At 55.1% G+C, this 47,505-nt stretch carries 38 protein-coding genes and 6 pseudogenes (1 of these 44 running past the window's edge); 23 read left to right on the top strand and 21 right to left on the bottom strand.

The genetic code is table 11. The features are described from left to right. Together ACZ1HE_RS23070 and ACZ1HE_RS23075 are read right to left on the bottom strand one after the other, a co-directional pair. Nucleotides 1-624, bottom strand: partial view of an NAD(P)/FAD-dependent oxidoreductase gene (locus ACZ1HE_RS23070; protein ID WP_472624988.1) — the 5' end (the start) only. The gene continues 711 nt to the left of window position 1, outside the view; only the first 624 of its 1,335 coding nucleotides appear in the window; it begins with the start codon at nt 622-624; its stop codon lies beyond the left edge, outside the window. A gap of 15 nt (nt 625-639) precedes the next feature. After that, a pseudogene (locus ACZ1HE_RS23075) lies at nt 640-1,949 on the bottom strand (NAD(P)/FAD-dependent oxidoreductase). A 273-nt stretch (nt 1,950-2,222) separates the two neighbouring features. Here ACZ1HE_RS23075 and ACZ1HE_RS23080 point away from each other — a divergent pair. Beyond that, nucleotides 2,223-2,639 carry a group III truncated hemoglobin gene (locus ACZ1HE_RS23080; protein ID WP_472624990.1) on the top strand — a complete coding sequence of 139 codons (417 nt, stop codon included), beginning with the start codon at nt 2,223-2,225 and terminating at the stop codon, nt 2,637-2,639. A gap of 44 nt (nt 2,640-2,683) precedes the next feature. Here the strand turns inward: ACZ1HE_RS23080 and ACZ1HE_RS23085 are convergent, their stop codons facing one another. Next, on the bottom strand, nt 2,684-5,899 hold the full coding sequence (locus tag ACZ1HE_RS23085; RefSeq protein ID WP_472624992.1) for a 2Fe-2S iron-sulfur cluster-binding protein: 3,216 nt from the start codon (nt 5,897-5,899) through the stop codon (nt 2,684-2,686). A gap of 246 nt (nt 5,900-6,145) precedes the next feature. Between ACZ1HE_RS23085 and ACZ1HE_RS23090 the strand changes: the two genes are divergently transcribed. From ACZ1HE_RS23090 to ACZ1HE_RS23100, 3 genes and pseudogenes are all read left to right on the top strand, one after another. Then, nucleotides 6,146-6,922: a DeoR/GlpR family DNA-binding transcription regulator gene (locus tag ACZ1HE_RS23090; RefSeq protein WP_472624994.1), complete on the top strand. Its 777-nt coding sequence runs from the start codon at nt 6,146-6,148 to the stop codon at nt 6,920-6,922. Further along, nucleotides 6,912-8,527 (top strand): annotated as a pseudogene (gene glpD / locus ACZ1HE_RS23095) (glycerol-3-phosphate dehydrogenase). The gene ACZ1HE_RS23090 and the pseudogene glpD overlap by 11 nt, the downstream one beginning before the upstream one ends. A 98-nt stretch (nt 8,528-8,625) precedes the next feature. Next, nucleotides 8,626-10,960: pseudogene (locus ACZ1HE_RS23100) on the top strand (Tex family protein). Between the two features lie 20 nt (nt 10,961-10,980). On the opposite strand, the gene ACZ1HE_RS23105 reads toward ACZ1HE_RS23100, so the two are convergent. After that, on the bottom strand, nt 10,981-12,069 hold the full coding sequence (locus tag ACZ1HE_RS23105) for a hypothetical protein (RefSeq protein WP_472624996.1): 1,089 nt from the start codon (nt 12,067-12,069) through the stop codon (nt 10,981-10,983). A gap of 716 nt (nt 12,070-12,785) precedes the next feature. Here ACZ1HE_RS23105 and ACZ1HE_RS23110 point away from each other — a divergent pair. Continuing rightward, nucleotides 12,786-13,904, top strand: coding sequence for a phosphatase PAP2 family protein (locus ACZ1HE_RS23110; protein ID WP_472624998.1), 1,119 nt, complete (start codon nt 12,786-12,788; stop codon nt 13,902-13,904). Nucleotides 13,905-14,020: 116 nt separating this feature from the next. Here ACZ1HE_RS23110 and ACZ1HE_RS23115 read toward each other — a convergent pair whose 3' ends face one another. Both ACZ1HE_RS23115 and ACZ1HE_RS23120 read right to left on the bottom strand, forming a co-directional pair. Beyond that, nucleotides 14,021-16,336 carry a S8/S53 family peptidase gene (locus ACZ1HE_RS23115; protein WP_472625000.1) on the bottom strand — a complete coding sequence of 772 codons (2,316 nt, stop codon included), beginning with the start codon at nt 16,334-16,336 and terminating at the stop codon, nt 14,021-14,023. A 78-nt stretch (nt 16,337-16,414) separates the two neighbouring features. Next, a pseudogene (locus ACZ1HE_RS23120) lies at nt 16,415-17,680 on the bottom strand (replication initiation protein). A gap of 560 nt (nt 17,681-18,240) precedes the next feature. On the opposite strand from ACZ1HE_RS23120, the gene ACZ1HE_RS23125 reads away from it, so the two are divergent. Both ACZ1HE_RS23125 and ACZ1HE_RS23130 read left to right on the top strand, forming a co-directional pair. Beyond that, nucleotides 18,241-19,620: an AAA family ATPase gene (locus tag ACZ1HE_RS23125; RefSeq protein ID WP_472625002.1), complete on the top strand. Its 1,380-nt coding sequence runs from the start codon at nt 18,241-18,243 to the stop codon at nt 19,618-19,620. Then, complete coding sequence (locus ACZ1HE_RS23130) at nt 19,620-20,279, top strand: ParB/RepB/Spo0J family partition protein (RefSeq protein WP_472625004.1); 660 nt, start codon at nt 19,620-19,622, stop codon at nt 20,277-20,279. Before ACZ1HE_RS23125 ends, ACZ1HE_RS23130 begins: the two co-directional genes overlap by 1 nt. A 765-nt stretch (nt 20,280-21,044) precedes the next feature. Here ACZ1HE_RS23130 and ACZ1HE_RS23135 read toward each other — a convergent pair. The 3 genes from ACZ1HE_RS23135 to ACZ1HE_RS23145 form a co-directional block, all read right to left on the bottom strand. Then, nucleotides 21,045-22,247, bottom strand: a complete 1,203-nt coding sequence (locus ACZ1HE_RS23135) for a flavin monoamine oxidase family protein (RefSeq protein WP_472625006.1) — start codon at nt 22,245-22,247, stop codon at nt 21,045-21,047. A 74-nt stretch (nt 22,248-22,321) separates the two neighbouring features. Then, nucleotides 22,322-22,516 carry a hypothetical protein gene (locus ACZ1HE_RS23140; RefSeq protein WP_472625008.1) on the bottom strand — a complete coding sequence of 65 codons (195 nt, stop codon included), beginning with the start codon at nt 22,514-22,516 and terminating at the stop codon, nt 22,322-22,324. 50 nt (nt 22,517-22,566) lie between these two features. Continuing rightward, entirely contained in the window at nt 22,567-23,772 is a 1,206-nt protein-coding gene (locus ACZ1HE_RS23145) for an aromatic ring-hydroxylating oxygenase subunit alpha (protein WP_472625010.1), read from the bottom strand. Nucleotides 23,773-24,231: 459 nt separating this feature from the next. Between ACZ1HE_RS23145 and ACZ1HE_RS23150 the strand changes: the two genes are divergently transcribed. The 5 genes from ACZ1HE_RS23150 (at nt 24,232) to ACZ1HE_RS23170 (ending at nt 28,997) form a co-directional block, all read left to right on the top strand. After that, nucleotides 24,232-25,341 carry an extracellular solute-binding protein gene (locus ACZ1HE_RS23150; RefSeq protein WP_472625012.1) on the top strand — a complete coding sequence of 370 codons (1,110 nt, stop codon included), beginning with the start codon at nt 24,232-24,234 and terminating at the stop codon, nt 25,339-25,341. Between the two features lie 87 nt (nt 25,342-25,428). Beyond that, nucleotides 25,429-26,571, top strand: coding sequence for an ABC transporter ATP-binding protein (locus ACZ1HE_RS23155; protein WP_472625014.1), 1,143 nt, complete (start codon nt 25,429-25,431; stop codon nt 26,569-26,571). Continuing rightward, nucleotides 26,568-27,521: an ABC transporter permease subunit gene (locus ACZ1HE_RS23160; RefSeq protein WP_472625016.1), complete on the top strand. Its 954-nt coding sequence runs from the start codon at nt 26,568-26,570 to the stop codon at nt 27,519-27,521. Before ACZ1HE_RS23155 ends, ACZ1HE_RS23160 begins: the two co-directional genes overlap by 4 nt. Further along, complete coding sequence (locus ACZ1HE_RS23165; protein WP_472625018.1) at nt 27,522-28,364, top strand: ABC transporter permease subunit; 843 nt, start codon at nt 27,522-27,524, stop codon at nt 28,362-28,364. Nucleotides 28,365-28,433: 69 nt separating this feature from the next. Further along, nucleotides 28,434-28,997 (top strand): TetR/AcrR family transcriptional regulator, encoded by a 564-nt coding sequence (locus ACZ1HE_RS23170; RefSeq protein ID WP_472625020.1) that lies wholly within the window; start codon nt 28,434-28,436, stop codon nt 28,995-28,997. Between the two features lie 13 nt (nt 28,998-29,010). On the opposite strand, the gene ACZ1HE_RS23175 is transcribed toward ACZ1HE_RS23170, so the two are convergent. Beyond that, a complete protein-coding gene (locus ACZ1HE_RS23175) occupies nt 29,011-31,308 on the bottom strand; it encodes a GcvT family protein (protein ID WP_472625022.1) in 2,298 nt (765 codons plus the stop codon). Next, the gene (locus ACZ1HE_RS23180; RefSeq protein WP_472625024.1) at nt 31,250-31,471 is read right to left on the bottom strand and encodes an FAD-dependent oxidoreductase; all 222 of its coding nucleotides are present in this window, start codon (nt 31,469-31,471) and stop codon (nt 31,250-31,252) included. Before ACZ1HE_RS23180 ends, ACZ1HE_RS23175 begins: the two co-directional genes overlap by 59 nt. Before the next feature lie 187 nt (nt 31,472-31,658). On the opposite strand from ACZ1HE_RS23180, the gene ACZ1HE_RS23185 reads away from it, so the two are divergent. Then, a complete protein-coding gene (locus ACZ1HE_RS23185; RefSeq protein WP_472625026.1) occupies nt 31,659-32,438 on the top strand; it encodes a class I SAM-dependent methyltransferase in 780 nt (259 codons plus the stop codon). Nucleotides 32,439-32,452: 14 nt separating this feature from the next. On the opposite strand, the gene ACZ1HE_RS23190 is transcribed toward ACZ1HE_RS23185, so the two are convergent. The 7 genes from ACZ1HE_RS23190 to ACZ1HE_RS23220 are packed head-to-tail and all read right to left on the bottom strand — an operon-like array spanning nt 32,453 to nt 38,184. Beyond that, complete coding sequence (locus ACZ1HE_RS23190; RefSeq protein ID WP_472625028.1) at nt 32,453-33,835, bottom strand: aminotransferase; 1,383 nt, start codon at nt 33,833-33,835, stop codon at nt 32,453-32,455. Nucleotides 33,836-33,848: 13 nt separating this feature from the next. Continuing rightward, the gene (locus tag ACZ1HE_RS23195; protein WP_472625030.1) at nt 33,849-35,024 is read right to left on the bottom strand and encodes an aminomethyl transferase family protein; all 1,176 of its coding nucleotides are present in this window, start codon (nt 35,022-35,024) and stop codon (nt 33,849-33,851) included. Further along, nucleotides 35,021-35,545 carry a phytoene desaturase family protein gene (locus ACZ1HE_RS23200; protein ID WP_472625032.1) on the bottom strand — a complete coding sequence of 175 codons (525 nt, stop codon included), beginning with the start codon at nt 35,543-35,545 and terminating at the stop codon, nt 35,021-35,023. The genes ACZ1HE_RS23195 and ACZ1HE_RS23200 overlap by 4 nt, the downstream gene beginning before the upstream one ends. Continuing rightward, the gene (locus tag ACZ1HE_RS23205; protein WP_472625034.1) at nt 35,542-35,847 is read right to left on the bottom strand and encodes a hypothetical protein; all 306 of its coding nucleotides are present in this window, start codon (nt 35,845-35,847) and stop codon (nt 35,542-35,544) included. Before ACZ1HE_RS23205 ends, ACZ1HE_RS23200 begins: the two co-directional genes overlap by 4 nt. Beyond that, on the bottom strand, nt 35,844-36,089 hold the full coding sequence (locus ACZ1HE_RS23210) for a hypothetical protein (RefSeq protein ID WP_472625036.1): 246 nt from the start codon (nt 36,087-36,089) through the stop codon (nt 35,844-35,846). Before ACZ1HE_RS23210 ends, ACZ1HE_RS23205 begins: the two co-directional genes overlap by 4 nt. Next, nucleotides 36,083-36,550 carry an FAD-dependent oxidoreductase gene (locus ACZ1HE_RS23215; protein ID WP_472625038.1) on the bottom strand — a complete coding sequence of 156 codons (468 nt, stop codon included), beginning with the start codon at nt 36,548-36,550 and terminating at the stop codon, nt 36,083-36,085. Before ACZ1HE_RS23215 ends, ACZ1HE_RS23210 begins: the two co-directional genes overlap by 7 nt. Further along, nucleotides 36,547-38,184 carry a phytoene desaturase family protein gene (locus tag ACZ1HE_RS23220; RefSeq protein WP_472625040.1) on the bottom strand — a complete coding sequence of 546 codons (1,638 nt, stop codon included), beginning with the start codon at nt 38,182-38,184 and terminating at the stop codon, nt 36,547-36,549. Before ACZ1HE_RS23220 ends, ACZ1HE_RS23215 begins: the two co-directional genes overlap by 4 nt. Before the next feature lie 137 nt (nt 38,185-38,321). Between ACZ1HE_RS23220 and ACZ1HE_RS23225 the strand changes: the two genes are divergently transcribed. The 4 genes from ACZ1HE_RS23225 to ACZ1HE_RS23240 are packed head-to-tail and all read left to right on the top strand — an operon-like array spanning nt 38,322 to nt 40,337. Beyond that, on the top strand, nt 38,322-38,822 hold the full coding sequence (locus tag ACZ1HE_RS23225) for a TetR family transcriptional regulator (protein ID WP_472625042.1): 501 nt from the start codon (nt 38,322-38,324) through the stop codon (nt 38,820-38,822). Then, a complete protein-coding gene (locus tag ACZ1HE_RS23230) occupies nt 38,779-38,961 on the top strand; it encodes a hypothetical protein (protein ID WP_472625044.1) in 183 nt (60 codons plus the stop codon). The genes ACZ1HE_RS23225 and ACZ1HE_RS23230 overlap by 44 nt, the downstream gene beginning before the upstream one ends. A 27-nt stretch (nt 38,962-38,988) precedes the next feature. After that, complete coding sequence (locus ACZ1HE_RS23235) at nt 38,989-39,747, top strand: MATE family efflux transporter (RefSeq protein WP_472625046.1); 759 nt, start codon at nt 38,989-38,991, stop codon at nt 39,745-39,747. Then, the gene (locus ACZ1HE_RS23240) at nt 39,744-40,337 is read left to right on the top strand and encodes an MATE family efflux transporter (protein WP_472625048.1); all 594 of its coding nucleotides are present in this window, start codon (nt 39,744-39,746) and stop codon (nt 40,335-40,337) included. Before ACZ1HE_RS23235 ends, ACZ1HE_RS23240 begins: the two co-directional genes overlap by 4 nt. Nucleotides 40,338-40,380: 43 nt before the next feature. On the opposite strand, the gene ACZ1HE_RS23245 is transcribed toward ACZ1HE_RS23240, so the two are convergent. Continuing rightward, nucleotides 40,381-41,646, bottom strand: a complete 1,266-nt coding sequence (locus ACZ1HE_RS23245; RefSeq protein ID WP_472625050.1) for an NAD(P)/FAD-dependent oxidoreductase — start codon at nt 41,644-41,646, stop codon at nt 40,381-40,383. 80 nt (nt 41,647-41,726) lie between these two features. Between ACZ1HE_RS23245 and ACZ1HE_RS23250 the strand changes: the two genes are divergently transcribed. From ACZ1HE_RS23250 to ACZ1HE_RS23265, 4 genes are all read left to right on the top strand, one after another. After that, complete coding sequence (locus tag ACZ1HE_RS23250; protein WP_472625052.1) at nt 41,727-42,056, top strand: hypothetical protein; 330 nt, start codon at nt 41,727-41,729, stop codon at nt 42,054-42,056. Nucleotides 42,057-42,232: 176 nt separating this feature from the next. Continuing rightward, complete coding sequence (locus tag ACZ1HE_RS23255; RefSeq protein ID WP_472625054.1) at nt 42,233-42,643, top strand: TetR family transcriptional regulator; 411 nt, start codon at nt 42,233-42,235, stop codon at nt 42,641-42,643. After that, nucleotides 42,583-42,900: a TetR family transcriptional regulator C-terminal domain-containing protein gene (locus ACZ1HE_RS23260; RefSeq protein ID WP_472625056.1), complete on the top strand. Its 318-nt coding sequence runs from the start codon at nt 42,583-42,585 to the stop codon at nt 42,898-42,900. Before ACZ1HE_RS23255 ends, ACZ1HE_RS23260 begins: the two co-directional genes overlap by 61 nt. A 75-nt stretch (nt 42,901-42,975) precedes the next feature. Further along, on the top strand, nt 42,976-45,039 hold the full coding sequence (locus ACZ1HE_RS23265) for an oxidoreductase (protein ID WP_472625058.1): 2,064 nt from the start codon (nt 42,976-42,978) through the stop codon (nt 45,037-45,039). A 108-nt stretch (nt 45,040-45,147) separates the two neighbouring features. On the opposite strand, the pseudogene ACZ1HE_RS23270 reads toward ACZ1HE_RS23265, so the two are convergent. Further along, a pseudogene (locus ACZ1HE_RS23270) lies at nt 45,148-45,479 on the bottom strand (IS6 family transposase); the annotation flags it as partial. 73 nt (nt 45,480-45,552) lie between these two features. Between ACZ1HE_RS23270 and ACZ1HE_RS23275 the strand changes: the two are divergent. Together ACZ1HE_RS23275 and ACZ1HE_RS23280 are read left to right on the top strand one after the other, a co-directional pair. Further along, complete coding sequence (locus ACZ1HE_RS23275) at nt 45,553-45,753, top strand: hypothetical protein (RefSeq protein ID WP_472625060.1); 201 nt, start codon at nt 45,553-45,555, stop codon at nt 45,751-45,753. A 188-nt stretch (nt 45,754-45,941) separates the two neighbouring features. Then, nucleotides 45,942-46,570, top strand: a pseudogene (locus ACZ1HE_RS23280) (helix-turn-helix domain-containing protein). 52 nt (nt 46,571-46,622) lie between these two features. Here ACZ1HE_RS23280 and ACZ1HE_RS23285 read toward each other — a convergent pair. After that, the coding region (locus ACZ1HE_RS23285; protein ID WP_472625062.1) for a heme-dependent oxidative N-demethylase family protein at nt 46,623-47,505 on the bottom strand (883 nt) is incomplete at its 5' end.

Below are 47,505 nucleotides of genomic sequence, written 5' to 3' on the forward strand. Positions count from 1 at the left end.
CGCCCGATACAGACCAAAAACAAACTTCATCGGGTTGAGCGCAAAGCCAATCGGCAGATGCACCGCGCCGTGAAAGTCTGGGCTGTTCAACCCGTGCGCCGCCATCTCTTCTTTAGGGACGAACTCATACGGCAAGCCATAGCGTTTGGTGTATTCCTCGCCATACTCTTTGACGTCCGCCACCGCACCGGGCTTGTGCGCAACAAAGGTATAGCCTTTGGAGTGGCGGTCCACGTCCAGGTCAAATTCGGCCAGATACTCTTCGATCAAATCAACCGAAGCGCGTTCAGCTTCAAAGAACACCTGAGCATCAGGCGCGCCGTATTTTTGGATGACAGCGCTGTCATCCATCTTGGCGCTGCCAACAGAAACAAGGCCACCATTTCGGCCCGACGCCCCCCAACCGGGAACGTTTGCATCCAACAGAACCACATCCGCCCCTTCGGCGGCCAGCGTCAATGCTGCCGATAGGCCAGTGTAACCGCCACCGATAATAGCAAATTCACAGCTCTGTTCACTGGCAAGTTCTGGATACTCAGGCGGTGGCGCTTCGATAGTCGATGGCCAGTACCGCTCCTGAATGGGACGATTGCCATAGGCCATGTCTTCGTAAATGCGTTTCACCTTTTGCTCCCGGCCTTACAGCTTGTCCCGGAAACTGTACCAGAGCATTGCCAGAACCAGCAGCGGAGATCGCAAAGCAGCCCCACCCGGGAATCGAGGCGTAGGAACCGAAGCCATCAGATCGAACCGCTCTGCTTGACCCGCGATCGTTTCGGCCGCGATTTGGCTAAGCAAGCGAAGCCATTGCAACGCCGTGGCCTGAAAAGCCCGAAAGGCTCAGGATGTTGCCACGCAATCGCTCGAAATGCGGCATCCGGTTCATGGTGATCCCTAACGTTCCGCCCCAGGCGTGGTCGATGCGCACATCGCTCAGCTGCGGAAAGATTTCAAGCATCGGAACCCGGACCGCCCCCGCAATGTCATCGGGAAACTTGTAGCGGTAGCTTTCAGTGCCGCCAAAGAGCAAGCGGTGATCGTCCGAAAAGCGGAAGTAGTTCACCACAAACTTGCTGTCCGCGACCGCATGGTTGTTTCGAATAAGCTCTTCCTGCCGGTCTGGTCCCAAGGGTTCTGTGGCAATCACATAGTTGTTGATCGGCATAACTCGCGCAGCCACTGGACCGTTCAGTTTGCCCAAATACCCATTGCACCCCAGCACCACATGATCCGCAGTGACGCGAGCGTTTTCGGTCGAGACAACCGCCGCATGATGCTTCTTGCAACGACATCACCCGAGACTGCTCAAATACTCGCACACCGGCAGCCATGGCCATCCGCGCCAGACCCAGAACATACTGCAGCGGATCGATGTGGCCCGCGTCCTCATAGATACTGCCGCCATAGTACGCAGGCGAATTTACCAGCGATCGCATTTCTTCGCGGCTCAACGCACGAATGTTGGAGTATCCGTACTTGTCCTGCAGATGTTTGACATAGTCGTGGCTATGTTTGACATATCGCGCGCGATGATCGGCGTGAATGATGCCGGCGTGAAAATCGGCATGCACCAGATCGGACTTGGATAAGTCGCGCACCAGATCGACCGATTGCCTTGCGATCTGCCATAGGGCCTGTGCGCGGTCGTGGCCAACCATATCCTCAAGCTCGTCCTGTTCAACGCGCTGCCCTTGCCCCACCTGGCCGCCATTGCGTCCCGAGGCGCCAAACCCCACGCGCTGCGCTTCGAGCAGGATCACGTCGTACCCGCGCTGTGCCAGATGCAGTGCACTGCTCAGCCCTGTAAATCCACCGCCAACAACGCAAACATCGCATCGCAGATCACCCTTTGCACTATTGAGCATGTCAATCGAGTCTGCCGAGGCATTTTCTGCGTAATAGGATTTTGGATATTGTCCCGGCTGGTCATTGATTGTCAGCAGATCCATGACGACCCCTCATTTACCCGGCGATCAGATCGCTCAAGACGACCCAGTCACTACATACGTTGAATTTCACTTTACCTTTGATCGAACCTACAGGCTAGATATGATCAAAAAAATTATCCTCTGTTCAGTGTAAATCCTAAGGTTTTGATCATACTATAATAAGTTTTGATCAATAATATCAGTATTCAGTGTGCCACGGTGTGGGGCAATTTCTCACATTGCTCGATCCGACGCTGTCAGGACTATGAGCCCACAATGAAAGGTCGCAATCCAATGACCCTCCACAGATCGACAAAAGCTGAGATTTCGCGTGCAGACATCCGTGCGCTCATTGACCAGTTCTATTCAAAGGTTCGCCAAGACCAGACCATTGGCCCGATCTTCAAAGAACATATCGGCGAAGATGACGCCGCTTGGGCAGGACATCTTGCCAAAATTGAAGACTTTTGGGCCAACGTGATGCTCCGGGATCGCGCCTATCAAGGCAACCCAATGCAAACCCATCTGGCCATGCCTGAAATCGAACCTCGACACTTCGAGATATGGCTAGGACTGTTTGATCAGGTGGCTCGCGAGGTGCTGTCGCCAGAGAAAGCAGCCCTGTTCGATCTGATGGCACGCCGCATTGGTCAAAGCTTGATGATGGGGATGCAACGGGTCAGCGCTGGCGACATCCCCGACCTGCGTTGAAGGTTGCGACGATCGATTTCCAAACCAGTTTCTTTGCCAAGTTTTCAAGCGTCGATTTCGATCAACCCATCCGGCTCGGACGCGCGCGACTGGCATGTGATGATCCCTGTTTCCCGTTGTTTATTGGACAGCACAAAGTCACGATGTTCAACGTCGCCCGAGATCAGATTGCATTTGCAAACGCCACAAATACCGTCTGAGCATTTGATGTCTATTGCCACCCCATTCTCCACCATCACCTCAGCCGCTGTCTTGTCTGACGGCACATCAAGTGTTCTGCCAGAACGCGCCAGGTGAACTTTGAAAGGGTGGTTCACATAGTCAGGCTGCTCCGGCACACTGAAATATTCGAGATGCCGCGCCTCTTCAGGAAAGCCCTGTCGTTCAGCAGCTTGCATAACCCCGTCCATGTAGCGATCTGGGCCGCAAGTATAGACGTGCCAGCCTGATTGATAGCCAGACAAGATCTGATCCAAATCCGCGCGCGTGCCCTGATCCGAAAAATGCAGATGTACCCGGTTCGACCAAGGCATATTGGCAAGATCGTTCAAGTATCCGGCTCCATCCTTCTGGCTGGCGGAATAGTGTAGTTCGAAATCGGCACCCAACTCATGCAACCGATGGGCAAAGGCAATCATGGGCGTAATGCCGATCCCGCCGCCCATAAGGAACGTCTTGCTACCTGTCTCGTCCAATTCGAAATGGTTGATTGGTTTCGAGATGAAGACCTTGCGCCCTTCAGTAAAGATCCGGTGCAGCAAGGCCGATCCTCCGCGCCCTTTGTCTTCGCGCAGCACACCAATCTGATATGTGCCTGCTTGGGCCGGATCGCCAGACATCGAATACTGTCGCAGGAACTCCGGTGCCACAACCACGTCCAAATGCGCCCCCGCCGTCCAATTCGGCAAGGGGGAACCATCGAGCGTTGAAAACTCGTACTTCGTCACATCAGCGGTCATTTTTTCGACCTTGGAGATTGAAACCTGAACCACGGGGGCTTCGCCATCGTTGGTGTATTCATGCACCATCGACGTATCACCACGTGCCAATCGTTCCTGATACTCCTCGGCTGAAATCATTGCCTCATATGCAGCAATCCCGGCCTCTCGGTCCATTGGGAAAGGGTATGGCCAAGGGTGCGGCGCCAAGGGCGCCGGATAGACCGCAAGCGTCTGATCTTCGTATTTCAAATCCAGATCAAGCTGGAGATCGCGACGATTGACAGGATGCTGCGGGTGCTTGTAGCCGCCATTTTCATCCAGCTCGATGTCCCACCACCACTTTTTGACCTCGTTAAGTCCCCCGTTGCCAACGGCGTCATCCAACTTGGCTAGCACAGGTGCCGCGGATGGAATCTTTGTCGCCGCCCATCGGAACGGCGCCTGTGAAAACAATCCTTCCAAATTCCACGGGCAGGTTTTCATGCAGCGCCCGCACATCGCCCCACCCTTTTGTGTGATGCGATAGGTCGTGCATTTCTGACTATCAGATTTCCAGATTTCGTATCCGTTGAACATGAGCTTGGGACCGGCCGTAATCGCACCAGACGGACATTCACGCGCGCATTTGTTGCAGGAGTTACAGAAATTCTGCAGACCAAAATCAATCGGCTTGTCATGCGCCATCGGCATGTCAGTTGTTACAACGCCAGATTTAAGCCGCGGACCAAGATACGGATTCAGTATAACCTCACCAATTCGGCTGACCTCGCCCAACCCGGCCAACAGCAACAAAGGTGGCTGCAGGACTTCGCCATCCATCACCGTATGCGCCTTGGCCTTGTAGCCAAGATTTCGGATTTGTTGAGCAATGACGCCACCAAGAAGCGAGAACCGCAGGTATGCGCGCATTGACTGGCTGACCGCAATCCAATCGTCACCGCTGGCCCCTTCCATCGTCTCGAACCCCTGATCGATAATCATGCTGACTGCCTGATCATGTGTCGGTTCAATGGGTTCGCCTGCGGCGTCGTGGCTGTACCAAGTCCATTCAGGACATCGGCTGGTTCCGACTGCGTCAACGCCCAGAAAATAACTGGCCGCCTTCAGATTGTCCGCATTGCGCTGTTCTTGTGTGGGACGGAGAGCCTTTGCGTTCGATTCACCGTCTTGCAGCAAAACAAAAGCCCCCAGTGCCCGGCGCTGCGCAAAACTGGGAGCAGACTTTCGAACATAATGTCCGCCTCGCGCAGCTTCCTGGTTGGCTTTACCCATGTCACCGAACAGCGATCGCGCGAACATGTCAGACCGCTTGGGGACGCGTGCGACACGAGCCTCATCTATGTATGTCGTGGGTCGATCCACGCGCTTGAGCCGTTCAAACGGATGCGCGCCATCGACATAGTCTCGGTTCGAAAACGGATCTCGGTTCAGGCCGGATTTAGCGAACCCTTTGCCCAACCACCATGCAGGGCCTCGAGTTTGAAACCACGGCTGTTCCGACATCGGAGCCAATGGCTGATCGGGCGCCAGATCCATCTCTGTGGTGATCGCGGCCAACCCAAAACGCTGTCCCAACCAAGGCGCTACGAGCTTGCCTTCCTCTTCACTCACCAATCCGGCAGAAACCGCAAGACGCCCCAGATCCACCTCTGTTGTGGTCAGGGTATGAGCGCGGGCTTCGTAACCCAAAAGGCGAATGTAATTTGCAATCACCACAGCCGTTTCAGTTCCGCGCAGGCAAGCGCGATGATCTTGCGCATCCAGAATCCATTCACTGCCCGGTTCGTTGGGGCGAGGATCACGCATGTGCTCGTACAGGAAAACAATCGCTGTCTTGTGGCGATCCACGCTGGAAACCGGCGCTTCGATGCTTTCTTTGAGATCGGCCATGATCATGTCGATGCCCGAGGCAAACGTCTTGGTTTGTCGTGTTTTTAAGGCTTGGGCAAGTCGATCAATGTCAGGATTGCGACGAGGAGTCGCCAGGATAGCGTCTTGTGGCACAGCAGTGACGCCGACCATGGACGCATCGTTATAGTACCCAAAAGCCTTGAAGTGGTTGGACCGTTCTACGGGATCTGCCGGGATGTCTGACGTTGCAGTATTCACAAAGCCATCCCGGATGGCATCCATCATGGCCTGAAACTCACCCATTGCATTGACGATGCTTTCCGGCTGGTCCGGGCGATCAAAGCTAAGAGATTTCATATCTGGAACATCTGACAGACCTGGAAGATCTGATCGTCGGTTGAGTCGCTCCAGCGGATAGGGACCCATGTGAACCGGACGGTTCCGGTCCGAGAAAAATCGGATCCCCATGTGATCAACCTCCTGTGGGCTTGCTGTCTGTATCAACTGATCCAGAGTCGCTGTGCTCGGACAGGGCGGACATTAGTTGTCATGACAACCCGTGGCAAATGAAAAATCCGAGGTCTTTCTATAGGGAAATTATCATCGTTTTCCGCGTTTTCGAAAATTTACGAAAGCTAATCGAAAATCCATAGGTGACAAACATTTTGACTTTACCTATGTAACCCCAGACAAACCGAGTGAAGGTTGACAGCCGTGGACGCAGAGACAAGGCACAACGAAATACTTGAAATCTTAAAGGCGCAGGAGCGTGTTCACGTCGATGATCTGTCGGCGCGATTTGGGGTCTCTAACCAAACCATCAGGTCGGATCTAAGAGATTTGAGCAACCGCGGACTGGTTTCGCGAACACATGGCGGTGCCATACGCGTCGACCAGGTGTCGAGCCGGGAATATGCCGAACGCAGAAAGCTAAGAGGACGGGAAAAAGAGGCGATGGGTGTTCTTGCAGCCAGCCTGATCCCGGATTCTTGTTCTGTCAGTCTGAACATTGGGACATCCACAGAACAAGTTGCCAAAGCTCTCACCCGGCACAAAGATCTGACCGTCCTTTCTAACAACATCAACATCATCAACATTTTGATTGGCACTCAATCCAAAGATTTGATTTTGGTAGGGGGTGCCGTTCGTCAAAGCGACGGTGCCATTGTTGGCGAAGATGCGGTCGAGTTTATTGAACGCTACAAAGTTGACTACGCGGTGATCGGAGCGTCCGCTTTGGACGCGGACGGATCAATACTGGACTACGATGCCCGCGAAGTTTCGGTAGCCCGTTCCATCTTGCGCAACTCGCGCGTCAAGATCTTGGTGTGTGACTCTTCCAAGTTCGAACGCTCTGCTCCGATCCGCATCTGTGCAATTGCAGCTCTGGACTACGTCGTCACAGATCAAATACCCCCGATCGAATTCATTGAAGCAGCCCGGGTTGGGCAAACAGAAATTTTGGTATTGGACGAATTGAATGCAAACTGACCATTCATTGAAATCAACCGAAGAAGAAGTGCTGGACCTGTTTATCATCGGCGGAGGTATCAACGGGTGTGGCATTGCCCGTGACGCAGCAGGACGCGGGTTCTCGGTCGCATTGGCGGAAATGAACGATCTGGCGTCCGCCACGTCTTCGGCATCGACCAAACTGTTCCATGGTGGTTTGCGTTACCTCGAGTTCCTGGAATTTCGGTTGGTGCGAGAGGCGTTGATTGAGCGAGAAGTGCTGCTCAAAGCGATGCCGCACATCAGCTGGCCGATGCGGTTTGTCCTACCTTACCACAAAGACATGCGGTTCGAGAGTGACACGCCTGTGTCGCGGATGTTGAGCGGTATTCTCCCTTGGATGAAAGGGCGCCGTCCAAGTTGGCTGGTTCGACTGGGGCTGTTTTTGTACGACACGATGGGTGGGCGCGAAATTCTGCCAGCGACCAAGACATTAGATCTGCAGACAAACCCGGTCGGACGGCCACTCAAAAGCAAGTTTCAAAAGGCGTTCGAATACTCGGATTGCTGGATCCAAGACGCGCGGTTGGTCGTATTGAATGCACGCGATGCCAAGGCGCGCGGTGCTCACATTATGACCCGCACAAAAGTAGTCGGAGCTGAACGGAAAGATGGCAACTGGTCGATCGAACTGCGCGACACTCAGACAGGTCAACGAAGAATTGTTTTCGCCAAGATGTTGATTAATGCCGCAGCGGACCCTGGGTTGGCGACATAATTCACAACACGCTGCAAAGTAATTCCAGCGACGGCGTGCGGTTGGTGCGGGGCAGCCACATTGTCACACGCAAATTGTTCGATCACGACAAGGCATATTTCTTTCAGGGTACGGACGGCCGGATCATCTTTGCAATTCCTTATGAAGGTGATTTTACCTTAGTCGGCACAACGGACACCGAGCATTCGAGTGCAGACAATGCCCCCCATTGCAGCGACGAAGAACGCGATTATCTTATTGATTTTGCGTCTGAGTATTTCGAGACCCCGTTGAACAAAGACGATGTCGTCTGGACCTATTCAGGTGTTCGGCCCTTGTTTGACGATGGAGCCAAATCCGCGACTGCAGCCACCAGAGAGTATGTTTTGAAATTGGAGCAGGCGGACGGCGCGCCCTTGTTGAATGTCTTTGGCGGCAAAATCACCACTTACCGCAAACTGGCCGAGGCCGCGTTAGACAAGATCGCGCTGGTCTTCCCTCAGTCCCAAGGCCCCTGGACGGCTGGAGTCCCCCTGCCAGGCGGTGATTTTCCTGTGGATGGCGTCAACAGCCTGATATCGTCGATGACCCGGCAATACCCGTTTCTCGATCAGGAATGGGCGACCCGCCTTGTCCGCGCATATGGAACGGAAACCAGTGACGTGCTTGGCAAGGCGCTCGTGGCTGAAGAACTTGGCCGAAATTTCGGAGCCACCATTACACAGGCGGAGATAGACTGGTGTATCCACAACGAGTGGGTTCGGAGTGCTGATGACTTTTTGTGGCGTCGATCCAAGTTGGGCCTGCGGCTTACTCCAGAAGAAACCAGGGATCTGGAAGCCTATATAGCCGAAGCAACCCAGCCAACGATCCAAGCCGTCAGCTAGGAGTAGACGGTCAATCCGCGCCGACGTTTCATTTCCTCTTGGCGGGGTCGATGCGGCTAAGTAAGTAGTATGTCCGATCTATCCCAAGGGAGACAAACTTGGACACCGGACAGCGTATCGCCCAGACTATCGCAACAGAAATCAGCGCTCGCCCAGATCAAGTGCGCGCAGCCGTCACTTTGCTGGACGAAGGGGCCACCGTCCCTTTCATTGCGCGCTACCGTAAGGAAGTAACTGGGGGTTTGGACGACACCCAACTGAGACAATTGTCTGAACGTCTGACGTATCTGCGCGAGCTTGGTGCTCGTCGTGACACCATCCTGACGTCGATCAAGGATCAGGGAAAGCTGACAGACGAGTTGGCCAAGGCTGTCGCCCTTGCCAAGCACAAAAGCCGAGCTTGAGGACATCTACCTTCCGTACAAGCCCAAACGCCGGACCAAGGCCATGATAGCCCGCGAGAATGGGTTGGAACCTATGGTCGACGCGATCCTGTCAGATCGCGCCTCCAACCCTGAGGTTATTGCAGAGCAATTCATTTCAGAAGCCGTGCCCACGCCAAAAGACGCATTGAATGGCGGACGGGATATTCTGGCGGAAAGGTTGACGGAAAACGCAACCTTGTTGGGGGAACTGCGCGCGTACATGCGGACAAACGCCTATCTGACGTCCACTCTTGTCGCCGGACAAGAGGCAGCTGGAGCCAAATTCTCGGACTATTTCGACCATCGGGAAAAGTGGGCTGATGTGCCGTCCCACCGTGCTTTAGCGATGTTGCGGGCTTCGAAAGAGGGTGTTGTTACACTGGACATCTCGCCAGATCCGGAAGTTGGATCAGATCGACTTGAATCCATGGTGGCGGCAAAACTTCAGACCCGTGGCGATGGCGCCGCAGACAAATGGTTGCGCAAGGTTGCGGGATGGACTTGGCGTGTGAAACTCAGCCTGACAATGATGGTCGATCTGATGGCGGATTTGCGCGCACGTGCGCAAGACGACGCAATTGCGGTCTTTGCCCGAAACCTCAAGGATCTGCTTTTTGCCGCACCTGCAGGTTCACGACCAACCCTTGGATTGGATCCAGGCATTCGAACTGGCGTCAAAGCAGCGGTTGTCGATGCAACTGGCAAGCTGGTTGCAACAGAAACACTGTACCCATTCCAGCCCAAGAACGATTTGCGGGGCTCCGAAGCCACAATTCTGAAATTGGTCACGACCTTTGGGATTGAGCTGATCGCGATTGGCAACGGTACTGCAAGCCGCGAGACCGAACGTTTGGTGGCAGATACTCTGAAACTCTTGCCCAAAGGCGTGAAACCCCCAACCAAAGTAGTCGTTTCGGAAGCTGGGGCCTCGGTGTATTCAGCATCTGAACTAGCAGCGCGAGAGTTCCCGGACCTTGACGTTTCATTGCGCGGAGCAGTGTCGATTGCGCGCCGATTGCAGGATCCGTTGGCCGAGTTGGTCAAAATTGAACCCAAATCAATCGGCGTTGGCCAATACCAACATGATGTCGATCAGCACAGGCTGTCAAAATCACTCGAAGCCGTGATCGAGGATGTGGTGAACGCGGTCGGTGTCGATCTCAATACGGCCTCTGCCCCTTTGCTTGCACATGTCTCGGGCCTTGGTCCGGGCCTTGCAGAGGCAATCGTCACACACCGTGATGCGAACGGCGCATTTGAAACACGCCAAGATTTGTTGACCGTTGCGCGTCTAGGGCCACGCGCCTTTGAGCAGTCTGCCGGATTTTTGCGGATTCGTGATGGGAGCGAACCACTGGATGCCTCATCAGTCCACCCCGAAGCCTATGGTGTTGCAAGGGAAATCATCAAGTCTTGCGGCCGGGACATTCGCGACATCATGGGTAATGAAGGGAGCCTGAGTTCCCTTCGCGCCGAGCGTTTCGTCGAGGATAGTTTCGGTCTTCCGACCGTACGGGATATTTTCGAAGAACTTGAAAAACCGGGACGTGACCCCCGCCCCAGTTTTGTGACCGCATCCTTCGCGGATGGGATCGAAGATATCAAAGACCTCAAGCCCGGTATGTCCCTGGAGGGAACAGTCACGAATGTAGCCGCATTTGGCGCGTTTGTGGACATCGGCGTGCATCAGGATGGATTGGTTCATGTCAGCCAATTGGCCGACCGTTTCGTCAAGGACCCTCATGAGGTGGTAAAGGCCGGTCAGGTGGTCAAGGTGCGTGTTGTTGAGGTTGATGTCAGCCGAAAACGCATCGGATTGAGCATGCGCAAGGATGGCGGTGCGTCAGCCCGAGAGGATCGGAGTAACGGAGGGAACGCACCGCGCGGCAATACAGCCGTCAAGGCGAACCGCCAGAAAAACAGCCGCCTCTCGGCATCTCAAAAAACAGGGAGCGCAGACACTGGCGCTTTAGGAGCCGCCTTGATGGACGCGTTCAAAAAGAACTAAGTTTGGCTTAGGTTCCGGCCTCAATTTAATTCGCGAAGTTGGGCATTGGACACAATGCCCGCCGAGCGAAGTGTTGCCGAGGGATATGCTCCGTCTTCGGTTAGCTGTTCGGCCAAGAACCCCGGCTCGAACTGACGAATTTGACCAACAGCATCCAAAGCAGCCTCGACGTTTCCTGCGCGCAGGTTCAAGGCGACAAGATACCTGAGCGGTGGACGGAAGTCGGGTGACATGACCCGGGCCGAATTTGCGAGTGACGCAGCAGCATCGAAATTGCCGGTTGCCGTAGCCGTCAAGCAAGCCCCCGTGTCCCACCAGAACTTAAAGGGTGATGCACTCCCGATGGTTCGCGCGCGCATCATGTAGGTATGGGCTTCGTTGACCTGGCCCAGGTACAGGTTCGACGTACACAATGCGAGCCACGCAAAAGGATTGGCATTATTCAGGGCCGACGCGCGGCGGGATAACTCGAACCCCTCCCCTACCTCACCTGTAACAACGAGTTTGGCATAAGCCACAATGGAAACGACCAACGAGTTCATCGGTTCTAATTCGAGTGCCTTGGCACACAGTAACTTGAGCTCGTCTAGAGTTGTCTGAGGACAATATTGATGCCGCTCCAAAAGTCGCGTGACCCGCAGGAACACACGCCAAGCCAAGAAAGTGCCGCGCGGGCTGACGTCGAACGCACGACGCAACATTTCGTCTGCCTCGGCCTGCTCATCCTGACGCATGGAGAATATCTTTTGAACTGCGAGGCTGGCCAAAACACCCGGATCGTTTTCAAGTTCCGTCCGCAACGTACGTGCTTCAGCCGAAAGTTGTTCTCCGATGATACCGACGGCCTCGCTTGCCATTTGCAATACGCGGTCGTCATTGATTGGCGGTGCACCATGTGCTGGCAGGACCCGGCGACCGGACCAAATCTGTTTGTTTGCGGGTCCCGACGTGCAAGTTGAGTGTAGAATGACCTGACCATTGTGGAAAACAGTGTGTGCTTTCAACGTGATACGATCACCGCCGCCTCGTTCATTCGCCGGAGATTCGGTCCCCACGCAAAGCTGCTCCCCAAGATTGGAAGCGACGTTGGCAACAAAAACCTCAGACATCAGGCGCTCCATTTCAGAGCCTGTTTCTTGAGGCAGGGTTACAACATATCTTTGACGAGGTTCTGGGAGGACAAGGTGTTCTTGTGAAATCGGACGAGCTAAGCAAACCGGAACTCTGCAAACGTTCGAGCCTCAACCACTCGTCGAACTCAGGGTCACGAACATCAATTCCCTCGAGAAACTCGCAGTCATGGTCTCGCGTAACTTCAATCATTTCGGCCAACAACGAAGCGGTACGGCGATCAGATTGAAAGATTTCGGAATGCTCACCCAATGAGCGCCTAATTTCTGTCAGAGCTTGTCTTAGGCTGGCAGCCCCCTGTTCGCGAGCACGATCGCTCCACAGTTTGTCTTGCAACCAAATCCGTGCACGGGTGTGTTGTGGGTGCGCGGCCAGCATTGCCAGCAGCCCTTGCGCCTTCGCGCTGCGAGGCGTCAGATCCGAGCCATCAAGGCTCTCTACGCGAAACTGTCCGCAAAGTTTAATCCTGACTTTTGCGTTCAATCTACTCTCGGTCACTTTCTACCAACTTTCAGCCCAAGCAAAATTCCCGCCACAGGCGCCTTGAACTTACCCAAATGTTTACGATTTTTGCAACGAAAACGCGCAAATACGTGAAAAAACCGTCAAATTTCAGTTCACGTTTATGAAATTCTTGACCTACCCTCATCTAGCACAAACGGTTTGTCGACAATTTGACTGGGAGGATTTTGAAATGGGTGCAGCAGGTTATTCAGGCTATTCAGGTTATTCCGGATACTCAGGTTACTCGGGGTATTCTGGTTATTCCGGATACTCAGGCAGCGGATCATTAGGAAATCACGCCGGGGGGCCATCCAATTCCTTGATGAACGCTGCGCTGGTGTCAACGCGAGACGGGATCGGCGGATATTGGAATACTCAGGTGACTGACCCGATACCGGATCTGGGAAAACCCGACGACAAAGACATTTTCTATCTGCGTCTACCCTTGCGGGCCAGAATGCTGGATCACGCACTGGCAAGCAGCGCCCAGGTACGTGCCTTGACGGACAACGGGGAAACCAGCGGTGCTGGTGTTTCGTTTGTCCCTCAGTGGGACGGCTCTAACGACATTCAACCCGCTGCCCTTGTTGACGTCCACCGGCAAACACTGGATGCGGATCAAATGCGCGGCCAGCTCGAACTTGTCCGAAGTTATGCAGATCTACGGATTGATCGTGTCGCTGAAATTCAGATTCAACAAGACGACATTCTGTCGTTCTATGGTGCTATTTCCTTGTTGGACGAACAGCGTCGGCTGCGTAGTCTCGAGCTTTTGGGGGCCGTTGTCCGGTTCCTTATTTTCGTGGAAATGCAGGTCAAGCATCTGTGCCGCTTCGCTCGCCCCGTCGATCTTGATACGCGGGTTCAACCCATGATCCAGACGCCGGACCACAGCAGTTTCCCCAGTGGCCACGCGACCGAGGCGTTTGCCGTTGCAACCGTGATGCATCGGTTGATGACCGGCGAAGGACCACGCGCTGGCGTCAAAGCTGGGGCGCAAGTTTTCCGATTGGCGACCCGCATTGCCGTAAATCGAACCATCGCAGGCGTGCATTTCCCAATGGACAGCGCAGCAGGAGCCTTGATGGGATGCGCCATGGGAGAACACGTTTTTGCCTTTGCAATGGGTCAAGGCCAACGCACCAAGGTCAGCTTTGAAACACTGGCCGATTACTCCGAAGACTTCAGTCTGGATTGGTTGGAACAGGCACTTGGCGATCCCACGGATGACTATTCTGCTCCAACTTCGCCAGACGAATCTACCATTATCGGAAATTTCTGGAAACAGGCTCACGCTGAGTGGCCGTGATGCCTGTATTGTCCGAGTCCCCAACTCGGACAAAAGCGAGGGCCTGTAGTGATTCCCAACAGGCCCTCGCTCATTTCTTGGGGAAGCAAAATTAGTTAACTCGTTAAAAACAATTCTTAATTTGAGAACTCACGCCTTGGTTTCCGACCCGCTTCCGGCTTGTGGGGCAAAGTCACAACCCCCAATCTTGCATCAGGAGGCGTTGATGGTGTTTGGCTTCCACGCAAATCGCTCATAGCTTGCGCTTTGCTGTGCTCGGAAAATTCATCACCCGGATGGCTGCCACTAGCAATGGAGTTAACAACTTGCCGAGTTACCTGTGGTGCCGCGGCACTGGTGCCACGGAACCTACTCGTTGATCCCGAATAGGTCCCCGAAGTCATAACCCCACCGTGCGCGCGCGTTTCTTCGGTTACAGCTGATAAATCTGGCGTCTCGCGTCCGGGTGTTGGTCCCGATGCTGAATATAGTGCCGCATCGGACCGGTTGTCCCGGTCGTAAGCTCCACCAACAACGTAGACATCCGAAGCCTCTCCGTTGGCATAAGCAGAAATCGTCCCCAAACGGGTAACCGGACCAACAGTCCACAATGGCATATCACGTACTTGGGTCTCGGGGTCGACGCCATCAACACCGGGGTGATCAAGATAGGATTGACGAGCATAACGTGGGAACGAGCGTGGCGTATCATCGCGTTGGATCGTGAACGAAGCGTGCAACGGCGCCCCTACATCATTGGTCAATACCAGATCATAGGCGCCAACTGGAACAGCCTGTCCACGATTCTCGTGGTTCAGAGTAGGAGCAAACGCCAAAACTACACGTGTTTTGGATGTGTCATCGAACCGACGCACATAAGCCCGCGCAATCAAGATGTCCCCCCTGCCCGTGATGGTACGGACATGATCCACTGTATACGACGGTAAGACATCGACACCATCGTCTGTCGTGTACTTGCTCCGAGTCAGGTGCAAAGCAACTGTCTCACCACCTGGCCCTGTGATTTCTAACGTCGCCCGATTCAACTGTTCCAACCAAATTTCGATGAACGATGTCGATTGATCTTCGGGTTGGATTTGCCAGCATACGTTTTCGGACTCACCTCGGGGCAGTTTCATCAGCGCCTGGCATCGCTCTCGAAAGCCGTTGCCACTGGGAAGTACAACCGCAGTAGCCACACCTTCGGCATTGCGTTGACGCGCCAAACGCCCAATTTCAAACTCGAGAAAACCGGTTCCATCCTTGGCCCCCGCGAACACTTCGTAGCTAATGTTGACCACCAAGGCGATGCGGCGAGTGTCCCCGTTTGAGTCTTTCCAATTGTCAGCCCAACGAAGCAATCGGATCAGCCCAGCCAGAACAAACAGCTCCAGCCGCCCTCCCCAAGTTTCGGCGCTGGCCAGCTGAGGCAGTTGCACGAACATGACGGGACGTGAATCATCTGCCTGTTCGATCGGGCACCCAGCAGCAAGGTCTGCTACTTGAGTTCCGTGACTCGAGTTGAAGCCAAGCGGGCGCGCAAAATTGGGGTCAACCAGATTGCCGACCGCAAGGGTACGCTTGCCGTTGCTGGAATGCAGCCGTCTGTAAAACTCAATCTCATCTACAGCGCCGTCATAGACCAGATCATTCATCTCAGCGCTCAGGTCGGCACCGTTTAAGCTCCTCCCAAACTCTAACGATGATCCCGATCGGGTCACATTCCATGACTGCTGCCAATAATGCTTAAACCGGGTTTCAAAGGGCGCATTGGCGTCGCCAGTCTCTCGAAGAAACCTCTCGTTTGCGACGGCAACGACATCATCCACGATGCCTGTTGCCACCTTGTCCCCCAGCGGACGATCAAATACGTAGTGGTGCCTGACTTCCGGCGGCATTGCCCCGGACGTAGAATTCCGAGCAAACCGCTTTGCTCCGCGAAAGACTTGGTCCAGGGTATCCAATGACGTCGACGCGACCCCATCTGCGATCGGAAAACCAACACCAATGTGAAGTGTTTCGCAGTTCGGCACAGGATCATATGCGCGGCCTTCGGGGCGATAAAGAAAAAACCGCGTAAACCTCTCGACGTTTTCGCCAGTGAGCTCTCCGACAATGATGTTAACGACAACTGGCAGGAAATCCGCATCATGCTGGAGGGTCTTCCCAAGGTCGACCTGGGTCATGAACTTTACCAGCGCCTTTAGAGACGTGCTGAAGTCGCCATGCGGCCCACGGGTCAATTCAAGGTAAACAGGTTTCCAGATCTTTGCGCCTTCCGAAAAGTTTGGATTTCGGGTTGCTTGTTCCCAATCTTCATAGGGTTCAACCTGGCCTGCAGACTTGTTCCCAGAAACCACCGACTTCGGATTTTTCCAGCGTACATTCATCTCAACACCTCCCGCATGCTGAATAAATTCGCCAAATCCTTGGGCCAAGTACAGAGACGTCACGCAAATTCACGATTTTTTTGCGATAGCGTTAATACTTCAAAGGTACCCGTTTGCGGTACAGGCCGACCGCATGTGGTACTACTCGATATCTTCGAAAACTCCGGGCTCCAGATTCTCCCAGAACGCAAATATTGCCTTTGCATTGAGAGCGGATTGCCAACCGTGGTTTCGAAACTCCATACGTTCCAAATCATCACCCAATGACGCCAGGAACAATCGCTTGTCCGCATCTCTTTGGGTTGGGTTTCGTCGCGAAACCAATTCAGCCACAACCGAGAACTTGCGCGCCCGTTTTGCCCGCTCAGCCAAACGTTCGTCCAGTTTCTCCTCGGCTTCTCGTTCTTTGGCCTTACGCTCTTCGGCCAATAAAATCGCTTCTGGGCTGGGTGGCGTGCGCTTTGCTTCTTTTGCACCAAAATTCTCTTTTAGTGCAGCTTTCAAATAGCTAAGCAGTAGATTTCACATCAGGTTGCCGCCCTACGTAGTCCAGCTTTTCCTCAACATACTGCTCCCCGTGTTCAGTGATCCATTGCCGGGCCAGACGATCAGAAACACCTTGCTGCACCAGCCTGCGGTAGACATCCAAGTTGCGAATGCCATCGTCATCATCAATCTGAAACATGGCGAGTTGTGGGTTTTCCTGGATGAGAAACCGGATATCCGACACCGCCCTGCCCTTCTTCTTGAATTCAGGTGTGATGACGATATCCGAATTTCGGTTTACCTCGGTCACCGCTGGTTTGATGATTTTGGCGTTCAAGTGTTTGAAGCTCTCGTAGTAACTCGATCCGTCGACACCCATCAATTTTCGAAAAACTTCTAACGACCACCACCCGGTCGAACCGGTGCGGACAAATCGGTAGCAGTTTTCATACAAGGCCAAGCCGTGACCGGAGGAGAAGTTGCGCTGTATGTGAACATTGATTAGCGCGTAAATCTTGGGGTCGTGCAGTTTTTGCGCCAAGGCCGGAGAATAGGAATACTCGCAAACTCCATTCTTTAGCTTGGCGAATGACAGAAGCGACGAAACCCCCACTCTTGGCGCCCCTCTTCGTCAAGCATATCCCACTCGGCAACCGTCTCGGCCAAAGCACGCAAACTGGCCCTCAGGGTATCCAGATCATTGGAATTGTAACCCACCATGGCCGACAGGGTGCGTGCGTCAATAGAATGGCTGGGAGCACTGGTTAAGGCGTCATACGCATTCAAAAGCAGAACGTTGGACAGCTTTCTCTGCAACAGGGTCAACTTGCCGCTGATATGTATCGCGGCCACATTCTTTTTGACTGTTTCTCGGCGCAATGCGCCGGTCAGCCGGTCCATGTCTATTTCTGTGTGTGTCATGTTCTATCTGCTCAAACAAATGAGTTGCACAAAAGGTACCTCAAATCAAGCGTGCATAGGTTCATTTAGTCGATCCCGTAACCGGGTACCTCACAGCCACGGTTCCCGTTTTTCCAGAGATCTACTATAGTTTTTGTCTATATGCCGCGCTCAAGCAGAGATCCCAAACATCCATTTTGAGTCCTTTTTAGGGCCTATTAGGGCAAAAACCGTCTTCCCGAGAATCGGTACCATTAAACATGCAAGTGGGTACTCATCCTCCCGTGTCTGGGTACCACTGGTCACGTAAACAGGTACCTTTCTTCCCGTGTACAGGTCCCCATGTAAAGATAAGTGTTTGGGTTCAAATAATTTTTAAGTTCCAAAGTACTTAAAGTACTTAAACAAAATAAACAGTTTGTTGTGCTGTTTGATTGATATTCATTTGAGTTTCGTCACGAAACCGCAGTCTTATCATCAAAACCGGCCGAAAGACGCAGTTCATAGTAGTCTAAGAAACGGATGTTCGCTATCATCGCAGATATACGCAAAATAAGCGAACATTCTACGAGGCACCAAAATTGAGCAAACCACCGACACAAGCGGTCCCGCCATATCTAAATCTCAATCCTCAGGCCGCAGCCGCGCGGTTGTCTGATCCTATAGACACAACCCGATTCGCAAAAGCGGCGGCCTTCTGCGCCAAAGGGCGCGAAGACTTGGCTCAACGAGGGTACGCGCCGGACGGAAAAAAGAGGCTTAGAAAATTCTCAACATGGGAACTGACGAAATACCTTATCCCGGTTGCCCCTGCTCATCTGCGCAGAGTTCTAAAGGCTAATCCCGAATTGCCTCAGGGCGAAGGTGACGGAGGATCGAAATGGTTCACACTTGAGGAAGTTTTACTTCTTCGAAAGCATTTCGCTAGCGAGGGCCTTAGCACCAAGGAATACTTACCCTACCGCCCTAAAGAAGCGAAGGCCAAGGTCGTCTCAGTTGCCAATTTTAAGGGCGGCGTAGGAAAGACAAGTACCGCGGCGCATTTGGCTATGTCAGCAGCATTGGACGGCTATCGGGTTCTGGTGATCGACCTGGACAGCCAAGGTTCCATGACGTCCATATTGGGCGGCACAGTGCCTGACGAATGGTCTACAGTTTTCCCGCTTATCGCTAAGGACTTCGGAAAGGCGGTAACCGCGGAAAACGATGTTAGGCGTGCAGGCGGACAACCTGAGATTCCCCTCGATGAAACCCTTCAAGAAGCACTGGCGGTTTCGTCGCGAAACGTCATTCAAAAAACGCATTGGCCGAACATTGACCTGATCGGCGCGCAATTGAACCTCTATTGGGCTGAGTTTCAGATACCTGTTTGGCGCATGGCGCTGCGATCCTGGCCCTTGTGGGATGGATTGACCAATTTTCTGGAAGACGAAGGGATTCTGGATGAATACGATATCGTATTCCTAGATACCCCGCCTGCCCTAGGTTACCTCACGATCAACGCTCTGGCAGCTGCTGATATCTTGCTTGTTCCTTTGGGGGCATCGTTCCTTGAGTTTGATTCCACGGGTCGATTTTTCGACATGCTTTACACCACATTTGCATCGATTGAAGATGGTGAAAATGCATCCAGGCGCGCGGCTGACTTGCCTGAAATAAAGTTCGAATGGGACGTAGTTCGGGCGATTGTTACTCGGTTTGACGCCTCCCAGCAAACGGACATGGCAAACGTAATTCAAGCGTACTTCGGCGATTTCATGAATGCCTATCGGCAAGATTACACAGCCCTAGTTGGTCAAGCAGGAGAGCAGGTCAACGGTATCTACGAGGCCGACTACCGCGAATTCAATCGAGAGACATATGTTCGAGGTCGAGAGACATTCGACCGAACCTATGCCGAATTCAAAGAGTTGCTAATCGGGTCATGGTGGAGAGACGTCAACATGGGAGGTGAAAGCTAATGGCGAAACGTAGACGGTTAACTGCTCCGGATGCCGAAACCTTGCGTGAACTAGATGAAGGTTTCGCCGCGAAACCCGTAGACGCACTCTCGATGACGCCTCCCATAGCTCAAGTTGCGGGCGAGGCTGCTGCGCTTGCGGCAACAACCTCCGTGGCTGACCGGGCGGAAAAAGCACGCGATGCATCGGACGCAAAACAATTCCGCGAAGCAAGGGCTGCCGGTTTTGTGGCCCAACCAATTGAGACATCGACGATTGACGCTGACTTTATTCGGCGCGACCGCCTGGACGAAGATCCAGAAGCGATGGGCGAGTTGATAGTTTCGATACGCAAATCTGGGCTGCGCAGCCCAATTGAGGTTTCCAAAACTGTTGATGGCTTCGGATTGATCTCGGGATATCGCCGTCTCAGAGCCTTTCAACATCTTGCCACAGAAGACCCGTCATTCTCGTTGATTCCAGCATATGTACGTGATGCCGATGCAGGTGCGAATGCGTACGTTTCGATGGTCGAAGAAAACGAAGTCCGCGCAAATTTGACACCATACGAGCGGGGAAGGATTTCGGTTCTCGCAGCGGGGCAGGGGTTTTCCCAAGCGTCTCTGATGCAGTGGATGCGCTGTTCTCGTCTGTATCCAAAGCAAAGCGGTCTAAGGTAAGAAGCTTTGCACTGGTACATGAATGTTTGGGCGATCTCCTCCGATTTCCAGCATCATTGAGTGAAAAAGCGGGTCTACAACTGGCAAGTGCTTTGCGTGATGGGGCGCAATCCGACCTTAGAATTGCACTGAATGGGTCTGATTGTTCCTCTGCGAGTGAGGAATGGGCAACTTTGCAGGGTGCTCTGGCGTCTAGAAGTAAGGGAAAAAAGGACCCCCGTAAGGGTGGGCGACCGACAATCAATAGGCGTTTGGAATCTGTCCATGTCGAAGGGGGAGCTGAACTTCGGGGAGAATTATCTGCCAACGGTTTTCGAATTGAACTCTTTGGGCGGCAAGTCAGCCAAACGACAGGTGAGATTATTCTGAAAGAAATCCGGCGAATTCTCGAAGACTGAATTATGAATGAACTTCGGGTTGGGTATAGTGTCTCTGCAGTCATACCTGTTACTCAGGTGGCGATCAAAAAGCTGTAAAAATGATCGTAAGGCGGAGTGAGCCTTTGAAAGACGCTGGAATCACAGTTGGTGGCAAATTCCAATGGTCAAAAGTCTGCAACAGAACCAAAACGGCGAACGCCGCAACTGGACCAGGAACATGTTCGCGCGCAGCAACCCAATTTGATCGATGTCCAAAGGTCGTTCTTTCAGCAACCGCTCTCGTGGCACCGGTCTTTTTACTGGTTGTGGACCCTGATCCTCGGGATTTGGAAGTGTCCTGCAAGCACATTACTTGCAGCGCGTATGCCCTCAAGATGTGCGCCGCTTACGGAGCATTGCTGGCTATCGTGGGATGCTTCGCCTGCAAAATGCACCCGCTCGGTATGGGGGCGGCGCAACACTGTTCGCGCCGAGTAGCCCCCGGATTGGCGCCCGCATACGAGCCGCGCACGTATGGTTCTTTGCGCCAAGCCGTTGCGTGACCCTTGATGAAGTTCTGTTTGACGGATGTGCCGAAGAAGCCGGACAGTGTTTCAAGAGCGTGTTCTATTGCGCTGTCTGGGCCCAGTTCTTGCAGTTCTCGTGAGAAACTGCCCGAGCTTTCAAAGCTGGTCAGGCCAGTGCCCGAGACGTTGCACAAAAAGCCACCTCCGTGCGCGATGCCACGGCTGTCGGGTTCAAGGTGGTAGGTCAGCCATGTGTCCGAGGGCACGGGCAGAGTGCCGGGTTGAAAAAGAAGGCCCGCGTGGTTGTAGTCGCCCATTGTGATCAATTCGAATGCAGATCGCCGTTCGGCATCGAGCGGGGGATCAAAGCGGATCACATCCTCGGCCAGAACACCAACTGAGGCAGATACGATCACCGCCTGAGCAGAGGTTTTGCCTTGGGTGGTTGTGACCTGAATGCTGTTTGTTCTGGCTTCGATATCCGTCACGGGAGTGGAGAGCTTTACTGGCAATCCAACGGCAGTACGCGCGATCAGATGACCGAACCCCTCGCGGCAGAACCAATCATCCCCGCCTTCCCACGCCTCCATGTCACGCAAAGACGTGTTGGGCAGATCCCGCGCAAGCGACAGCGCAAAGGTCATTGCTGCTGTGAAGGACCATGGGCTTTTGTCGACAAGGATGTCTGCCAGAGATCGGTCCGTGGGAGTGCCGGACTGGTCCTCGGTTTCGCGATCCAGCTGAACCGCTTTTGTGACGGCTGCTTGGATTTCATCCACTTCGTCCCAAAGAACGGCGTCATCGGCTAGCCCGTATGTCATGCCATTGTCAGGGGCAGGGTACAGATCAAGGCCGAGGATCAATCCGGGCGCCTTGAGGGCATTGGCGTGTTCGGCGTGCAGCCAATGCGCGCCCGTGTCAAAGGGGACGCCAAAGATGCTGGTGTCTGTATGTGTGCGGCCACCAACGCGGTCCGAGGCTTCGATGCAGATGACCGAAAGCCCTGCGGACACAAGCGTTTGCGTGGCTGCCAGACCTGCAGCACCTGCGCCGACGACGATAACGTCATAGTCCGTGGTCATCCGATGGCTCTCCGGTGTTCGTGATTGTGGTGGCTTTGTTGGCTGCAGTTTTTTGCGGGTCGATTGGTGGTATGTCAGGTGAAACCAAGTGCAAACTCTGAGACATCAATGCCTTCATACTTGGCAAGGTCGATTGGATCTTCGGCGTCGAACTTGCTGCACCTGCGATAGATCTCCAGCAGGTCGGCCGACATCATGTTGGCCTGATAAAAGAACATTGCAGCAGCATAGCGCGTTGACCCGGACCCGGGTTTGCCGACTTTCGTCAACAGGAGTTTTCTTTGGTGTTCCTGTTCCGAACTTTGCATCGAGGTCTTGGTCACTGATCAGGCGCATCCGCCATAGAGGCGTTCAGCGCGGCCAACCCATCTTCGTCCGGTGCGGTTTCGATGTTGTAGATCGGTAGGATCCGCCGCAGGTGATCGTGATGAGAGCGCACTCCGTATTCCAGATCAGACAGGTAGAACCCCTCGAAAGCCTCGGACTGCATGGATTCGTTTGACCAGATTGTCAGCTGAATGTCCTCTTCCACGGTTTCCCGGTCAATGCGCGCGGCAAGGTATCGCGCGGCTCTTTGTTGGCGATCTTCTACGGGATTGCGATACGTCGCGCTGCGTAGGATCGACTTGTTCGTTGAAACCGGAAACTCCTGGTAAAACAATGATGTCTCTGGCGTCACGGCGATCACGGCGTTTGGGAAAATCCCATAATACATCCAGGTTTTGTGCAGATGCTCGGGCAAATGCGGTTGGGGCTTTGTGAATTTCTTGTAGTTGCGAACAGCCCATCTGCGTCCCTTGGTCGGGGTAAAACGCCCATCCGAGCGCGAGACGCCGTCAACATAGGGTTCATCGGCGTAGGTAGAGCCATAGAGGTCCTGGAGCGCGGGGTGCGCCAGTGGAACATGGTACCCTTCGTTGTCCACGTCTCGGACCGATTTCCAATTCACAGGCGTTTCTTCGGTCCAAATGCCGTCCGTTGGGACGTGTTCGGCCATCCTGTAGGCGGCAAGCTCTTGCTCCATAGGGGCCATAAGCTCTGCGACTGAGGGTTGAGGCCCGGGTTTGAAACGCACAAAGACGAAGCCGTGCCAGACCTCCATTTCAAGGGACTTCAGGCCAAATTCGTGTTTGTCCAGTTGCGGGAAAGATTCGGGTCGTGCGGCGCCACGAAGGGTGCCATCAAGGTTGTAGACCCACCCATGAAACGGACAGACCAACGCGTTGGTGCATTTTCCTTGTTCCTTGGCGACAAGACGCGACCCGCGATGGCGACAAATGTTGAGGTATGCGCGCACTTCGGATGTGTTGTCTCGAAGAATGATCGCACGCTCGCCGCACATGTCGAAGCACAGAAAGCTGCCAACCTCGGGGACGTCTGAGACATGACATGCGATTTGCCAATGCGTCTTGAACAACTCGCTCTGCTCCAGGTCCAAAAGGGCCGGGCTGTGATAACACCAGCCAGGCAATCCGCGTCGGTCCCAATCTGCGGGGATTTCGATGTTTCGTGTATGATCACGCATTTGCAGAGTCCGTTTTGGTTTGGCTTTCGGTCCGTTTGATTTGAAGGGGCGGGTGATATCGGCCCTGTGCGCCAAGAACCATTTGGCGAGGCCAGCTGCCCTTCAGTTGGGTCTAGGTGTCTCTCAATTTTGCTGCTCAGTCAACCGTCACTGACTGAACGGCTATTCAGAAAAAACGCTTCTTGCAATTCGTCGGTCAGCAATTGAAAGGCTGAAAATCAGGCGATACTTCCGAATTACTCTGCAAAAACTAACTGTATTTGCCAGAAAAGCCGATTTGATCGCACCTTTTGTTGACACGCGCAAATCCATGCGACTACCGTTCTGAATGGTCAGTCAGATAGTTTTGAGGCGCGCGAAGCTCGGCAGAAGAACCACTCGTAAGGGGCACTCGGGTTGTTCAGCCATCAAAACATGAGGACGTACCGCAGTCATCGCTCAGGGAGAGGAAGCGAAGCCATGAATTCAATCAGAAAAGCCATCGGGATTTCCGTACTGGCCGTATCGTCCACGGCGATCTCGGGTGCCGCAGTTGCACAAGAGCGCGTGTTGAAGGTTACGAATTGGGGGGAATACATCGCGGAAGACACAATCGCGAACTTTGAAAAGGAATACGGCATCAAGGTCATCTACGACCCTTATGATTCTGCCGAAGCGATTGATGCAAAGCTGCTTGCAGGCAACAGCGGGTATGACGTTGTGAGCCACGCCGACAGTGACACGGCACGTCTCATCAAGGCGGGAATCGTTGCGCCGCTGGACGTGTCCAAACTGGACAACCTTGCGAATATTGATCCCGCGATCATGGGACAATTGGCGAGCGAGTGGGATCCCGGCAACAAGCATTTCATCCCCTATATGTGGGGGACGCACGGTGTCACCTATAACGAGGCGTTGGTGAAAGAAACCTACCCGGATGCTCCGATCGGCTCGATGGACATGGTGTTTGATCCCGCGCACATGAAGGAGCTGGCGAAATGTGGGGTCTCTTTCCTGGATTCTCCAGGTGATATCATTCCAATGGCTTTGGCGCATATGGGACTGGATCCGAATTCCACCAACAAGGAAGACTATGCCAAGGTCGGCGCGATGCTGGCCGAGGTGCGCCCGTACGTTAAAACCTTTGACAATTACGCCTACCAACGGATGCCGCAGAAAGAGTTCTGCGTATCCACTACATGGGGACCGGATGGTCTGCTGGCCATGTCTGGGGCAGCCGAGGCTGAGACAGGGGTGGTTCTGGATTTCTTCCTGCCAGAAGGCGAGCGCCGCGCGCAGCTTTGGATCGATGGTTGGTTGATCCCGGCGGATGCGGCCAACAAAGAGGATGCGCATCTGTTCCTGAACTACATGATGCGCCCCGAAGTGGCGGCCAACGACAGCAACTTTACCTGGTATGCAACGGCCAATCTGACGGCCAAGCCAATGGTTGACGAAGCGGTCACGTCCAGCCCTGCGGCGTTCCCAACGTCGGATCAGGTGGCCAAGATGTACACCACCGCAGTTCTGCCACCAAAGGTCGAGCGTTTGCAGACTCGGACCTGGACGGATTTCAAAGCCGGAAACTAACTCACTCACGGCAACGCTGGCAGCAGCGCCCAAATTCAGGGCGCTGCTGCCGACCCGACCATTTTCAGGCAGACTGCGAGGCTCACATTGACCGTTTCTTCACCTTCCGGTGCAGCGCCCTGGCTTGACCAGAATGAACAACAGCCTCTGGTTCAAATCAAAGGCGTCACCAAGAAGTACGGCGAGGTTACAGCCGTCGACAATGTCGATCTGGACATTTATCCGGGCGAACTGTTCTGCCTATTGGGGGGATCGGGCTGCGGCAAATCCACCTTGTTGCGGATGCTGGCCGGGTTCGAGGACCTGAACGCAGGTTCGATCACCATCGACGGTATCGATATGGCGAATGTTCCCGCCTATGAGCGACCGACCAACATGATGTTCCAAAGCTATGCGTTGTTTCCGCATATGACCGTGGAAAAGAACGTGGCCTTTGGTCTGGAGCAGGACCAGGTTCCCAAGTTCGACATCGCAGACCGGGTGCATGACATTCTTAAACTTGTGGAGCTGGAAGATTTCAAAAAGCGAAAGCCCAAGCAATTGTCAGGTGGGCAGCGTCAGCGCGTCGCCTTGGCGCGGGCTTTGGTCAAGCGCCCCAAGTTGTTGCTGTTGGACGAGCCTTTGGCCGCCTTGGACAAGAAGCTACGCAAGCAGACGCAGTTCGAGCTGGCCAATATTCAAGAGAAAGTGGGTGTCACTTTCATCGTTGTGACCCACGACCAAGAAGAGGCGATGACCCTGTCGTCACGCATGGCGGTCATGGATGCAGGGCGGTTTCAGCAGATCGGGACACCAACCGAAATTTATGAATTCCCCGAATCTCGCTTTGTTGCGGATTTCATCGGGTCCGCCAACATATTCGAAGGGCGCGTGACCGAAGACGGCGCCGACCACGTGCGGGTGCAAACCGAGTTTTGCGAGGTCTACATAGATCACGGTCATTCCGTGAAGGTCGGCAGCAAGATCTGGGTTGCTTTACGGCCCGAGAAAATCCGCATCACCAAATCTGAAGAGGCGGTGACAGGTCCCAATCAAGTCTCAGCCGTGATTGATGATATCGGGTATCTGGGGGAGACGTCGATTTACAAGGTCGCCCTTCCCAACGGGGACATTTTCGATGTGACACGACCCAATCAAACGCGTCCCACACATGCCACGCAGCAGATCACCTGGGAGGACAAGGTGAACATCAGCTGGGATTCGTCCAGCGCCATGTTGCTGAACAAATGACGGATGTTTCCCACAAACCCTCGTCGGCCAGTCAGGTATCATTTGTGTCCCTGATGATGCGACGCATCCAAAGCCACTGGCGCCAGATCATCACCATCATCCCGTTCTTTTGGCTGCTGTTCTTCTTTCTGGCTCCGTTCTTTATCGCGGCCAAGATCAGTTTGGCGGAGCTTGCCATTGCCAGCCCTCCGTTCACAAAACTGGTTGAATGGACGGACAGCGGGATCGTCACGATCCGGCTGGTTTTTGATAACTTCGTCTACATCTGGGAAGACAGCCTTTACTTTGACACCTACGTCAACTCACTCAAGATCTCGGTAACGTCGACCATACTGTGCCTCTTGTTTGGTTACCCGATTGCTTATGCGATTGTCCGTTCTGGGCCGGTGGCGAAACCGCTTTTGCTGTTTGCGATCATCTTGCCGTTCTGGACCTCATTTTTGCTGCGTGTCTATTCGTGGATGGGGCTGCTGGCCGACCAGGGGACCATCAATAACCTGTTGATCGCGCTTGGAATAATCGATGAACCGATCCGGATGCTCTATACCGAATTCGCGGTCTATATCGGGATTGTCTATACCTACATGCCGTTCATGATCCTGCCGCTTTATGCGACCATGGAAAAGCTGGACAACAGCTTGAACGAAGCCGCAGCAGACCTTGGGTCGCGGCCCACAAACACGTTCTTCAAGATTACGCTGCCGCTGACGATGCCGGGGATCATTGCTGGCTCTCTGCTGGTCTTCATTCCGGCGACGGGAGAGTACGTCATTCCCGATCTGTTGGGCGGTGGCAACGTGCAGATGATCGGGCGCGTGCTGTTCAACGAGTTTTCCAGAAACAGCGATTGGCCTGTGGCCGCGGCTGTTGCCATCGTCCTGCTGTGCATTCTGGTCCTGCCCATCATGGTGTTTCAGTACTTCCAAGGCAAAGCGTCGGAGGAGCAGTAGATGTACGGAAAACGCTCACGCTTTTTGACGATCATGCTGACCCTGGGATTGGCGTTCTTCTATGTTCCGATGGTCCTGCTGGTGATCTATTCGTTCAACCACTCCAAGTTGGTGCCGGTGTGGGGCGGTTGGTCCCTGCGGTGGTATTACGAGCTCTTTCAGTCGCCTGAGGTCTGGCAGGCTGTGTCCCTGAGCCTGCAGATTGCGGTGGTCAACGCGACCTTTGCAACGGCCCTTGGGACATTGGCCGGACTTGCGATGGTGCGGTTTGGCAGGTTCAAAGGGCGGACCCTGTTTGGTGGAATGCTGGTGGCACCCCTGGTGATGCCCGAGGTGATCACCGGGCTTTCACTGCTCGTTTTCTTCATCTCGCTCAATCAACTGATCGGCTGGCCTGCGGAGCGCGGGTTTGCCACGATCACCATTGCGCATATTACCTTTTCCATGGCCTATGTGGCCGTCACCATTCAGGCGCGACTGACCGGTATGGGGCAAACGTTGGAAGAGGCGGCTGCTGACCTTGGGGCGAAGCCGTTCAAGGTTCTGACGGCAATCACCATCCCTCAGCTGACGCCAGCGTTGATTTCGGGTTGGCTTCTTGCCTTCACATTGTCGTTGGATGACCTGGTGATTGCCAGTTTCGTGACCGGCCCCGGCGCAAACACCTTGCCAATTCTGATCTTTTCACGCATTCGACTAGGCCTCAGGCCGGACATCAACGCGCTTGCGACCATCATGATCCTGGTGATCGCCATCTGTGTCGCAATCGCTGCCATCGTGATGTTCCGGCAGCAAAGAGCGGATATGTTGGATCGGCAGATGGCCGAGCGAGAGGAGGGGTAAAGTGGAGGCCAAAGAGCTTCAGAAAAACGTCGAACTGAGCCCCCCGAAGTCCGCCGCTTGCAGCTGATCATGGCTGCGATTGATTCAATCGCGAAACGCGGGTTTTCGGACACGACGCTTAAACATGTGACCGAGGCTGCCAACCTTTCGCACGGTGTGGTCAACTATCACTTTGCCAGCAAAGAGGCGCTTTATGATGCGGCCTTGGGGTTCCTTGCGCAGGAGCACTATGAAAACTGGTTGAAATACTATGACGAGGCTGAGCCATCACCGGCGCATCGTCTGGTGGCGATCGTCAACGCGGACTTTGACAAAAGCATCTGCACGCACAAGCGGCTGGCCGTTTGGTTCGCATTCTGGGGACAGGCCAAGTATCGTCCGAACTACCTGAAGATTCACAACAAATACGACAACGAACGGTATGACCGTATCCTGCAATTGTGCGGTGATCTGATTGCCGAGGGCGGTTATGACGACCTTGATGCAGACAAGACGGCCCGCGCGGTCGAGGCAATGTCGGACGGGGCCTGGCTGAGTTTGGTGCTGTACCCCAAAGTGGCGGATCGGCGGGAATTCAGAGATGTCTGCCAGCTTTCACTTTCGCGGTTCTTTCCCAAGCACTTCCCGCTGTAAGAGCTGCACCAGATCAGCATTTGATCTTTTTCATGTCGGGATCATAAAGCGGTTTGAGAGAGGCAATCGCCTCGAACTTCTCATCCGCGATCTCGATCTGCCAATGTCCGGCGGCGGCGACGTCCGCCGTCAGTGGCGCATTGGTTTCTGCAAACCCGATGCCGACAGCGCCGCCTAAAGAGTGTCCGTATCCGCCGACCTGAACATAGCCGACTTCCTGACCGTTGAGATAAATCATCTCGTTGCCGTACAGCAGCGGCTCGGGGTCTTTCAGCAGGAATTGCAGCATCCGGGTGTTCGGCACACCTCTGGCCTTGATCTGTGCCAAGGCATCCCGACCAATGAAGCCGCCCGGCTTGTCCAGCTTGACGGCAAATCCTAGTCCTGCCTCGATCGGGTTGTCGGTGTTGTCCACGTCGATCCCAAAATCACGATAAGCCTTTTCAAGGCGCAGCGAGTTCAGGGTTTGCATCCCGGCATTGCGGACGCCCAAGTCGCGGCCAGCCTCCATGATCAGATCATAGGTTTGAACCGCTTGGGTGGCCGGGACATGAAGCTCCCACCCCAATTCACCGATGAAGGTCACGCGATAGGCCATAACAACGGCATAGCCGACATCGATCTCGCGTGCGGTCATGAATGGGAACCCATTATCCGATAGATCCGCACCTGAAATCCTGCTCAGCAGCTCTCGGGACTTTGGGCCGTGCACGTTGATCTGGCAACGCCCTGCAGTGACGTCCGTGATCACCACGTTTTCGCCGTCATGGATATGACGTCGCATACGCATTTCCGTGTGGCCAGCAGAGTTCTCTCCGACAACCACCCAGAACTTGTGATCCGACAGTCGGGTCACGGTCAAATCGGCCTCGAAGCCGCCGTGTTCATTGACCCACGCCGTATAGACCACGCGGCCCGGATCGACATCGATCTCGTTGCAAGACAGGCGAGAGAGGAGGGCGCAGGCATCCGGCCCTTCGACGCTGAAACAGGCCATGGAGGTCATGTCCATCACGATCACATCTTCTCGGGCGGCGCGATGCTCCTCTACATGCCAATCAAACCAGTTTTGACGATACCAACTGTATGTCTCGATCTTGGCCTGGTCGGGCGTTGGTGCGAACCAATCCGGCTGTTCCCAGGCGTTTCCTTCGGTGAAAAAGGCCCCGGCGTCTTTAAGTCGGTCATAGAGAACGGACCGTTTCACGTTGCGGGCCGTTTTGAAGCTTTCATTGTGAAAGTGTTGACCGAAGAGTTTGCCCAACAACTCGGGCGTCCGGTCCCGTCTGAAGGCTGGCGTCGCCATCTCGCGCGAGAACCGGTTCACGTTGATCCCCGTGACATCAATCGGGGGCACGCCGTCGACCATCCAATGCGCCAGCACCATACCTGTGCCAGCGCCATTCAGGATGCCCAATGAGTTCATGCCGCAGGCCACCCACAAGTTGCGTAGTTCCGATGTAGGACCGACCAGAGGGGCCAGATCGGGTGTAAAGCTTTCAGGCCCGCAGAACAGTTTCTTGACCCCGTAATTCATGGTGTCAGGCACGCGAGAGTAAGCCTTTTCAAGATCAGGACCGACGCGTTCCCAATCTGGTTCTATCTCGCCAAATTGCCATTCGTCCGGGATGCCATTCAATTTCCAAGCGGCGGCGCCCGGTTCGAACAGGCCTAGCATCAAACCGCCAACTTCCTCGCGGTAATAGGTATACGTTGAGGGGTCTTCCAGAACGGGCAGATCGCGGGGCAGGCCCGGAATGCTCTCGGTAATGAGGTAATAGTGTTCTGCCGCTTGAAGGGGCAGGTTCACGCCGTGTTTCGCACCCAACTGGCGCGACCACATTCCACCACAGATCACGACATTCTCGGCGGTGATGGTCTGCCCGTTTGCAGTGCGCACACCCGTCGCCGTTCCATTCTTTGCCAGGATCTCGTCGACCCGCACACCTTCAAAAATCCGCGCACCCCGATTTCGGGCACCCTTGGCCAGGGACATGGTGACATCGACCGGGTTGGCGCGCCCGTCTTCTGGGATCAGAAAGGCCCCGACGACATCTGATAAGTCACCGATGGGGAACATTTCCTGTGCTTCGGTGACTGAGATTTCGTGGTTGTTGATCCCGAACCTGCGCATAAAGGCTGCGATACGGCGCATTTCGTGAAGGCGTTCTTGGTTGGTGGCGATCTGCAAATAGCCGACATCGCGAAATCCAGTTGGTATCCCGGTTTCTTGCTCAAGGTTCGCGTAAAGGTCACGGCCGTGCGTGTAGATCGCGCATTCCGACTCTGATTTCAGAAGGCTTAGCCACAATCAGCCCGGCTGCGTGCCACGTCGTTCCCGAGGTCAATTGACCCTGTTCCAGAACGATCACATCAGTATGACCGAGCTTGGTCAGGTGGTAGGCCGTGTTTGTCCCAATTGAGCCACCTCCGATGATGACGGTTTGAGCATGTGTTGGAAGCATGTCAGCCATTTTGATCGGGTTCCCTTTCGTGGTTGTTTCTCGATACCAATCAAGCTTGTGAAAGTCTACTGATTGAATGACCATTCAGAATGAGGTAATCAGTAAGTGTGCAGTGGAAGCCTTGATGCCTGCCGGGGGTCTATCTTTGGTGTGGTGAGTGAAGTCTGCGGAGCGTTGGCACGATAGGGGAGAAAGAATGTCGGACGAAATCCTTTATGACCGCCAGGTCATCGACTTTTTGGAAGAGCTTTGGGGAGAGGGGTTCTTGTCCCCCGGTGGTGCAGGCGAAGTGGCTCGGGTGGTCGAAGGTGTGGATCTGAAAGGCAAGCATATCCTTGATATCGGGTGCGGATCGGGCGCCATCGCCGTGCTTTTGGCAGGTCAAATGGGGGCTGGAAAAGTCACAGGCATAGACGTCGAGGCACCGGTTTGCGAAGCCGCGCGACAGAGGGTCAGGGACGCGGGCCTGGAGGCGAAAGTTGAGATCATCAAAGTCTCTCCTGGGCCAATGCCATTTGATGCCGAAACATTTGACGTCGTGTTCTCAAAGGATTCCATTATCCATATCCCGGACAAGGCAGCCTTGGCCGCGGAAGTGCTGCGGGTGTTGAAACCAGGTGGAGCTTTTGCTGCGTCTGACTGGCTGACCAAACACGATGGTGAGATGTCGCCCGAGATGGCCCACTATGTAAAGATGGAGGACCTGGAGTTTCAAATGGCCTCGCCCGCAAAGTACCGTGTGGCGATGGAAGGGGCAGGGTTTGAAACTGTGGAGCTGGTCAATCGCAATCCCTGGTATTCCCAGGTATCGGCAGCAGAGCTTGCCGAGTTGACGGGCCCGAATCGCGCCAAATGGGAAGCGCGGCACGGTGCAGATTTCATCAAGCACCAGATCGAAATCTGGGATGCAATGCAGCCAGTGCTGAAGTCGGGGGAACATTGCCCCCATCACATTCGCGGACGTAAACCCGGATGATCAAGTGACGAGGGCTACGACTTCTCGTAGCCCTGGCTGACCTGCGCCATCCCGGCCTCCATGATGTCGAACATGTCATCGATCTGCGCGGGTGTGATGATCAATGGAGGCGAGAAGACCGCCATATTCCCGAAGGGGCGGAGCAATAGCCCCAGTTCTTCGCAGGCGTCATCCAGCTTTTGTCCGAACTTCACATCGGCCTCATAGCTTTGGTTGTTCAGGTCTGGACGGCACTCGATACAGCCCAGAAGACCATCCCCACGCACGTCCCCGACAATCGGGAAACGGTCCTTGATCTGTTGCAGCCTGTCCCGGAAATGCGGCGTGACGCGCCGTACATGTCCAAGGATGTCTTCACTTTCCATGATCTCGATGTTCTTGATCGCGGCCGCGCAGCTGACGGGGTGCCCTGTGTAGGTGTAGCCGTTGTAGAAAACGTCATCGCCCGGCGCGTCAGAAATACGTTTGATCACCGCATCCGAGATGATGCACGCCCCAAGCGGCAGGTAGCCTGAGGTCAAACCCTTTGCACAGGTGATGATGTCAGGAACGATGTCAAAGACGTCTTCTGATGCAAACCAGTGCCCCAACCGCCCAAAGCCGGTGACCACCTCGTCGGAAATGTAGAGGATGTCATGTGCGCGGCAGATCTCGAGCGTGCGTTTGTGGTAGCCGGGCGGGGGGACGATGACACCTCCCGAACACAGGATCGGCTCGGCGATAAAGGCGGCGATCTTGTCGGCGCCAACTTTTGCGATCATCTCCTCCAGATCGGCGACCTTGGCGTCGCACCATGCCTCGACACTCATTCCGTCCGACCGGAGGTAGGGGTTCACGTCTGGCAGAAAGCGAACAAGGTCCAGTGCCTTGTCGAAGCTGTTTTCAAAGCGTTCTTTGCCAGTGACGGTCGCGGCCAGAAAGGTTGATCCGTGGTATCCTTTTTCGCGTCCCAGTATGATTTTCTTGTCTGGACGTCCCAGCCGCTTGTTCATGAACAAGGCCGTACGCAGAGCGGTATCAACGGCCGTCGATCCGCCGGTGGTGAAGTGCACCGTGTTCAGATCGCCCGGCGCGCGCTCTGCAATCATTCTGGCCAGCACGGCTGCGGGTTCGGTGGTGAACGACCATGGGGACGCATAAGGCATCTGCATGACCTGAGCGGAAATCGCGTCGGCCATATCCTGACGGCCATAGCCGATTTGGGTGCACCACATGCCGCCGGGCCCATCGATGTAGCGCTTTCCGGATGCATCCCACAAATAGATGCCGTCTGCAGTGTTCACACGCATGTATTCCGTGGCCCCGAAACCAGCGGTGTCCGCCCAGGGGTGCAGGTTGTGATCGCGATCCCAATCAACAAGATCGCCATCGGTTGGAGTGTTGCCTAGTGTATTCACGTCTGCTCCTCCGTCAGGTGCGGGCGGGTGGTGTTGCGCGAGCGCGCGGTGGTGCAAAGAAGGCGCCGTGAACGGGTGTAAGACGTGCCATTCTGGTGTCCCACTTGCCTTCTTCCAATGTGTAGATCTCTGCCATCAGCCTGGACGCGCGCTGCGCATCGGGCATGCGAACATGTGCAAGGGCGACGTTCTTTTTGGCTGTCGGCGACCAGATGCCCGAGGTGATGTGGCCGACTTCGCGTTTGCGCCCATTGTAAATCAGCGCGCCTTGAGCGGGTTTGAACCCTTCGACATCACAGCGCAGCAGAAGGCTCCTTTGGGCATGTTGCTTGTTCAAGAGCGCGCGTCGGCCATTGAAGTGACCCTTTTCAAAGTCGACCAACCACCCGAGGCCAAGCTCGAACGGTGTTTGTCCGCGATGCAAGCGTTCAGTGGCATGAACCGGTTGAAAGTCGACACCGGCAGTCAGAAACCCAGCCTCGATCCGGGCGATGTTCAAGGCGTCGTAACCGATGGCGCGCAACCCTTGGTGTGTGCCCGCTTGCCAAATTCGGTCCCACAGTACCTCGGCCTTATCCCAAGCACACCAGAGCTCATAGCCCAGATCGCCCGTGAACCCGGTACGAGAGATCATGAGGTCAGGCTCGATTTCGATCAGGTCGAACGGTTTCAGGTGCGCAACGTCCAGCCCGGCGGCCTCTAGAACAGCAAATGAGGTCGGGCCTTGCAGGGACAGCCCGGCGACATCGTGCGTCTCGTCTTTGACGACGACGTCAAAACCCCACGCCGCATCCAGAAGCCAGGTCAGCATGGGTTCTTGGCAGCACAGCCGCCAATCGTCGTCGCCCAGATGAAACAAGGTCCCGTCGTCGATCACCATCCCTTCTTCATCACACCAGACCGCATATCCAACGCGGCCTGTTTTGATCTTGCGGATGTCACGGGTGACCAGCCGATTGAGCATTTGCGCGGCGTCAGGGCCAGCGATCCGATACTTGTGCATCGGTGAGATGTCGAACAGCGAGGACTGGTTGCGCAGCGCGAAATACTCGAACTCCATACTGTCAAGCACGCTCGGTGCGGCGTACCCTGCCCAGTCGTACCAACTGTGCGCGCGGTTCTGTTCTGCAAGCTTGGCGTGGAACGGTCCCGGGATCAGGCCCAGTTTGGGATCAACAAAGATGCTCATTTCTGCACCTCCAATGCCGCAAGCGCAGCGTTGCGTCCGGCGAGGCCCATGACATCCCCGCCCGGGTGCGTGGCGGCTCCGCACAGGAACAGCCCCTTGGGACCAATGGCATAGCGGCTCATCCCGTTCGCAGGGCGCAAGGACAGCAGTTGATCAAGCGACATTTCCGCGTGATGCCAATGCCCGCCCGGCGCTCCGGTTGCGGCTTCGATCTGGCCGGGGGTGATGACCTGAGTGTCTGTGATCAGATCACGCAGTCCGGGAAGGGCGCGGTCTAACGTGTCGACGGTAAGCTGGGCCAGCTGATCTTGCGCCTCTTGCGTCCATCCGCCGTCAAGATCGGACGGGGCGTATTGGACAATTGCAGACAACCAATGTGATCCGTCCGGCTGCTCAGTTCTGATCGCTTCGATGACAGGCGCCTTGGACATCTCGCGGTACTTGGCGGGATTGAAGGCGGTTTCGACATAGTCCGCAGAAGGCGCATATATCAGACGCGCGTCTTTCTGGTCGGTCTTCAATCCGGGGAGGGAGACGCATCCTTTAGCCGCATGTTCACCTTGGCCGCGGTGCCGCGTGCGCGGATGTTTCGTATTCGCCGCGTGGCCTCAATGTCGAACAAGGTTGGACCGGTCAGTTGGCAGGTCAGCTGCGACGCCAGGTTGCTCAGCACCAAGGGCGCGTTCAGGGTTTGACCATCAGCAGTTTGCAACCCGGTTACCGCATCCTGATCGACAAGAATGCGAGACACCTCGGTTCCGGGGAGCAGCGTGCAGCCCGCTGCCTTCGCCCCGTCGACCAATGTGTTGACCACTGCTGTCATGCCACCGGTGGGCTGAGTGATGGTGCCGCCGTGCCCCAACCGGTAGACCAGATTGAACACTGTACCCGGTGACCTTGGGCCGGTGGCCGCCCCCGGATTGCGTCCGCCGCAAGCATGCCGACCACCGGTCCGTCCGGCAGGTCATCAAGGACGATGTCGTAGACATTGGACAGGAGAACCTGCAAGAAACGCCGCATTTCCGTCTTGCCAAGCTTTTTCAGCCCGATACCCAATTTTACCAAGCGAAACATCTCGGCCAATCTGGCCCGTGACAGGGACGCGCTGTGCCCCCTGGCGGCGGGGCTTCGGCCAACTGCCGCAGCAGCCCGCCATAGGTCTTGAACCTTTGGGTCAGCTCACACCAAGCCTTTGACTGAGGGTGCTGTGATCCATCATTCCAGTAAACGCCGCTTTCTTTAAAAACGATGTGGTTCCCGTCATCGGAAAGCGAAACGGTGTCGATCTGCTGTCCAGTAAATGTCGCGCGATCGACATCGATGCCCGCGTCCTTCAGGGCGCGTGGGCTGAGATTGTAGAGCGCGTGTGCCAGTGTCGGCCCCCCATCAACGGCATAGGAAGCCATGCCGCCGAAACTGTCCGACTTCTCAATAATGCAGACCTTCTTGCCTTTGCGCCCAAGAACAGCACCCGCAACAAGGCCGTTTATGCCGCCGCCCACGACAATCGCATCGAAATTGCTCATGCCGCGTACCCCTTCATGCGTCCGTGCCGAGTTTCGTGTCTCAGGATGGCGCGGGCTGCGTTTGCACCGGGCGCACCCATGACACCGCCGCCGGGGTGGGCAGAGGAACCGCACAGGTACAGACCTTTGATCGGCAGGCTGTATTGCGACCATCCGGGAACAGGCCGATTAAAGAACAGCTGATCAAAGGTCAGTTCACCCTGAAAGATGTTGCCTTCGGTCAGGCCAACTTCGCGTTCAATTTCCAGCGGCGAACGGACCTCCATATGAACCACACGATCGCGAATATCCGGGCAGGCAACTGAAATCTGGTTCAGCACGGTGTCGGCCATCGCGTTGCGCTGCGCGTCGGTCCAATTGTCAGCTGACCTGGTGCCGTCGATGTTCAGGTCATAAGGGGCGTATTGCACAAAGACCGTCATCATGTGAGCGCCTGTCGGGGCCATGGTCGGGTCGATCTGGCTGGGGATCAGCATGTCGATATAAGGCTTCTCGGACCAGCGACCGTCTTTCCAATCGTCATAAGCCCTTTCCAGTTCGAACAGGCTTTCAGAAACATGCATGTCGCCGCGCAAAAAGCTGGTGTGTTCCGGCGCGGCGGGAAAATCGGGGAACTGATCAAGCGAGATGTTCAGCTTGGCTGACGATCCGCGAATTTTGAAGTTGTTCACCGCTTTGGTGAACTCTTGGGGGAGGTCGGCCGTATCCACGTGGTGTTGGATGGTACGCTTGATGTCCATGTTGGACGCAACCACAGGGGCGTAGAAAACCTTGCCGTCTTCCAATGCTACGCCTTGCACCCGGCCGTCTTTGCTCAGGATTTTCTCGACCCCGGCACCGGTGTGGATCGTCCCGCCATGATCTTTGAAGCTGGCCGCAATCGCATTGGAAATGGCCCCCATTCCGCCACGCGCGAACCCCCAGGCGCCAATGCCGCCGTCGATGTCGCCCATATAGTGATGCAACAGGACATAGGCGGTGCCGGGCGAATAAACCCCAAGGCCAGTACCGATAATCCCGGACCCCGCCAAATGGGCCTTGATCAGATCGTTTTCAAAATGCTCATCCAGAAAGTCGCCAATCGACATGGTCCAGAACTTGAGCGTTTCGCCAAGCTCCCGGCTGCCCAAACCGTGCGCCTTCTTGACCAGATAGGCCAGTTCGCCAAGATCGCGCGGACGCAGAGAGGCAGGGTCCGGCGCATCGCGCAGCAGAAACGGGCGAATGAACCTGCACTGCCGCATGATCGCTTGGGAATAGGCGCGATACGCGTCTGCATCGCGTGCAGAATGCCGCGCCATTTCACGCCTTAATGCGTTGTGGTCCGAGTAGTAGGCAAAGTGGTCGCCATCGCGGGTAAAACTCGCACCCCCTTCGTAGGGGATGACTTGAAGGCCATATTTCGGCAGGTCCAGGTCCCGCGCGATCTCGCGCCGTAGCAGCGAGCAGACATACGAGCAGTTCGAATAGGTCCAGCCTTCGTGCAGCGACCTGCTGACTGCCGCCCCGCCGATCCAGTCGTTCTTTTCTACGACCAGAACATTCATCCCGGCGCGCGCCATATAAGCCGCAGCTGTCAGGCCGTTGTGACCTGCACCGACCACGATTGCGTCATATCTGCTCTCAAGTGCCAAAATTCTCTCCCCTTGCACTTTGTTTACAGAGGCAGTTCGATTTCGTAAAGTTTATTTGATCGCTCAAATAAACTTTAGATCATTGACGCCCGTTTTTCAGGCGCTGTAGATGTCCGCACGTGCAGGAGGATTGGCAGTTGGCCCAAGCAGAACAGAAGCGCCCCCGCAAAGAGCGGAAGGAAAACGCAGACCGTCGGCGGCGGCAGCTGTTGGATGCGGCGTGCCGCTCGATCCTGGCGCATGGATTGGCGAAAACCACACTGGCAACAGTTGCGTCTGAGGCGGATCTTTCGCAGGGGGTCGCCGCGTTTTACTTCAAATCAAAAGCGGGGCTGCTGACAGAAGCACTGCGCGATTTGTATCAACGCTACGAAGATCACTGGACTAAGGCGCTGGATCAAGCCGGAGGTGAACCCGCAGAACAGTTGCGCGCTTTGATACGGGCTGATTTTCATCCCGACGCCTGTGGTCCGATGGTGCTTCCACTGTGGTACGCGTTTTGGGGAGAGCTTCGGTCCCAACAGGAATACGACGAGGTGGCTAAGCCATTTCGAGGCGCGGCGTCGCGAGACGCTGTGCGCGATCTGGCAGGACTTGCTGGCAGGGCAGGGCACCTTGTCCGCTGTTCAAATGGCTGAATGGATGGAGACGCTTACAGACGGCTATTGGCAGCGCCTGCATTTGGCACCGGACAGTGTGAGCGCTGCGGAAGCAGAGCAGGCGGCCTGGGCCTGTCTTGTGCGGTTGGCGCCGGATCTGCTTGATCACGACGCCTAAGGCCGCCTGACTGGAAAGTAGAATATCATGACCGCAGAGCAGACACCCCGGCCAACGCGGTCGCCCACTGGCCGTCTTGTGCGCGAAGCGCAGCATATCGCGCGCCTTGCCTTTCCGATCGTTGTCTCCCTTGCTGCGGCAGCCTTGATCGGGGTTGTGGACACCGTGATGGTGGCCCCTTTGGGAACGCTTCCATTGGCGGCGGTGTCGATCACCACATCCGCGCTGATCATCTTCTATTCCGCGTTGTTTGGATTTGTGTCCGCCATTGGCGTTCGCATGGCCGAGGCATTTGGCAAGTCCAATGACCAAGAGCTCTTCGCAACCACAAGGATCGCACTTGTCGTGGCATTGGGGGTCGGAGCACTGGGCACTCTGATGATGCTGGCTGTGAAACCTGCCTTGGCTTGGGTCGGACAACCGACCGAGGTTCTTGAATTGCTCGGCGGCTACTGGGTATCGATGAGCCTGTTGCTGGTTCCCTTCACTGTCTTCTATGCTCTGAAAGCCCTGTTTGACGCGATTGACCGTCCCTGGATCGGTGTTGGCTTGGCGTTCTTTGCTGTCGGCTGCAACGTCCCGGCAAATTATGTGCTGATACATGGGGTTGGGGGTGGCCTGGCCTGGGGCTGGTCGGGGCGGGCATCGCGAGCCTGCTGTCCCAGACCGCCTCACTCGTCTTGGCGTTTGTTTTCTTGGGCCGGTGGAAAAGGCGGTGGGACGTGCCATCCTATTCTGGCTTTGACTGGAGCGAATTACGGCTCCAACTCAAAGAAGGATCCGTGATCTCGCTTGGTTATCTGGGGGAGGGGGCGGCCTATGCCGTCGCCGGACTGATGCTCGGATGGTTTGGTGCGGCGGCACTGGCGGCGCATCAGATCGTGTCTGCCGTGAGCGACGTCATCTACATGGTGCCCTTGGGCATTTCGATTGCGATCTCGATCCGGGTGGCCCAGGCGATTGGCGCAAATGAGAGAGAGCGGCTTAGGCCAATTGTGCTGGCATCCTTGTTTGTGGTCGTCAGTTGGATGAGCCTGGTCATAACCGGCATTCTTTTGGGGCGCGCGCCATTGGCACAAGGCTTGTCGGACGACGCCGAAGTGGTCGCGCTTGCGGTTTCGATGTTTTTGGTGATTGCGGCAATGCAGATCGCAGATGGGGTACAGGGAACGATGTTGGGCGCGTTCCGGGGGATGACGGACAATCGTATCCCGGTGGTCATCACCCTGGTTTCCTATTGGATCATCGCTTTGCCGGTAGGCTACGTTCTGGGGTTTGTACTGGATTGGGGCCCGAATGGGGTGTGGATCGGATATGGGTCCGGTCTGGGATTGGCGGCTATCGCTCTTACCTATCGTTTTTTCTCTCGGGTGTAGGTGGCGCGTTTGCCTCGTTAGAGACCGAGTTTGTCCAACAGTTTTAGACGTAAAATCTCTGCCTCAACCAGCGTTTCGCGGGCAAATGAAAGTGGCAGTGGCTTAAGTGGCGTGACAGGGAAGTCCAGTTCTTCGGGGGTTCTCCGGCAGCCCAACGCGCCAACACGCGCCCCATCGCCGTGGCGATGGCAACGCCGCGCCCGTTGTAACCAAGCCCCGCGTAGATCCACGGGGCCAGCTCGTGCAGGTGCGGATAATGGTCCCGGGTCAGCGCAACGAAACCGCCCCATGCATAGTCCCATTTTACGCCTGCCAGTTGCGGGAACAGCTCGACCGTGATGCGCTTGAGGCGTTCAATCTGTCGGCGCGTTGATCCGTCGTTATAGGTTCCGCGCCCTCCCATCAGAAATCTACCTTCAGCATCTTGTCGGAAATACAGCAACAGACGACGAGCATCGGACAGGGCATTCCCTTCGGGCAGGATGGATCGGCGAATGTTGTCCGAAAGCGGAGGCGTCGCCACCTGCACCGATCGGACGGGCAAGACAGATTTGGCGACTTTGGGATCCAGATCACCAGAATACGCGTTGGTACAGATCAGAACCTTGTCGGTAACGATGGCTCCGTTCGGTGTTTTCACCCGATATCGTCCACCTTCCGCCTGTATGTGATTGGCTGGAGTGTTGCCGTAAATCGCGACGCCGTTGCGATGCGCAGCATCTGCCAGGCCAAGGGCATAGTTCAGCGGATGCAACACGCCGCCACGCTGATCCAAGACCCCTCCGATGTAAGCTTCTGTTCCTGTCAGGCGTTGCATTTCAGCCTGATCAAGCTTCCTCATGCCTCCGCCATGTCGGTCCCAATCTTCGGCCAGCTCATGTAGCTGTTGCAGCGTCTTGGGCGTATGCGCGGCCCGCAGCCAGCCAGGGCGTTTGGCGTCGCAATTGATCTGGTGGCGCTCGATCAGATCAAACACCAAATCGCCCGCGTCCCCTGCCATTCGGATCATCCGTTCACCCCAATGATCACCGAACTTTGCCCTTATCCCCTTTGGACCATCCTTGAGGCCGACATTGATCTGTCCGCCGTTGCGGCCAGAAGCGCCCCAACCGGGATGCTGGGTGTCAATCAGGGTGACGCTGGCGCCCGCTTCGGCCAAGTGCAATGCAGCGGATAAACCGGTAAAACCGGCACCTATGATGGCGACGTCGGCCTGTTGTTCACCCCTAAGATCTGGATACGTGTCAGTATATCTGGCTGTGGCCGACCAAAGGCTGTTGGCAATGACGGGGTTCTCGTTTCGGATCATCTGTGAACCTCTGGTGCTTGCTTTGACGCAGGATAGGCATAGCTTGGGTTTCGGGAAATCACCAAGGCGGACACTACACAATGCCCAGGCTTTTGAACCAATTTGATCTGAAACCATCCGTCGAGTTGGAGGTATTCGAGCAAGCCTGGAACAGCTTTGTCGATGTCTTGATCAGCAGTGGACTGGCCGAAAAGGGCGCGCCGTTGTGTCAACGCATGCCGAGCAGTGGTTATGATACGGACGAGGTGCGTCAGCATTCTCTGATGGCGGTGATCGAGTTTCGGGATCAGGCTCAGGCAGATCGTGCATGGGCGGCCATCGAAGATCGAATTGAACCGTTGGGTCAGTCGCATCGCAAAGTCATCTCGTTGGTGCATGATCCCGTTTTCACTTTCTGGGCAGAGCTCTAAAAACCAAGCCATGTTGTCCTTAGCGTTGTGATGAATAGTTTTTCTTCCCAGTATTGAATGAGTATTCAATCAATGCAATATACTTGAAGCGAGTTCGTTTCGGCGGCGTCGGATCGCTGAGAGAATTGTTCCAAGCGGTGAATGAGCTGCGTGCAGGAAAGTTGAGAGGGGCCAGTATGAGCCAATCTGTTGAAGCCAATCCAAAGACCAACACGCGTCGCCGCACCGCGTCCAAAGAGGTGCGGCGCCAGCAGTTGATCAACGCGACCATCGATTCAATTGCCAAGAACGGGATTGGGGGCACCACCATGTCGACGGTGACCGAAAGCGCTGGCCTTTCGATGGGGATCGTCAATTTCCACTTCAAGTCCAAGCAAAACCTGCTGGAAGAAACGCTTTTGTATCTGGCCAAAGAGCATCACGAACAGTGGCTGGCTGCGTTTGAAAGCGCGGGTTTGTCCGCATCCGACAAACTGTTGGCCATCGTGGATGCGCATTTTCACCCCGGATTTGCACGCCCAAAAAATTGGCGGTCTGGTATGCGTTCTTCGGAGAGGCAGGGCGGCGCAAGGTTTATCGCAAGCTGATCGAGGAAATCGACCGGGAACGCTACACCATCGCCTTGGATCTATGTCAGCAGATCGAGGAGGAAGGCGCGTATCACGGTCTTCCACCACGACAGGTCGCCAACATTCTCGAGGCGCTTTACGACGGGATTTGGCTTGAATTGCTGGCATACCCCGAAAACTACGGACGCCTAGAAGCCCGCGATCATATCACGGCCTTCTTGTCCAAAGTCTATCCCAAACATTTCCAAATGCCCGAGTTCAAGCCGGACGCGTAGCCTGATCAGGTACTCTTGGTCCAGCCTTCTGGACCGTCCACCCCCGCGAACAAAGATAAGCAAGGACCAGACACAATGGGTCGAGATCCCCGCTACGACATTCTCTTTGAACCGATCCAGATTGGTCCGGTCACAGCACCGAACCGTTTTTTCCAAGTACCTCATTGCACCGGTATGGGGTGGCAATATCCACGAACGCTTGCGGCGATGCGCAAGGTCAAGGCGCAAGGCGGCTGGGGAGTGGTCTGCACGGAATACAACTCGATCCATCCGTCTTCGGATGACCTGCCACACCCTTATGCGTCCCTTTGGGATGACAGCGATGTCCGCGCCCATACTCTCATGACGGACGCCGTGCACGAATACGGAAGCCTGGCAGGGGCTGAGCTTTGGTATGGCGGTGCGAACGCGAACAACTTGTTTTCGCGATTGCCGGGTATGGACGTCGACAGCTTTCCAAACGCTAAGGGGCACCCTTATCAAACCCGCGCGATGGACAAGCAGGACATCAAGGACTTGCGTCGGTGGCATCGCAAAGCGGCGCTCAGGGCGCGAGAGGCGGGTTTTGATGTGGTTTATGTCTACGCAACACACGGCTACCTGATCTCGAATTTTCTGAACCCGCGCGTGAACACACGTAGCGACGAATACGGCGGCAGCCTGGAAAACCGGGTGCGTCTGACGCGCGAATTGATCGAAGAGACCAAGGATGTAGTGGGCGATCGCTGCGCGGTTGCAGTGCGGTTTTCGGCGGATGAAGAGATTGGCGAGGACGGCCAGCCGATTTTCGGTGAACGCCGCGAGATGTTTGAAAGGCTCGCGGACCTCCCGGACCTCTGGGACGTCAACATTGCTGATTATTCGCTTGAAATGGGTGTGTCGCGCTTCGTCAAAGAAGGCGCGTTGGAGCCCTATATGCAGTGGGTCAAATCGGTGACGGACAAGCCCGTGGTCACTGTGGGTCGCTTTACCTCGCCCGATACGATGGTCAGCCAGGTTCGCCGAGGCATCACCGACTTCATCGGAGCTGCGCGGCCCTCGATTGCTGATCCTTACTTGCCCAAGAAAATCGAACAAGGTCGATTGTCAGCCATACGCGAGTGCATTGGCTGCAACGTATGCTACGCCAGTGACTCCATCGGTGTTCCGCTGCGCTGCACCCAAAACCCAACGATGGGAGAGGAGTGGCGCAAGGATTGGCATCCCGAAATTATCAAGAAAAAGACCTCGGACGCCCGTGTTTTGATTGTTGGCGCTGGTGCTGCTGGGTTGGAAGCCGCGCGCGCCCTTGGTGCGCGCGGGTATGACGTCATGTTGGCCGAAGCTTCTCGTGAAATCGGTGGACGCATTGTGCGCGAAGCAGCTTTGCCCGGGATGAGCGAATACATCCGGGTCAAGGATTACCGCGAGCAGCAACTGCTCGAAATGCCCAACGTCGAAATCTTTCGCGAAAGTCGGCTGACAGTTGATGACGTGATCTCGGTCGAAGCCGATCACGTTGCGGTCGCAACTGGCGCAAGCTGGCGAAAGGAATACTACGACGACGAATGTTACAAATCGGTTGCAAGCGGTGAGGCTTTGACCCGCGTGTTCACGCCTGACGACATCATGGATGGAAACCTGCCAAACGGGCCAACCTTGGTTTTCGATGGTGATGGCTACTACATGGCAAGTGTCATCGCAGAACGGATACGTGCAGATGGGCACGCCGTCACTTTGGCTACACCATCCGATAGCGTGTCGGATTGGGCCGGAAAGACATCCGAAAGATGGCGTATTCGAACGCAATTGCACCAGCTCGGGATCGACATTCTTCCCTCACACAGCTTGACGCATTTTTCAGGCGATGCCGCCTCTTTGAATTGCGTCTACAGTGGTCGCGAAACAAAGCGGCCTGTCCAGAACATTGTGATGGTCACGGCCCGAAAACCAAATGACGGTTTGTACAAAGCGCTCAGCCTTCGCTCAGAAGACGAAAGACACCCCTTCAGCCTGACGCGGATTGGGGATTGTGAAGCACCCGGGATCATCGCAGCTGCCGTTTACGCTGGCCATCGATACGCCCAAGAGCTGGAATGCCAAGTCGACTTGGATATTCCACTTCTGCACGACCGCGTTGATGTCGGATCCAAGGGATAACCGGATCCAACCAAGGCCAAACCACCGCTCTGTTCTTCAAAGTAGCTAGGCTCAGGACACCTAGCCAATAGATGACTAAAGTGGTGAGAGCGATTGCCGAGACGGGGTTTTGTTGCGCCTCTCAGACAGCATAAATCAAGTGTTTTTCCGTGTTTGTCGACAGCGCGATAGAGATAGACCCACGTGCCCTTCATTTTGATGTATGTCTCGTCCACCCGCCAGGAGAGCGGCCACATGATCCTTTGCGTCGATGCGCGGCTTCGGCAATAGTGCCAGAGTATCCCGTGACCCAAGGATTCAGCGTTGTGTGAACCACGGCAATACCTCTCTCTCATGAATTCTTCCAGATCACGGTATGAAACGCCGTATCGGAGATAGAAGAATACCGCGAATAGGATCACGGCATTCGGATATTGCGCGCTGTTGAAGGAGATCATCAGCTGGTTTTCAGCTGGTGAATACGATTGGCCTGCCACAGCCCAACTCCAATGGCCAAAAGTTTGCAACAGAACCTTGCCTGGTACGCTGAGTGCTGAGGCGTGGAGTGACAAGCCATGGTATTACGTGCTGTCCCAGGACGATCAAATCCTGCCTTCGCCGGTGCAGGGGTATTTTGTGCAAAAGATGGGATCGCGAGTGACCGAGTTGGCGCTAGCTGGTATCGAAAGCTTACGCACCATCCGAAAGGGCCAGTCTGAATTCCGGGAACCATAGTGATCAACGAAATCTCTTTTGTCGTCACTCTCTCCATGCTCTGTCAGCAAAATAATTTTACCAACAGGAATAATTTGTGTTAACATGACCCAAGTTAGAGACGATTGCGTGACACCAGCTTGCAGAACCGGATTGGACAGGTGTAGCAAGGCTTTGAAGGTACGAAATTGAAAAAACGCAATGTAGAAATGGCGGGAAATCTGACCCAGAATCCACACTCTGTTCGGACAGGCGAACGTGAAAAAGTGCTCGAAGTTGCCATTGGTCGCGAAGTCCGTGCTTTTCGAAAGCAGCAAAACATCACCGTTGCCGAAGTGGCCAATCTGACTGGCCTGTCCATCGGCATGCTGTCCAAGATCGAAAACGGCAATACGTCGCCGTCTTTGACAACACTGCAGCTGCTGGCCGATGCTTTGTCAGTGCCTTTGACAAGCTTTTTCGCCAATTCGAAGAACGCCGCGAAGCCGTACATACCAAAGCAGGCGAAGGCGTGGAGCTGGAGCGTGAAGGGACACGCGCCAATCATCAATACAACCTGCTTGGCCACATCGGTGCCAATGGGTCAGGTGTCATTGTCGAGCCGTATCTGATTACGTTGACGGCAGAGTCAGACGTATTCCCAACATTCCAGCACGGCGGGATCGAGACGATTTATATGCTGGAAGGGGAAGTAGACTATCGTCACGGAGACAACATCTACCCGTTGCAGCCCGGCGATACCCTGTTCTTTGATGCAGATGCACCGCATGGACCAGAGCGGCTGGTCACATTGCCAGCCCGGTATCTGTCGGTGATCAGTTACCCCCAAACAAACTAAAGGCGGGAATTGACCCGCCTTCAGTGTGTGCTTTGTCTGGCCAGGTGGTGCCTTACTTGGCCAAAGGCGGTTCCGTTTCCAGATCGGGCCAAACTCCGGCTGAGGTCGGCAACCCATCGTCAAACTGACTGAGGTAGTCCAGCATCATCGGGCGGTTGTCGATGAAACCCTTGTAAGTGGCCAGTTCAACCGGCAGATCCCGAATGACCCGGTGCAGGCGACGGCCCCATTTGGGGACAGTCATCATATCCTGAAAGCTGCACAGATAGCAGCGGATCGGAAACACCAGAGCATTTGAGCGCGGCAGTCGGAAGAATGTCTGCAACTCTACCCGAAGATGTTGTTTGTAGCCGATGTTTTCCGGTGTCAGCGTGGTCTTTTGAATGCCCCACTGATGGTAGTTTTCCGGGCTGGTATCCAGCAGCGGGTTCACCGTCATGGTCCAGTTCAGGCGCCGCGCTAGCGCGCCCTGTTGGATGTTCAGCAGGAATTTGAGCGCTCGCTTGAAGATGCCCATTTCATGCGCTTTGGGCACCGGCGCATGCCATTCGAAAAAGTTCATGCCGATGTCGAAATCCAAGCTCCAATCAGCCTGCGTTGTCACCATGCCTGCGTCCATCCACAACATCTCATCACGCTGATCCAGCACGACAAAATCTCCCTGTGCCTGACGGGTGATGTATTCCATTGGCCCGTAGGGCAGGGTGGTGTCGTCCATGAATGTGAAGCTGTGGTCGATCCCCATTGGCTTGTTGATCCAACGCCATTGGTTGCCATCGCGATGCAGTTCAAACAAGTCGGGATAGTCCTCGGACTTGCTGACCATGATAAGCTCTAGCAGATCCCAGCCAGCCAAGGTCATATGCGGCATGGACTGACAGCGCAGAGGGTCTTGATCCAGAACCAAGGCGCGGTCTTTCATCTCGGCCACATAG

The sequence above is a fragment of the Falsiruegeria sp. JB4-1 genome (assembly GCF_055693495.1).

Excerpts from the sequence above, each read along its gene's own strand:
- ACZ1HE_RS23080 (WP_472624990.1), top strand. The coding sequence starts at position 2,223 with ATGACCCTCCACAGATCGACAAAAGCTGAGATTTCGCGTGCAGACATC.
- ACZ1HE_RS23085 (WP_472624992.1), bottom strand. The coding sequence starts at position 5,899 with ATGGGGATCCGATTTTTCTCGGACCGGAACCGTCCGGTTCACATGGGT.
- ACZ1HE_RS23105 (WP_472624996.1), bottom strand. The coding sequence starts at position 12,069 with ATGTCTGAGGTTTTTGTTGCCAACGTCGCTTCCAATCTTGGGGAGCAG.
- ACZ1HE_RS23110 (WP_472624998.1), top strand. The coding sequence starts at position 12,786 with ATGGGTGCAGCAGGTTATTCAGGCTATTCAGGTTATTCCGGATACTCA.
- ACZ1HE_RS23130 (WP_472625004.1), top strand. The coding sequence starts at position 19,620 with ATGGCGAAACGTAGACGGTTAACTGCTCCGGATGCCGAAACCTTGCGT.
- ACZ1HE_RS23135 (WP_472625006.1), bottom strand. The coding sequence starts at position 22,247 with ATGACCACGGACTATGACGTTATCGTCGTCGGCGCAGGTGCTGCAGGT.
- ACZ1HE_RS23145 (WP_472625010.1), bottom strand. The coding sequence starts at position 23,772 with ATGCGTGATCATACACGAAACATCGAAATCCCCGCAGATTGGGACCGA.
- ACZ1HE_RS23150 (WP_472625012.1), top strand. The coding sequence starts at position 24,232 with ATGAATTCAATCAGAAAAGCCATCGGGATTTCCGTACTGGCCGTATCG.
- ACZ1HE_RS23160 (WP_472625016.1), top strand. The coding sequence starts at position 26,568 with ATGACGGATGTTTCCCACAAACCCTCGTCGGCCAGTCAGGTATCATTT.
- ACZ1HE_RS23165 (WP_472625018.1), top strand. The coding sequence starts at position 27,522 with ATGTACGGAAAACGCTCACGCTTTTTGACGATCATGCTGACCCTGGGA.
- ACZ1HE_RS23170 (WP_472625020.1), top strand. The coding sequence starts at position 28,434 with ATGGCTGCGATTGATTCAATCGCGAAACGCGGGTTTTCGGACACGACG.
- ACZ1HE_RS23180 (WP_472625024.1), bottom strand. The coding sequence starts at position 31,471 with ATGGCTGACATGCTTCCAACACATGCTCAAACCGTCATCATCGGAGGT.
- ACZ1HE_RS23185 (WP_472625026.1), top strand. The coding sequence starts at position 31,659 with ATGTCGGACGAAATCCTTTATGACCGCCAGGTCATCGACTTTTTGGAA.
- ACZ1HE_RS23195 (WP_472625030.1), bottom strand. The coding sequence starts at position 35,024 with ATGAGCATCTTTGTTGATCCCAAACTGGGCCTGATCCCGGGACCGTTC.
- ACZ1HE_RS23205 (WP_472625034.1), bottom strand. The coding sequence starts at position 35,847 with ATGACAGCAGTGGTCAACACATTGGTCGACGGGGCGAAGGCAGCGGGC.
- ACZ1HE_RS23215 (WP_472625038.1), bottom strand. The coding sequence starts at position 36,550 with ATGAGCAATTTCGATGCGATTGTCGTGGGCGGCGGCATAAACGGCCTT.
- ACZ1HE_RS23235 (WP_472625046.1), top strand. The coding sequence starts at position 38,989 with ATGACCGCAGAGCAGACACCCCGGCCAACGCGGTCGCCCACTGGCCGT.
- ACZ1HE_RS23245 (WP_472625050.1), bottom strand. The coding sequence starts at position 41,646 with ATGATCCGAAACGAGAACCCCGTCATTGCCAACAGCCTTTGGTCGGCC.
- ACZ1HE_RS23250 (WP_472625052.1), top strand. The coding sequence starts at position 41,727 with ATGCCCAGGCTTTTGAACCAATTTGATCTGAAACCATCCGTCGAGTTG.
- ACZ1HE_RS23255 (WP_472625054.1), top strand. The coding sequence starts at position 42,233 with ATGAGCCAATCTGTTGAAGCCAATCCAAAGACCAACACGCGTCGCCGC.
- ACZ1HE_RS23265 (WP_472625058.1), top strand. The coding sequence starts at position 42,976 with ATGGGTCGAGATCCCCGCTACGACATTCTCTTTGAACCGATCCAGATT.